Source organism: Aromatoleum sp., from assembly GCF_035254505.1.
GTDB lineage: Bacteria > Pseudomonadota > Gammaproteobacteria > Burkholderiales > Rhodocyclaceae > Aromatoleum.
In genome coordinates, this window is sequence record NZ_DATFAO010000007.1 from 1 (window position 1) to 57,328 (window position 57,328).

Annotated in this window: 52 protein-coding genes (1 of these 52 cut by a window edge); 30 read left to right on the top strand and 22 right to left on the bottom strand. The window is 65.8% G+C overall.

The features are described 5' to 3' along the window. From VJ673_RS00625 to VJ673_RS00640, 4 genes are all read right to left on the bottom strand, one after another. Nucleotides 1-1,097 (bottom strand): AMP-binding protein (locus VJ673_RS00625; protein WP_324124066.1); only part of this gene is annotated, 1,097 nt, incomplete at its 3' end. 275 nt (nt 1,098-1,372) lie between these two features. Beyond that, nucleotides 1,373-3,379, bottom strand: coding sequence for an acetyl/propionyl/methylcrotonyl-CoA carboxylase subunit alpha (locus VJ673_RS00630; protein ID WP_324124067.1), 2,007 nt, complete (start codon nt 3,377-3,379; stop codon nt 1,373-1,375). 15 nt (nt 3,380-3,394) lie between these two features. After that, entirely contained in the window at nt 3,395-5,002 is a 1,608-nt protein-coding gene (locus VJ673_RS00635) for a carboxyl transferase domain-containing protein (protein WP_324124068.1), read from the bottom strand. After that, a complete protein-coding gene (locus tag VJ673_RS00640; protein ID WP_324124069.1) occupies nt 5,002-6,174 on the bottom strand; it encodes an isovaleryl-CoA dehydrogenase in 1,173 nt (390 codons plus the stop codon). Before VJ673_RS00640 ends, VJ673_RS00635 begins: the two co-directional genes overlap by 1 nt. Before the next feature lie 128 nt (nt 6,175-6,302). Here VJ673_RS00640 and VJ673_RS00645 point away from each other — a divergent pair, with 128 nt between their 5' ends. Then, nucleotides 6,303-7,367, top strand: a complete 1,065-nt coding sequence (locus VJ673_RS00645) for an AraC family transcriptional regulator (RefSeq protein ID WP_324124071.1) — start codon at nt 6,303-6,305, stop codon at nt 7,365-7,367. A gap of 262 nt (nt 7,368-7,629) precedes the next feature. After that, complete coding sequence (locus tag VJ673_RS00650; RefSeq protein WP_324124072.1) at nt 7,630-8,103, top strand: DUF4124 domain-containing protein; 474 nt, start codon at nt 7,630-7,632, stop codon at nt 8,101-8,103. A 62-nt stretch (nt 8,104-8,165) separates the two neighbouring features. Here VJ673_RS00650 and VJ673_RS00655 read toward each other — a convergent pair whose 3' ends face one another. Both VJ673_RS00655 and VJ673_RS00660 read right to left on the bottom strand, forming a co-directional pair. After that, nucleotides 8,166-9,458, bottom strand: coding sequence for a DUF3422 family protein (locus tag VJ673_RS00655; protein WP_324124073.1), 1,293 nt, complete (start codon nt 9,456-9,458; stop codon nt 8,166-8,168). 70 nt (nt 9,459-9,528) lie between these two features. Next, nucleotides 9,529-9,723 carry a hypothetical protein gene (locus VJ673_RS00660; protein ID WP_324124074.1) on the bottom strand — a complete coding sequence of 65 codons (195 nt, stop codon included), beginning with the start codon at nt 9,721-9,723 and terminating at the stop codon, nt 9,529-9,531. A 198-nt stretch (nt 9,724-9,921) separates the two neighbouring features. On the opposite strand from VJ673_RS00660, the gene gcvA reads away from it, so the two are divergent. Beyond that, nucleotides 9,922-10,851 carry a transcriptional regulator GcvA gene (gene gcvA, locus VJ673_RS00665; protein WP_324124075.1) on the top strand — a complete coding sequence of 310 codons (930 nt, stop codon included), beginning with the start codon at nt 9,922-9,924 and terminating at the stop codon, nt 10,849-10,851. Nucleotides 10,852-10,877: 26 nt separating this feature from the next. On the opposite strand, the gene ocd is transcribed toward gcvA, so the two are convergent. Beyond that, the gene (ocd, locus tag VJ673_RS00670) at nt 10,878-11,954 is read right to left on the bottom strand and encodes an ornithine cyclodeaminase (RefSeq protein ID WP_324124076.1); all 1,077 of its coding nucleotides are present in this window, start codon (nt 11,952-11,954) and stop codon (nt 10,878-10,880) included. Between the two features lie 137 nt (nt 11,955-12,091). Between ocd and VJ673_RS00675 the strand changes: the two genes are divergently transcribed. The 14 genes from VJ673_RS00675 (at nt 12,092) to VJ673_RS00740 (ending at nt 28,314) form a co-directional block, all read left to right on the top strand. Next, on the top strand, nt 12,092-12,523 hold the full coding sequence (locus VJ673_RS00675) for an Lrp/AsnC family transcriptional regulator (protein WP_324124077.1): 432 nt from the start codon (nt 12,092-12,094) through the stop codon (nt 12,521-12,523). A 280-nt stretch (nt 12,524-12,803) separates the two neighbouring features. Further along, nucleotides 12,804-14,033, top strand: coding sequence for an imidazolonepropionase (hutI, locus tag VJ673_RS00680; protein WP_324124078.1), 1,230 nt, complete (start codon nt 12,804-12,806; stop codon nt 14,031-14,033). Further along, the gene (gene hutG / locus VJ673_RS00685; protein ID WP_324124079.1) at nt 14,023-14,970 is read left to right on the top strand and encodes a formimidoylglutamase; all 948 of its coding nucleotides are present in this window, start codon (nt 14,023-14,025) and stop codon (nt 14,968-14,970) included. The genes hutI and hutG overlap by 11 nt, the downstream gene beginning before the upstream one ends. Before the next feature lie 45 nt (nt 14,971-15,015). Then, nucleotides 15,016-16,707, top strand: coding sequence for a urocanate hydratase (gene hutU, locus VJ673_RS00690; RefSeq protein ID WP_324124080.1), 1,692 nt, complete (start codon nt 15,016-15,018; stop codon nt 16,705-16,707). Nucleotide 16,708: 1 nt separating this feature from the next. Continuing rightward, nucleotides 16,709-18,268: a histidine ammonia-lyase gene (gene hutH, locus VJ673_RS00695; protein WP_324124081.1), complete on the top strand. Its 1,560-nt coding sequence runs from the start codon at nt 16,709-16,711 to the stop codon at nt 18,266-18,268. 88 nt (nt 18,269-18,356) lie between these two features. After that, complete coding sequence (locus tag VJ673_RS00700; protein ID WP_324124082.1) at nt 18,357-20,354, top strand: ATP-binding protein; 1,998 nt, start codon at nt 18,357-18,359, stop codon at nt 20,352-20,354. 124 nt (nt 20,355-20,478) lie between these two features. Continuing rightward, complete coding sequence (locus VJ673_RS00705; RefSeq protein ID WP_324124083.1) at nt 20,479-21,633, top strand: amino acid ABC transporter substrate-binding protein; 1,155 nt, start codon at nt 20,479-20,481, stop codon at nt 21,631-21,633. A 10-nt stretch (nt 21,634-21,643) separates the two neighbouring features. Then, nucleotides 21,644-23,281 carry an ATP-binding protein gene (locus VJ673_RS00710; RefSeq protein WP_324124084.1) on the top strand — a complete coding sequence of 546 codons (1,638 nt, stop codon included), beginning with the start codon at nt 21,644-21,646 and terminating at the stop codon, nt 23,279-23,281. 66 nt (nt 23,282-23,347) lie between these two features. Continuing rightward, nucleotides 23,348-24,061 (top strand): histidine utilization transcriptional repressor HutC, encoded by a 714-nt coding sequence (gene hutC / locus VJ673_RS00715; RefSeq protein ID WP_324124085.1) that lies wholly within the window; start codon nt 23,348-23,350, stop codon nt 24,059-24,061. Between the two features lie 142 nt (nt 24,062-24,203). Beyond that, the gene (gene pdhA / locus VJ673_RS00720) at nt 24,204-25,289 is read left to right on the top strand and encodes a pyruvate dehydrogenase (acetyl-transferring) E1 component subunit alpha (RefSeq protein ID WP_324124086.1); all 1,086 of its coding nucleotides are present in this window, start codon (nt 24,204-24,206) and stop codon (nt 25,287-25,289) included. Continuing rightward, entirely contained in the window at nt 25,282-26,262 is a 981-nt protein-coding gene (locus VJ673_RS00725) for an alpha-ketoacid dehydrogenase subunit beta (protein WP_324124087.1), read from the top strand. The genes pdhA and VJ673_RS00725 overlap by 8 nt, the downstream gene beginning before the upstream one ends. Beyond that, nucleotides 26,259-27,359 (top strand): dihydrolipoamide acetyltransferase family protein, encoded by a 1,101-nt coding sequence (locus VJ673_RS00730; protein WP_324124088.1) that lies wholly within the window; start codon nt 26,259-26,261, stop codon nt 27,357-27,359. Before VJ673_RS00725 ends, VJ673_RS00730 begins: the two co-directional genes overlap by 4 nt. Nucleotides 27,360-27,547: 188 nt before the next feature. Further along, nucleotides 27,548-27,838 carry an SPFH domain-containing protein gene (locus tag VJ673_RS00735; protein WP_324124089.1) on the top strand — a complete coding sequence of 97 codons (291 nt, stop codon included), beginning with the start codon at nt 27,548-27,550 and terminating at the stop codon, nt 27,836-27,838. Between the two features lie 17 nt (nt 27,839-27,855). Further along, nucleotides 27,856-28,314: a C-GCAxxG-C-C family protein gene (locus tag VJ673_RS00740; RefSeq protein ID WP_324124090.1), complete on the top strand. Its 459-nt coding sequence runs from the start codon at nt 27,856-27,858 to the stop codon at nt 28,312-28,314. A gap of 109 nt (nt 28,315-28,423) precedes the next feature. Here VJ673_RS00740 and VJ673_RS00745 read toward each other — a convergent pair whose 3' ends face one another. Further along, complete coding sequence (locus tag VJ673_RS00745; RefSeq protein ID WP_324124091.1) at nt 28,424-28,837, bottom strand: VOC family protein; 414 nt, start codon at nt 28,835-28,837, stop codon at nt 28,424-28,426. Between the two features lie 196 nt (nt 28,838-29,033). On the opposite strand from VJ673_RS00745, the gene VJ673_RS00750 reads away from it, so the two are divergent. From VJ673_RS00750 to VJ673_RS00780, 7 genes are all read left to right on the top strand, one after another. Then, nucleotides 29,034-29,843 carry a DUF1223 domain-containing protein gene (locus VJ673_RS00750; RefSeq protein WP_324124092.1) on the top strand — a complete coding sequence of 270 codons (810 nt, stop codon included), beginning with the start codon at nt 29,034-29,036 and terminating at the stop codon, nt 29,841-29,843. 26 nt (nt 29,844-29,869) lie between these two features. After that, nucleotides 29,870-30,496 carry a cytochrome b/b6 domain-containing protein gene (locus tag VJ673_RS00755; protein WP_324124093.1) on the top strand — a complete coding sequence of 209 codons (627 nt, stop codon included), beginning with the start codon at nt 29,870-29,872 and terminating at the stop codon, nt 30,494-30,496. Continuing rightward, the gene (locus VJ673_RS00760) at nt 30,493-31,254 is read left to right on the top strand and encodes a molybdopterin-dependent oxidoreductase (RefSeq protein WP_324124094.1); all 762 of its coding nucleotides are present in this window, start codon (nt 30,493-30,495) and stop codon (nt 31,252-31,254) included. Before VJ673_RS00755 ends, VJ673_RS00760 begins: the two co-directional genes overlap by 4 nt. Before the next feature lie 36 nt (nt 31,255-31,290). After that, on the top strand, nt 31,291-31,569 hold the full coding sequence (locus tag VJ673_RS00765) for a pentapeptide MXKDX repeat protein (RefSeq protein ID WP_324124096.1): 279 nt from the start codon (nt 31,291-31,293) through the stop codon (nt 31,567-31,569). Nucleotides 31,570-31,668: 99 nt separating this feature from the next. Then, the gene (locus VJ673_RS00770; RefSeq protein ID WP_324124097.1) at nt 31,669-31,908 is read left to right on the top strand and encodes a hypothetical protein; all 240 of its coding nucleotides are present in this window, start codon (nt 31,669-31,671) and stop codon (nt 31,906-31,908) included. 38 nt (nt 31,909-31,946) lie between these two features. Beyond that, nucleotides 31,947-32,804, top strand: a complete 858-nt coding sequence (locus VJ673_RS00775) for a patatin-like phospholipase family protein (RefSeq protein ID WP_324124098.1) — start codon at nt 31,947-31,949, stop codon at nt 32,802-32,804. A 78-nt stretch (nt 32,805-32,882) separates the two neighbouring features. Then, nucleotides 32,883-33,659, top strand: a complete 777-nt coding sequence (locus VJ673_RS00780; RefSeq protein ID WP_324124099.1) for a hypothetical protein — start codon at nt 32,883-32,885, stop codon at nt 33,657-33,659. Between the two features lie 22 nt (nt 33,660-33,681). Here VJ673_RS00780 and VJ673_RS00785 read toward each other — a convergent pair whose 3' ends face one another. The 8 genes from VJ673_RS00785 to VJ673_RS00820 all read right to left on the bottom strand — a co-directional run bounded on the left by VJ673_RS00785 (nt 33,682) and on the right by VJ673_RS00820 (nt 45,200). Further along, nucleotides 33,682-35,787, bottom strand: coding sequence for a D-(-)-3-hydroxybutyrate oligomer hydrolase (locus VJ673_RS00785; protein ID WP_324124101.1), 2,106 nt, complete (start codon nt 35,785-35,787; stop codon nt 33,682-33,684). 167 nt (nt 35,788-35,954) lie between these two features. Further along, nucleotides 35,955-36,968, bottom strand: a complete 1,014-nt coding sequence (locus VJ673_RS00790) for a response regulator (protein WP_324124102.1) — start codon at nt 36,966-36,968, stop codon at nt 35,955-35,957. Nucleotides 36,969-36,971: 3 nt separating this feature from the next. After that, complete coding sequence (locus VJ673_RS00795) at nt 36,972-40,427, bottom strand: sensor histidine kinase, YfiR-like protein-associated (protein WP_324124103.1); 3,456 nt, start codon at nt 40,425-40,427, stop codon at nt 36,972-36,974. Next, nucleotides 40,424-41,014, bottom strand: a complete 591-nt coding sequence (locus tag VJ673_RS00800; RefSeq protein WP_324124104.1) for a TOL_0243 family YfiR-like periplasmic protein — start codon at nt 41,012-41,014, stop codon at nt 40,424-40,426. Before VJ673_RS00800 ends, VJ673_RS00795 begins: the two co-directional genes overlap by 4 nt. Then, nucleotides 41,014-42,894 (bottom strand): TOL_0244 family TonB-dependent receptor, encoded by a 1,881-nt coding sequence (locus VJ673_RS00805; protein ID WP_324124105.1) that lies wholly within the window; start codon nt 42,892-42,894, stop codon nt 41,014-41,016. The genes VJ673_RS00800 and VJ673_RS00805 overlap by 1 nt, the downstream gene beginning before the upstream one ends. Nucleotides 42,895-42,911: 17 nt before the next feature. Beyond that, nucleotides 42,912-43,298 (bottom strand): ANTAR domain-containing protein, encoded by a 387-nt coding sequence (locus tag VJ673_RS00810; protein ID WP_324124106.1) that lies wholly within the window; start codon nt 43,296-43,298, stop codon nt 42,912-42,914. A gap of 101 nt (nt 43,299-43,399) precedes the next feature. Further along, nucleotides 43,400-44,038 (bottom strand): response regulator transcription factor, encoded by a 639-nt coding sequence (locus tag VJ673_RS00815; RefSeq protein WP_324124107.1) that lies wholly within the window; start codon nt 44,036-44,038, stop codon nt 43,400-43,402. A gap of 1 nt (nt 44,039) precedes the next feature. Next, entirely contained in the window at nt 44,040-45,200 is a 1,161-nt protein-coding gene (locus tag VJ673_RS00820; protein ID WP_324124108.1) for a PAS domain-containing sensor histidine kinase, read from the bottom strand. Between the two features lie 258 nt (nt 45,201-45,458). On the opposite strand from VJ673_RS00820, the gene VJ673_RS00825 reads away from it, so the two are divergent. After that, the gene (locus VJ673_RS00825; protein WP_324124129.1) at nt 45,459-47,108 is read left to right on the top strand and encodes a glycosyltransferase family 39 protein; all 1,650 of its coding nucleotides are present in this window, start codon (nt 45,459-45,461) and stop codon (nt 47,106-47,108) included. A 22-nt stretch (nt 47,109-47,130) separates the two neighbouring features. Here the strand turns inward: VJ673_RS00825 and VJ673_RS00830 are convergent, their stop codons facing one another. Then, nucleotides 47,131-47,403 carry a hypothetical protein gene (locus tag VJ673_RS00830; protein ID WP_324124109.1) on the bottom strand — a complete coding sequence of 91 codons (273 nt, stop codon included), beginning with the start codon at nt 47,401-47,403 and terminating at the stop codon, nt 47,131-47,133. A gap of 152 nt (nt 47,404-47,555) precedes the next feature. Between VJ673_RS00830 and VJ673_RS00835 the strand changes: the two genes are divergently transcribed. From VJ673_RS00835 to VJ673_RS00845, 3 genes are read left to right on the top strand one after another with little or no spacing between them, the layout of a single operon-like run. Continuing rightward, nucleotides 47,556-48,389, top strand: coding sequence for a phosphate/phosphite/phosphonate ABC transporter substrate-binding protein (locus VJ673_RS00835; protein ID WP_324124110.1), 834 nt, complete (start codon nt 47,556-47,558; stop codon nt 48,387-48,389). 39 nt (nt 48,390-48,428) lie between these two features. Further along, the gene (locus tag VJ673_RS00840) at nt 48,429-51,659 is read left to right on the top strand and encodes a hybrid sensor histidine kinase/response regulator (protein ID WP_324124111.1); all 3,231 of its coding nucleotides are present in this window, start codon (nt 48,429-48,431) and stop codon (nt 51,657-51,659) included. A gap of 15 nt (nt 51,660-51,674) precedes the next feature. Beyond that, nucleotides 51,675-52,769, top strand: a complete 1,095-nt coding sequence (locus tag VJ673_RS00845; protein ID WP_324124112.1) for an HD domain-containing phosphohydrolase — start codon at nt 51,675-51,677, stop codon at nt 52,767-52,769. Here VJ673_RS00845 and VJ673_RS00850 read toward each other — a convergent pair. Genes VJ673_RS00850 through VJ673_RS00865 form a run of 4 tightly spaced genes read right to left on the bottom strand, consistent with a single transcriptional unit; the run spans nt 52,717 to nt 54,889 of the window. Then, nucleotides 52,717-53,253, bottom strand: a complete 537-nt coding sequence (locus VJ673_RS00850) for a hypothetical protein (protein WP_324124113.1) — start codon at nt 53,251-53,253, stop codon at nt 52,717-52,719. The two genes, VJ673_RS00845 and VJ673_RS00850, sit on opposite strands and share 53 nt — an antisense overlap. A 23-nt stretch (nt 53,254-53,276) precedes the next feature. After that, nucleotides 53,277-53,771, bottom strand: a complete 495-nt coding sequence (locus VJ673_RS00855; protein WP_324124114.1) for an SRPBCC family protein — start codon at nt 53,769-53,771, stop codon at nt 53,277-53,279. Nucleotides 53,772-53,785: 14 nt separating this feature from the next. Continuing rightward, nucleotides 53,786-54,415 carry a hypothetical protein gene (locus VJ673_RS00860; protein ID WP_324124115.1) on the bottom strand — a complete coding sequence of 210 codons (630 nt, stop codon included), beginning with the start codon at nt 54,413-54,415 and terminating at the stop codon, nt 53,786-53,788. Nucleotides 54,416-54,418: 3 nt separating this feature from the next. After that, nucleotides 54,419-54,889 (bottom strand): cupredoxin domain-containing protein, encoded by a 471-nt coding sequence (locus VJ673_RS00865; RefSeq protein ID WP_324124116.1) that lies wholly within the window; start codon nt 54,887-54,889, stop codon nt 54,419-54,421. Nucleotides 54,890-55,223: 334 nt separating this feature from the next. On the opposite strand from VJ673_RS00865, the gene VJ673_RS00870 reads away from it, so the two are divergent. Continuing rightward, nucleotides 55,224-55,814 carry a chromate transporter gene (locus VJ673_RS00870; protein ID WP_324124117.1) on the top strand — a complete coding sequence of 197 codons (591 nt, stop codon included), beginning with the start codon at nt 55,224-55,226 and terminating at the stop codon, nt 55,812-55,814. Then, entirely contained in the window at nt 55,811-56,359 is a 549-nt protein-coding gene (locus tag VJ673_RS00875; RefSeq protein ID WP_324124118.1) for a chromate transporter, read from the top strand. Before VJ673_RS00870 ends, VJ673_RS00875 begins: the two co-directional genes overlap by 4 nt. Before the next feature lie 18 nt (nt 56,360-56,377). Here VJ673_RS00875 and VJ673_RS00880 read toward each other — a convergent pair whose 3' ends face one another. Then, nucleotides 56,378-57,328: the 3' portion of an aldehyde dehydrogenase family protein gene (locus VJ673_RS00880; RefSeq protein ID WP_324124119.1), read on the bottom strand. 480 nt of this gene lie beyond the right edge of the window; only the last 951 of its 1,431 coding nucleotides appear in the window; its start codon lies beyond the right edge, outside the window; its stop codon occupies nt 56,378-56,380.

Here is a 57,328-nt window from a genome sequence, read left to right on the forward strand (position 1 = left end):
TCGTCGGTGCCGCTCTGGAAGCTCACCGGCGAGGTCTCGGTCATGCCGTAGGCGATGGTGACTTCGCGCATGTGCATCTTGTCGATGACGCGCTTCATGACTTCGATCGGGCACGGGCTGCCGGCCATGATGCCGGTGCGCAGTGCCGACAGGTCGAATTCATTGAACTTCGGGTGGTCGAGCATCGCGATGAACATCGTCGGCACGCCGTAGCTTGCCGTGCAACGTTCCTCGGCGAGGGTTTCGAGCGTCGCGAGCGGCTCGAAGGATTCGGCCGGGTAGATCATCGTCGCGCCGTGCGTCAGGCAGCCGAGGTTGCCCATCACCATGCCGAAGCAGTGGTAGAGCGGCACGGGGATGCACAGCCGGTCGCCTTCGACGAGACGGATCGCTTCGCCGACGAAGAAGCCGTTGTTGAGGATGTTGTGGTGCGACAGGGTCGCGCCTTTCGGCTGGCCGGTCGTGCCCGAGGTGAACTGGATGTTGATCGGGTCGTCGAATTGCAGCTCGTCGCCGAGGGCTTCGAGGGCGTCGAGTTCGTCGCGCGACGGTGGGGTCAGCAGATCGTCGAAGTTCAGCATCCCGTGGGTCTTGTCCGCGCCCATGCGGACGACGATTTCGAGCGTCGGCAGCTTCGCGGCCTTCAGCTTGCCGGCTTCGGCCTGCGCGAGCTCCGGCGCGAGGTCGCCGATCATTTCGAGGTAGTCGCTGGACTTGAAGGCGGGCGACAGGACCAGCGCGCGGCAGCCGACCTTGTTCAGCGCGTATTCGAGCTCGGCGCGGCGATAGGCGGGGTTGATGTTGACGAGCACGAGGCCGGCCTTCGCGGTCGCGAACTGGGTCAGCGTCCATTCGCTGTTGTTCTGCGACCAGATGCCGATGCGCTCTCCGCGCTTGAGGCCGAGGCGCATGAGGCTGCATGCGAGCGCGTCCACGCGCTGTTTCAGCGCGGCATAGGTCAGCCGGACGTCTTGGTGGCGCACGACCAGCGCCTCGCGGGCGGCGTGACGGGTGCAAGCCTCGTCAAAAAAGCGGCCAATCGTCTGGCCGATCAGGCGCTTTTCGGAAGCGCCGTGGACGTAGCTCAACTGGGTCATGGTGTCTCTCTCCACTTTGTTCGATTCGGTGTGTTCTTTTACGTTTCTCTGCGGATGGCACAAGGGTTGGGCGGAAGGCCGAGGGCTCTGCCAGTCGATCGATGCGGTGCATTACTCGACCGCTACGTGGCGGATACGCTTCAGTTTTCCGCCCGACGGCCACCACACCGATCTCGTACAACAGTCCTTGCAGCGGGACTTCATCCCACCTAACCTCGCTAGCCCTCGCGGTGGCGGAATGAATTCTCGCCACCGCGATTTCGGCTCGCTGTACGTCAGCCTTTCTCTGGCTCGAACTCGACGAGTTCCGCGCCGTCGCCGACCTGATCGCCGACCACGAAGCGGAAGGCCTTCAATGTGCCGGACGCCGGCGCGGTGATGGTGTGCTCCATCTTCATCGCTTCGAGGATCAAGAGCGGCGCGCCCTTTTCGACCTTCGTGCCGGCTTCGACGAGCAGTGCGATGACCTTGCCCGGCATCGGCGCGAGCAGGCCGCCTTCGGCGCCGCCGCCCTCGCCCGCGTGGTGCAGCGGATCGACGTTGGAAAGCTGCCAAGTGCGGCCATGCAGGAAGATGTGACGCTTCTCGCCGGCGACGATCACGGTGGCGTCCATGCGCATGCCGTCGAACTCGACGCGCATGTGACCACGCTCGTCCAGGCGGCCGCGCGCTTCGGCACTCCGGCCATCCACAGAAAGCGTGTAACGGTTACGTCCGCGGTAGGCGACCGTAACCGCCTTCTGCGTCTCGCCGAAGCGGAAGAGCAGCTCGCGGCTTGCGGTGGCGTTAAGCCGCCAACCGTCGCGAGCATGCCAGGGCGATCCGGGATCGTTCCCACGTTCGGCTTCCTCCTCGGCCCAGGCCGTTTCGCGCCGCAGTTCGCCGAGCGCTGCGACGAAATACACGTCTGCGGGCGGCTGCTCGCCTTCCGGGAAGAGATAGGCCTTCTCGCGCTCGATGAGGCCGGTATCCAGATCCGCATTCGCGAAGGCCGGGCAGTTCGTCAGGCGGGACAGGAACTCGATGTTGTTCGCGACGCCGACGACGCGGTAGTCGGCCAGCGCCTGCAGCATGCGCGCAAGCGCCTGGTCGCGGTTCTCGTCCCACACGATCAGCTTCGCGATCATCGGATCGTAGAAGGGGCTGATCTCGTCGCCCTCCTCCACGCCGGTGTCCACGCGCACGTGCATGTTCTCGGCCGGAGGCGCCAGGTGCAGGAGCTTGCCGGTCGACGGCAAGAAGCCCTTCGCGGGGTCCTCGGCGTAGATGCGCGCCTCGAGCGCGTGGCCGCGGATCTGGAGTTGTTCCTGCGCGAGCGGCAGCGGTTCGCCCGAGGCGACGCGGAGCTGCCATTCGACGAGGTCCAGCCCGGTGATCATCTCGGTGACCGGGTGCTCGACCTGCAGCCGAGTGTTCATCTCCATGAAATAGAAGGAGCCGTCCTGGTTCGCGATGAACTCGACGGTGCCGGCGCCGACGTAGCCGACGGCCTTCGCGGCTTCGACCGCGGCCTTGCCCATCGCCGCGCGGCGCTCGAGCGTCATGCCGGGCGCGGGCGCCTCTTCCAGCACCTTCTGGTGGCGGCGCTGCACCGAGCAGTCGCGCTCGAAGAGGTACACGCAGTTGCCGTGCGTGTCGCCGAAGACCTGGATCTCGATGTGGCGCGGACGGATGATGTACTTCTCGACCAGCACATGCTCGTCGCCGAAGGAGGATGCGGCTTCGCGCTTGCACGAGGCGAGCGAGGCGATGAAGTCCTCGGACTTCTCGACCAGACGCATGCCCTTGCCGCCACCACCGGCCGCGGCCTTGATCAGCACCGGGTAGCCGATCTTGTCGGCCTGCTCGTGCAGATAATTCGGCTCCTGGTTGTCACCGTGGTAGCCGGGCGTGAGTGGCACGCGGGCCGCTTCCATCAGCTTCTTCGCTTCGGACTTCGAGCCCATCGCGCGGATCGCCGACACCGGCGGTCCGATGAAGACGATGCCTTCGCGCTCGCAGGCGTCGCAGAAGTCCTCGTTCTCGGACAGGAAGCCGTAGCCGGGATGGATCGCCTGCGCGCCGGTCTGCTTCGCGGCGGCGATGATGCGCTCGATGACGAGGTAGCTTTCCTTGACGGCCGCCGGGCCGATCAGCACGGCTTCGTCGGCGAGGCGCACGTGGCGGGCGTTGGCGTCGGCTTCGGAGTAGACAGCGACGGTCTTGATGCCCATGCGGCGCGCGGTCTTGATGACGCGGCAGGCAATCTCGCCTCTGTTGGCGATCAGGATCTTTTCGAACATTGTTGTCTCCTCCCCTTACATCCGGAACACGCCGAACTTCGTCTGCGGGATCGGTGCGTTGAGCGTCGCGGACAGCGACAGACCCAGCACGCGGCGGCTCTGCGCCGGGTCAATCACGCCGTCGTCCCACAAGCGCGCGGTCGCGTAGTAGGGGTGGCCCTGCACTTCGTATTGTTCGCGGATCGGCGCCTTGAAGACTTCCTCGTCTTCCTTGCTCCAGCTGCCGCCCTTGGCTTCAATGCCGTCGCGGCGCACGGTCGAGAGCACGCTCGCAGCCTGCTCGCCGCCCATCACGGAGATGCGCGAGTTGGGCCACATCCAGAGGAAGCGGGGCGAGTAGGCGCGGCCGCACATGCCGTAGTTGCCGGCGCCGAAGCTGCCGCCGATGATCATCGTGAGCTTGGGCACCTGGGCGGTCGCGACCGCGGTGACCATCTTCGCGCCGTCCTTGGCGATGCCGCCGTTCTCGTACTTGCGGCCCACCATGAAGCCGGTGATGTTCTGCAGGAAGACGAGCGGAATGCCGCGCTGCGCGCACAGTTCAACGAAGTGCGCGCCCTTCTGGGCGGATTCGCCGAACAGGATGCCGTTGTTCGCGACGATGCCGACCGGGTAGCCATAGAGCTGCGCGAAGCCGGTGACCAGCGTCGTGCCGTAGCGCGACTTGAATTCGTCGAAGCGCGAGCCGTCGACGACGCGGGCGATGACTTCGCGCACGTCGTAGGGTTTCCTCGGATCGGCGGGGATGATGCCGTAGAGCTCTTCGGGGTCGTACAGCGGCTCATCGCCGGCGCCGACCTTGAGCGAGACGGGTTTCTGGCGGTTCAGGTTCGACATGATGCGACGCGCGATGTAGAGCGCGTGGGCGTCGTTCTCGGCGAGATGGTCGGCCACACCCGAGATGCGGGTATGCACGTCGCCGCCGCCGAGGTCTTCGGCGCTGACGACTTCACCGGTCGCGGCCTTCACCAGCGGGGGCCCGCCGAGGAAGATCGTGCCCTGGTTCTTGACGATTACCGCCTCGTCACTCATCGCCGGCACGTAGGCGCCGCCTGCGGTGCAGGAGCCCATCACCACCGCGATCTGCGGGATGCCCGCCGCGCTCATGTTGGCCTGGTTGAAGAAGATGCGGCCGAAGTGCTCGCGGTCGGGGAAGACTTCGTCCTGCGTCGGCAGGTTGGCGCCGCCCGAGTCGACGAGATAGACGCAGGGCAGATTGTTCATCTGCGCGATTTCCTGCGCGCGCAGGTGCTTCTTCACCGTCATCGGGAAGTAGCTGCCGCCCTTCACCGTCGCGTCGTTGGCGACGATCATGCATTCGATGCCCTTCACGCGGCCGATGCCGGTGATCACGCCCGCGGAGGGCGCATCGCCGTCGTACATGCCGTAAGCGGCCATCTGGCCCACTTCGAGGAAGGGCGTGCCGGGATCGAGCAGGTGGTTGACGCGGTCACGCGGCAGGAGTTTTCCACGTGCCGTGTGCTTCTGGCGCGCCGACTCGCCGCCCCCGAGCGAGACCTCCGCGGCCTTGTCGCGCAGGTCGCCGACGAGCTTGCGCATCGCCTCGGCGTTGCCCGCGAAATCCGGGCTGCGCGTGTTGATGGAAGACTTGATGACACTCATCACATCGTCTCCGCAAACAGCTCACGGCCGATCAGCATGCGACGGATCTCGCTCGTGCCGGCGCCGATCTCATAGAGCTTCGCGTCGCGCCACAGGCGGCCGGTCGCGTATTCGTTGGTGTAACCGACGCCGCCGAGGGTCTGGATCGACTCGCCCGCCATCCAGGTCGCCTTCTCTGCCGAGTACAGGATCGCGCCGGCCGCGTCCTTGCGCAGCGTGCGCGCGTGATCGGCACGGTCGCAGGCCTGGCCGACGGCATAAACATAGGCGCGGGTCGCGCTCCACACCGAGTACATGTCGGCGACCTTGCCCTGCATCAGCTGAAATTCGCCGATGGACTGGCCGAACTGCTTGCGCTCGTGCATATAGGGCACGACGACGTCCATGCACGCCGCCATGATGCCGAGCGGGCCGCCGCACAGCACGGTGCGCTCGTAGTCGAGACCGCTCATCAGCACCTTGACACCGTTGCCGACGCCGCCCAGCACGTTCTCTTCCGGCACTTCGACGTCGTCAAAGAACAGCGGGAAGGTGTTCGAGCCGCGCATGCCGAGCTTGTCGAGATGGGTGCCGTGGCTGAAGCCCTTCATGCCCTTCTCGACGATGAAGGCGGTGATGCCCTTCGGACCGGCGTTGATGTCGGTCTTGGCGTAGACAACCAGCGTGTCGGCGTCGCCGCCGTTGGTGATCCACATTTTCGAGCCGTTGAGCACGTAGCGGTCGCCCTTCTTGTCGGCGCGCAGCTTCATCGAGACGACGTCCGAACCGGCGTTCGGCTCGCTCATCGCCAGCGCGCCGACGTGGTCGCCCGAGATCAGCTTCGGCAGGTACTTGTCCTTCTGCGCGGCGTTGCCGTTGCGACGGATTTGGTTCACGCACAGGTTCGAGTGCGCGCCGTAGGAGAGGCCCACCGACGCCGACGCACGCGAGATCTCTTCCATCGCGATGATGTGCGCGAGGTAGCCCATGCCGGTGCCGCCGTATTCCTCCTCGACGGTCATCCCCAGTAGGCCCATGTCGCCGAACTTCTTCCACAGGTCGGCAGGGAATTCGTTGTCGCGGTCGACCGCCGCGGCGCGGGGTGCGATCTCTGCCTCGGCGAACTGGCGCACCGCGTCGCGCAGCGCGTCAATGGTTTCGCCGTGATTGAAGTTCAGGCTGGGAATATTCATGGTCGGTCTCCTCGTCCCTGGAAGTCTGATTGAATGTTTTCGTGACCCCCGAAGATTAGGCGCGGGATCGGTGCAGCGGGCGCCAAGGTGGTTGCAAATCCTGCCAAGCAATTTATGCTTTATAGACCATGCCCGCCTTCCTCACGCCTCCCCTCGATCCCATGCGCGGCCCGGCGGCAACGCCGATGGCCTTCATCCGCGCGATCGTCGTGGCCTACCGTCATTACGGGATCAATCCTGCCAACGCGTTGCGCGAGGCGCAGATTTCGGCCGAGGCCCTGCAGACGCCCGACGCACGCGTGACGGCAACGCAGATGGAGATCATGTCGGGCGTCGCGATGCAGGAACTCGACGACGAAGCGCTCGGGTGGTTTTCGCGGCGACTGCCCTGGGGCAGCTACGGCATGCTGTGCCGGGCATCGATCACTGCGCCCGATCTGGGCGTTGCGCTGAAGCGCTGGTGCCGCCACCATCGATTACTGACCGACGACATCGTGCTGCACCTCGACGTCGATGCGAAGCTCGCGAAAGTCCGCATCGAAGTGCGTCGCTACCTCGGGGAGATGCACGAGTTCTGCTTGGTGACGCTATTGCGCTACCTGCTCGGCTACGCGTGCTGGGCGATCGATTCCCGGATCTCGCTACTGTCGGCGCGCTTCCCGTTTCCCCCGCCACCGCATCGCAGCGTCTATCCCCTGCTCTTTCAGGGGCCAATCGCCTTCGATGCGCGGCAGGCGGAAATCAGCTTCGACGCGCAATATCTCCGCCTGCCGCTGCGGCGCGACGAGGCCGCGCTTCAGCAGATGCTGCGCCGCGCGCTGCCGCTGACCGTGCTGCAATACCGCCGCGACCGCCTGCTCGTACAGCGTGTGCGTCACCTCTTGCGCGAACGGCTCGACGAAGCGACGACGGCAGAAACGCTGGCCGAGCGCCTGCACCTGTCGCCGCGCACGCTGCACCGTCAGCTCGATGAGGAAGGGGCGTCCTTGCAGGAGTTGAAGGACGAAGCACGGCGCGAACGGGCGATCGAGTTGCTCAACCGCACGAACCGGCCGATCAAGCAGATCGCGCACGCGGTGGGATTCACCAACGAGAAGAGTTTTTCGCGGGCGTTCCGGCAATGGACGGGGGAGTCGCCGAGCGCATTCCGCGACAAGCTGGCTTCGGTCGGCGCCCCATCGACCGAAAATTGAAGCTGGGGCGGCGCGACGATGTCGTTCGCTTCGACCCGCTAACGTCACTGCCGACAACGGCGGACTCGCGTAATCGTGTTCGAACGATGTGAGTCTGCTCCAATCGATACCAGATACCCGCAAACCCCTTTTACATATTCATCTAAGCTATTCAAAATATATAATGATAGGCTTCCGAATGGTTACCGCCTAGCACACTGGCAGACACAGGAGCACGCGGTTTTTCGTCGAATCCTTGCGCCCTGTGTGAGGGAACGATCGGATGACAATACGGAAGCTTATCGTCGCAGCACCGCTGGTGATCGCAGCGACAATGGGAGCCACCGTTTACAAGTGGGTGGACGAGCGCGGCATTACCCATTACTCGGAAACCCCACACCCGCAAGGCAAGTCACAGGAAATCCAAACTCCGGCCACTCCCAGCCAGGATGCCGACCGCAACACGCCGACAGCAAAGAGCTGGCAGGAACAGGAACTCGATTTTCGAAAGCGCCATCTGGAACGCCAGGAAGCAGCGCGGAAAGCCGAAGAGACCGAAGCAGCCGCCAAGCGCGACGCGTTGGCACGGAAGCAGCGATGCATTGCCGCGAGACAGAATATCTACATACTGGAAAACGAGAGGAAGGTCTTCTCGATAAACGAAAAGGGCGAACGCGTATTCTTGCCGGATGATGCACGCGCCGGCGAGATAGCCCGGATGCGGAAGGAGATCGAGGTTTTTTGCGACGCCACGTGATCGATCACCGCGGGCGGGACGATCCACCCGCGGCATTTCACACGAAACAGACTCTTATCGATTTAGCTGCGCTGCTCGCTGAACCTGTGCAGCTTCCCGTGCAGACGCCGCGTGCCGTACCAAGTTGCTGCGCAGACCAAGGGCAGCGCGACCCCGATGACCTGGTCGACCGGCACATCGACGCCCCACCCCTTCAGCGCCTTCAGCCCATACGCGGCAAGTCCGATCCCGTAGTAAGAGATCGCCACCACTGACAAGCCCTCGACCGCCTGCTGCAACTTGAGCTGCAGCTTCGCGCTGCGACTCAGGCTTTCGAGAACGCTCTGGTTCTGCCGCTCCTGGGCGAGATTGACGCGCGTGCGCAGCATGTCGTTCGAGCGGCTGACCTTGTTCGCGAGCGCTTCCTGGCGGGCCGCGACGGAGACGCAAGTATCCATCGCCGGGGCGAGCCGGCGTTCCATGAACTCGCCGATCGTCGGTACACCTTCGATGCGTTGCTCGCGCAGTTCGCCGATCCGGGCCCGCACGATGTGGTAATAGGCCTGCGCCGCGCTGAAGCGGTAGCCGGTGTTGAGCGACATCGCGCGCATCTGCCCGTCGAGGCGGGAGATTTCGCGCAGGAGCTGTTCCGCGTCGCCGTCGATTTCGAGCGCGCTCATCTGCGCACCGAGGCCGCTCAAGTCCTCTTCGATGCGATCGAGGCGTGCCGTGCTCTGGCGGGCGAGCGGCAGCGCGAGGAGCGCCATCATCAGGTAGGTCTCGATCTCGCTGATCCGCTGCACGAGACGGCCCATCTGAGCTTCGCGCAAGCCCGTGTCGCGGACCAGGAAGCGCGAAAAGCCGTCCGGGCCGACCTGGAAATCGGTCCAGATTTCGCCGCCGGAAAGAACGCGGCTACCGACCAGCGGCGGCTTGGGGAATAGCGCCTGCAGTCGCGCGTCGGCGATGTCGAGGGGCTCACCGTGCTCGGCGTGGATGTGCGAGGCGACGATCACGGAGGAACCGAGCGATTCGAGCCAGTCCACCGGAACGTGGCGGATTGCCGGCTCGGTGAAGCTTTCGGCGCGGCCCGGTTCGACGAAGGTGAAGGTCGAGAACTCGCTGTGGCGCTCCCATTTGATGCGGAAGTGCCCGAAGTCGTGGACGAAATGCTGCGCGCCTGCCTTGGGGCCGGCGACGCCGAAGCGCGCGCACAGCGACCCGAGAAGATGCTCGTGGCGCTCGCAGCCCTCGTCGTCATGGACCGCGAGGTGAGAGATGCGAGCGGGCGCCCCGATCGCCATGAAGGGGCGCGAATGGATTTCGGCTGCGAGCGTAAGCCGCAGCGGATGGTTCAAGCTGCTGGGGAGGTTCATCGTCGCGGGAGCATGGCAGGGCGTCGTGCCTTGCAACGCTCGGCGCGACGGGCCGACGTGCTGCTTTTTCTCAGTTGTATCCGAGGACGACGACGGTCGTGACGTCGCGGCGTTCGACTTCGAGTTCCGAGGCGAGGTCCTCGTTTCGGAAATCGACACGGCGCTTGAGGATGCTCAGCACCTCACCCGATGCGGCACGCTCGTTCTGCGCGCTTGCGAATTGGCCACCGATGAATTGCTTGCTCGTCTGCTGCTGGTTAATCATTTGCTGTCTCCGAATGGATGAACTGAAAAGAAGAGAAACAAAATCGGCCGTTTCGGCTAAGAGATTTCGTCTCCCTGCGCGCCAATTCGCGTCCTTTATTGTTTTTTGATGCCGATTTGATAGGACGGATTTTCCGCAGGATGCCAATCATGCTCAAACGAAATAAACTACGAAGATCATGAGTCGGAGGAAGTATCCATGCGCAGGCGCATCCCGAGCATCGAAGCCCTCGTTGCCTTCGAGGCTGCGGCCCGCCACCTGAACTTCACGCGCGCCGCCGATGCCTTGTCGCTCACGCAAAGCGCCGTATGCAAGCAGATCGCGGCGCTCGAGGACTACCTGGGCGTCCCCCTCTTCAATCGGGTCAAGAAACGCATCTCGCTGACCGAAGCCGGAGCGGTCTACGCAAAGCGCGTCTCCGAAGATTTGGACCGCCTCGAACGCAGCACGATTTCGTTGATGTCTCATCGTGGGGAACGGAACGTACTGGAACTCGCGGTGATTCCGACTTTCGGCTCGCGTTGGTTGATTCCGCGCCTTGCGCATTTCCATGCCGCCAATCCGGGAATTACCGTCAACCTGACGACCCGCTCGGATCCATTTGTGTTTACCGAAACGTCTTTCGACGCGGCAATTCACTTCGGGTCGTCGGTATGGCCCGGTGCGATTTCGCATCCGCTGTTCGGCGAGGAACTTGTGCCGGTGGGCAGCCCGGAACTGCTCGCGACGCATCCATGCAAGGAACCGCGCGACCTGATCGGGCTCCCGCTGCTACATCAATCGAACCGGCATGCCGCATGGCAGCGCTGGTTCGAGGCGGTCGGCGTGAAAGACGTGGACGTGATGGGGGGGCCGCGCTTCGACCTGTTCTCGATGCTCGTCGAAGCGGCCTCCGCGGGGCTCGGCGTAGCGCTGGTACCGCGCTTCCTGGCGCTGAGCGAGCTCGAATCGGGCCAGCTGATCATTCCCTTCGACCGATCGTTGCGTTCGGAGATGGGCTATCACCTCGTCTATCCCGATTCGCCGAGCACGAACCCGGCGCTGGCGCACTTCACGGCCTGGCTGCTCGCCGAGGCGGCGGCGTATCGCGAAACCATGAATCCCGCCGACGCCGCGCGGGCGGCCTGAGGCGGGACCGCTCGATCAGCGACTGATTACGCGGCCTGCAGAACCGGCGCGGCACACTGCACAGGCGCGCTCAGCGGAAGGCAGCCGAAGAGGTTCTTCGGGTTCGCGAGCTCCGGGATCAGCGAGATCTCGTCCTCGACGCCCTCTTCGATCGCGAGATCACGCATGTAGCGCAGCGCAGAGAAATCCTCCAGCGCGAAGCCGACGGAATCGAAGATCGTCACTTCGCTCGCCGACTCCCGCCCGCCAACCTCGCCCGCGAGCACATTCCACAGCTCGACGACCGGGAAGTCCGCAGGCATCTGCTGCATGTCGCCCTCGATGCGCGACTGCGGCTCGAATTCGCAGAACACGCGGCCCTTGGTCAGCACTTCGGGATGCAGCTCGGTCTTGCCCGGGCAGTCGCCCCCGACACCGTTGATATGCATGCCGGGCTCGATCATGTCGGGTGTGAGGATCGTCGCGTTGGTCTTGTCGGCGGTCACGGTCGTGACGATGTCGCAGCCTTTCACCGCTTCACGGGTGCTCGCGAAACGATTGGCACTGAGTCCCATACGCTCGAGGTTGGCGATCAGCTTGTCGGTCGCGGCCGGATCGACGTCGAAGAGGTGGAATTCGGTGATGCCCAACAGGTGATGGAAGGCAAGCGCCTGGAATTCGCTTTGCGCGCCGTTGCCGATCAGCGCCATGCGCTTGCTGTCCGGACGGGCGAGCGCGCGAGCGGCGACGGCGGACATCGCGGCCGTGCGCAGCGCGGTGGTCAGGGTCAGCTCGCTCACAAGGGTCGGCACGCCGGTATCGACGTCGGCGAGCACTCCGAAAGCCATCACCGTGCTCAGGCCGAAGCGATGGTTCTTGGGGTGCCCGTTGACGTACTTGAAGGAATACAGCGAATGATCCGAGATCGGCATCAGTTCGATGACGCCGTCGTGGGAATGGTTGGCGACACGCGCCGTCTTCTCGAATTCGTTCCAGCGCAGGAAGTCCTGCGTGATGTACTCCGCCATGCCTTTCAGGCAGCCGGCGAGGCCCTTTTCGGCGACGATGGCGGCGGCACGTTCGGCGCTCAGGAATCGGGTCGCAACGCGGTTCGTGGCATTCATGATCTGGCTCCTCTCATTTGTTATGCAAATCTGTGAGGACATGATCGACGAATTGCGTGGCAGGCAAAATACCAAGTTGTGTGCTAATTTGATAGAAATCTGAACACATTGACAGCATAAATTAGCGATTTGTAAAAATGGACTCCCTGGACCAGCAACTGATCGGCCTGCTGCGCAGCGACGCACGGATGAGCGTCGCGGATCTCGCGCACAAATTGAAGGTGTCGCGCGGCACGGTGACGAACCGGATGAAGAAGCTCGAAGACGACGGGGTCGTCGTCGGCTACACGGTGCAGTTGCGCCCGGACTCGCAGCCGAACGAAATCCGGGCGTGGATGAGCATTGTCGTCGCCGGCAACGAGACACGCTCGGTGATCGCGAGCCTGCTCGGAGAGCCGGGCGTTGCGTCCCTGCATGACACGAACGGGCGTTGGGACCTGCTTGCGGAACTGCGCGCGGAGAACCTCACCGAGCTGTCGAACGTGCTCGAACGCATCCGCCTGATCCGCAGCATCCAGCAGACCGAGACGAGCATCCATCTGGCGAGCTACCGCGTCGATACCCACTGACGGCGGCCGGCCGAACGAGGGTTATTGTATATACATTTAAGCGCGCGCGGCAACCATCGGGGATCGCACGCGCGGAGGACCGGTCGAACTCAGGCGTAGTCTCCGCGTGGCTGTGCAGATCCTGTCGGGCAGACCTACACTTTCTCCATATTCCACTCGCCTCGGCAGGTCAGAATGTCCTTCGCCGACCCTTCCACGTCACGACCGAAAGAAGTCGCGCCTCGTTGACGCCTCTTGGGCGCGCGCTTTATTGTATATACAACTTGATCAGGAGCCCTCCATGGCCGACCCCCACCGATCTCGCCTCCTGTGGCGCGACATCACTGTCTTCGACGGGCAGCAGGAGCTGTCCGACCCGATGGCGGTGCTCGTCGCCGACGGCCGTATCGCGAAGCTTTGCCGCGATGCCGAACTCGATCTCACGGACCTTTCCGACGTCACCGACATGGGGCGTGGCGGCGTGATGACGCCCGGCTTGGTCGATTGCCACACGCATCTCGTCTTTGCGGGTTCGCGCGCCGGCGAATTCGCGCTGCGTCTAGAAGGGGCGAGCTACGCGGAAGTCGCGCAGGCGGGCGGCGGCATTCTTTCCACCGTTCGCGCGACACGTGAGGCCAGCGAGGACGAGCTCGTGGCGGCCACGCTGCCCCGCCTCGAAGCGCTCGTCGCCGAGGGTGTGACGACGGTCGAGATCAAGTCCGGCTACGGGCTGACGGTCGCGGACGAGCTGAAGATGCTGCGCGCCGCACGCCGGCTCGCCGAGATCCAGCCGGTCCGCGTCGTGACGACGCTCCTCGGCGCCCACGCCCTGCCGCCCGAATTCCAGGACGACAGCGACGGCTACATCCGCCTCGTCTGCAACGAGATGATCCCGTCGGCCGCGGCGGAAGGTCTCGCCGATGCAGTCGACGTCTTCTGCGAGGGCATCGCATTCAGCCCGACCCAGTGTGAGCGCGTCTTCGCCGCGGCGGCGCGCCACGGGCTACGCGTCAAGGCCCACGCTGAGCAGCTTTCCAACCTCGGCGGAGCGGCGCTCGCGGCTCGTCACGGCGCGCTGTCGGCCGACCACATCGAATATCTCGACGACGCCGGGGTCGAATCGATGGCGGAGGCCGGCACCGTCGCGACCTTGCTGCCCGGCGCTTTCCTCACGCTACGCGAGTCGCAGCAGCCGCCGGTCGATGCACTGCGCCGTTACGGCGTGCCGATCGCGGTGGCGACCGACGCGAATCCCGGCAGTTCGCCGATGTTCATGCCGACGCTGATGCTGAACCTCGCGTGCACGCTGTTCCGCCTGACGCCGCGCGAAGCGCTCGCGGGCATGACGGCGAACGGCGCACGGGCGCTGAACCTCGCGGACGCCGGTCGCATCGCGGAAGGCCTGCGCGCCGACCTGTGCGTGTGGGACGTCGAGCGCTCGAACGAACTCGCGTACGCGGTACAGGCGGGCCGGCTGCGGCAGCGGATTTTCGACGGAAAGCTCACACAGGACCGCAGCCATGAACGCTGACCGTCCCACCCTCACCTCCTGGACCGGCCGCGTCGACCCGGAACCCGACACCCTGCGCTGGCATCAGGTCATCCGCTCGATCGAGGACGCGGACCGCCCCGGCATCGCGTTGGTCGGCTTCGCCTGCGACGAAGGCGTGCGGCGCAACCAGGGACGTCCGGGCGCCGCTCACGCACCCGATGCGATCCGCAAGGCGCTCGCCAACGTCGCGTGGCATCGCGAAGGCCCGGCCTTCGACGCAGGAGACGTCGTCTGCGACGACGGCGGCCTCGAAGCCGCCCAGTCGCGTCTCGCCGAGAACGTCACCGCGCTGCTCGCCGCCGGACATTTCCCGATCGTGATGGGCGGCGGCCACGAAGTCGCCTACGGCAGCTGGGAAGGACTCGCCGCCCACCTCGCACGAACGACAAGCCACGCCCCGCGCATCGGCATCGTCAATTTCGACGCGCACTTCGACCTGCGCGACCCGGCGCCGGTGCATTCGTCCGGCACACCTTTCACACAGATCGCCGAAGCCTGCGCAATTCGCGGCTGGCCCTTCCGTTACGCCTGCATCGGCGTGAGTCGCGCCTCGAACACGCCAGCGCTCTTCCGACGCGCCGCCGACCTCGACGTGCTGGTCCGCGAAGATCGCGAGATCACGCCCACAGGTCTCCCGGACATCGCCAAGGCACTGGATGCCTTCGTCACCGACTGCGACCACGTCCACCTGACGATAGACCTCGACGTACTGCCCGCGTGGGAAGCGCCCGGCGTCAGCGCACCGGCCGCGCACGGCGTACCGATCGCGCTGCTCGAACCGCTCGTCGAGCGCGTGCGCGACAGCGGCAAAGTCCGTCTCGCCGAGCTCGCCGAGCTCAACCCCGAATTCGATCTCGACCACCGCACGGCCCGCGTCGCCGCGCGGCTGATCCACACCCTGACGCTGAACGGCTGAAGCCAAGGCCGTCACCCAACGACGAATACACCAGAGGAGAACACGATGAGCCATCCCGATCCCCGCCACGACCCGAGTCGCAGGATCGCTGCGCCGACCGGCACCGAGCGCAGCGCGAAGAGCTGGCTCACCGAAGCGCCGCTGCGCATGCTGATGAACAACCTCGACCCGGCGGTCGCCGAGAATCCCGCGGACCTCGTCGTCTATGGCGGCATCGGGCGTGCGGCACGCGACTGGCAATGCTTCGACAAGATTGTCGAAGTGCTGCGCCGCTTGGAGGACAACCAGACGCTGCTGATCCAGTCCGGCAAGCCGGTCGGTGTGTTCGAAACCCACCGTGATGCCCCGCGCGTGCTGCTCGCGAACTCGAACCTCGTCCCCGCGTGGGCGAACTGGGAGCACTTCAACGAGCTCGATCGCAAGGGCCTGATGATGTACGGCCAGATGACCGCGGGCTCGTGGATCTACATCGGCTCCCAGGGCATCGTGCAGGGCACCTACGAGACCTTCGTCGAAGCCGGCCGCCAGCACTACGGCGGCGACCTGAAGGGACGCTGGGTGCTGACCGCGGGCCTCGGCGGCATGGGCGGCGCGCAGCCGCTCGCCGCGACGCTCGCAGGCGCCTGCGCGCTGGTCGTCGAATGTCAACAGTCGCGCATCGACTTCCGGCTCCGCACCCGCTACCTCGACGAACAGGCGACCGACCTCGACGACGCGCTGGTCCGCATCGAACGCTACACCCGGCAAGGCGCGGCCAAGTCGATCGGCCTGTGCGCGAACGCCGCCGACGTCCTGCCCGAACTCGTGCGCCGCGGCGTGCGCCCGGACATGGTCACCGACCAGACGAGCGCCCACGACCCGCTGCATGGCTACCTGCCTCTCGGCTGGACCTGGGACGAGTATGTCGCACGCGGCAAGAGCGAGCCCGAAGCCGTCGTCACCGCCGCGAAGCGCTCGATGGCGCAGCACGTGCGCGCAATGCTTCAGTACCACGCGATGGGCGTGCCGACCTTCGACTACGGCAACAACATCCGCCAGATGGCACTCGAGGAAGGCGTCGCCAATGCCTTCGACTTCCCCGGCTTCGTCCCCGCCTACATCCGGCCGCTCTTCTGCCAGGGCATCGGCCCCTTCCGCTGGGTGGCCCTGTCCGGCGACCCCGAGGACATCTACAAGACCGACGCGAAGGTGAAGGAGCTGATCCCCGACAACCCGCACCTGCACCGCTGGCTCGACATGGCGCGCGAGCGCATCGCCTTCCAGGGCCTGCCGGCACGCATCTGCTGGGTCGGCCTGAAGGACCGCGCGCGCCTCGGCCAGGCTTTCAACGAGATGGTCGCAACGGGCGAGTTGAAAGCCCCGATCGTCATCGGCCGCGACCACCTCGACTCCGGCTCGGTCGCGAGCCCCAACCGCGAGACCGAAAGTATGCTCGACGGCTCGGACGCGGTCTCCGACTGGCCGCTGCTCAACGCGCTCCTCAACACCGCGGGCGGAGCGACCTGGGTGTCGTTGCACCACGGCGGCGGCGTCGGCATGGGTTACTCCCAGCACGCAGGCGTCGTCATCGTCGCAGACGGCACACCCGAAGCGCACGTTCGCCTCGGCCGCGTGCTGCGCAACGACCCGGGCACCGGGGTCATGCGCCACGCGGATGCTGGTTACGAATCCGCCCGCGACTGCGCGCGCGACAACGGCCTCGACCTGCCGATGCTCGATGCGGCGAAAGGAGCCTGACGTGGCCGAATCGAACCTCAACGCCCGCATTGACCTCACACTCGTCCCGGGCGAGCTCACGCTCGCGCAACTGCGCTTCGCCTACCTGCATCCCCTGCGCGTGACACTGCCGGAAACCGCATCCCCCGCGATCGAGCGCAGCGTCGCCTGCGTACGCCGCGTCATCGACGAGGATCGGGTCGCTTACGGCATCAACACCGGCTTCGGCCTCCTCGCGCAGACGCATATCGCGCACAAAGACCTCGAAACCCTGCAGCGCTCGCTCGTGCTGTCGCACGCCTGCGGGGTCGGCGAAGCGCTCGACGACGCGACCGTGCGCCTAATCCTGCTGATGAAGGTGAACAGCCTCGCGCGCGGCTTCTCCGGCATCCGCCGTGAAGTCATCGACGCGCTGATCGCGCTGATCAATGCCGACGTCTATCCCGAGATCCCCGCGAAGGGCTCGGTCGGCGCGTCGGGCGACCTGGCGCCGCTCGCCCACATGTCGCTGACGCTGCTCGGTGAAGGCCGCGCGCGCCATCGCGGCAAGTGGCTGTCCGCGCGCGAAGCGCTTGCGGTGGCCGGCCTCCAGCCGCTGACGCTCGCCGCCAAGGAAGGCCTCGCGCTGCTCAACGGCACGCAGGTCTCGACCGCCTACGCGCTGCGCGGTCTCTTCGACGCCGAAGACCTCTATGCCGCCGCGACCGTCTGCGGCAGCCTCACGATCGAAGCGGCCCTGGGCTCGCGCGTACCGTTCGACGCCCGTATTCACGCCGCGCGCGGCCAGCGCGGCCAGATCGACGCGGCCGCGGCCTACCGATTCCTCCTCGAAGACAGCAGCGAGATCGCGCAGTCCCACGTTGCCTGCGGCAAGGTGCAGGACCCCTACTCGCTGCGCTGCCAGCCGCAAGTGATGGGCGCCTGCCTGACGCAGATCCGCCAGGCCGCCGAAGTGCTCGAGGTCGAGGCCAACGCCGTCTCGGACAATCCGCTGGTGTTTGCCGACGAGGACGACATCCTCTCCGGCGGCAACTTCCATGCCGAACCGGTCGCGATGGCCGCGGACAACCTCGCGTTGGCAATCGCCGAGATCGGCGCGCTCGCCGAGCGGCGCATCTCGCTGCTGATGGACAAGAACATGTCCCAGCTGCCCGCCTTCCTCGTCGCCAATGGCGGCGTCAATTCCGGCTTCATGATCGCGCAGGTGACGGCCGCCGCGCTCGCGAGCGACAACAAGGCGCTGGCCCACCCCGCGAGCGTCGACAGCCTGCCGACCTCCGCGAACCAGGAAGACCACGTCTCGATGGCTCCCAACGCCGGCCGCCGTCTGTGGGCGATGGCCGACAACGTGCGCGGCATCCTCGCGGTCGAATGGCTTGCCGCCTGCCAGGGCCTCGACTTCCGCAATGGCCGCAAAAGCTCGCCCAAGCTCGAGGAAGCCCGCGCCGCACTGCGGGCGAAAGTGCCCTTCTACGACGTCGATCGCTACTTCGCGCCGGACATCGCCGCGGCCACTTCACTACTGGCCGAGCGCACCCTGTCCGCGCTCATGCCAAAGGGATTACTGCCATCGCTAGATTAAGGACAAATGCATTGCCCGAAAGACCTCGCTGGTAACATGGTTTACGCTTATAATTCAAGCTTATGTGACCTCGCTGCCTGACACCTCGATGACGATCGCCGCAAAAATCCGGTTCAGCTACCTTCTTCTAGGTATGCTCGCGCTCATCATCGGGGTACTGGGCCACCGCGAAATCACGCGCGTCGGGGAAGAGTTCGACTACGCGGTCAATCGCACCCAACCTATCGTGTCGGCGCTTCAGGAAATTCGATACCAGGCCATGCGCGTCGAAGCGGTAGCGCATGGCCATCATTGGGACGCCGTGACCAGCGATGACGGGCCGCCCACAAAGGTGGCGCTCTCTCCGCTCGACGCCTTGATCAAGGCCGATGAAGGCTACCGCGAACTGATGGATCGTTATTTCGCGAACGAGCTGGATATGGCCGCGCCGGTCCATGCCGGCGTCGCGAATCTGCACGCGCTCGCGCGCAAGCATGAGCGAGCCGCTGCAACGAGCACGCGGCAGGCGGACATGGAACGGGATAAGGCGCTGAACGCCCTCCTCGCTGCCGTTGACGCCGCCCTGCAGTGCGAGTCCGCTGAATTCCAGGAGTATCAGGAGACCGTCACAACGACGGTCGCCGAACACGCGCGGACCGTCGTCATCGGCACCGTTCTCGCACTGCTCGCCACCTTGCTCGGCGGGATCTACTTCAGCCGGCGCCTGACCCGCCCGATCGTGGCGCTGCGCGACGTCGCAACCGGGCTGGGAGGCGGCAACCTCCAACTGCGCGCACAGATCACGGCCAAGGACGAAATCGGCGACCTCGCGGGCGCCTTCAACGACATGGCGCAAGCGCTGGACAACACCATGGTGTCCCGCCAGCACCTCGAAGCGATCATCAACTCGATGAGCGAAGGCGTACTCGTGGTTGACCAGAGTGGCCGGGTACAGCGCATGAACCGCACGGCCCGTGAACTGCTCTCCGTTCCCCCGAGCTCCGTTGGCGATTCGCCCGCCACCGACCTGCTGTCGACCGCCGGAGACTGGTTGGCATGTGCGGACGAACCGTCGGAACTCGCCGCGCGCGAAATCGAGCTTCCGCGGCCCAGCGGTGTGCCGCTGTCGCTTCTGCTCGCGGTGTCGCCGATTCTCGATGGCAATACGACGGGCGGCAAGGTCGTAACCCTGGTCGACATCAGCGAGCGCAAGCGCGCCGAAGCCGAGATCCGTAATCGCGCTGAAGAACTGCATCGGCTGAACCGACGCCTCGAACAGACCACCGCCCAATTGCTGCAGTCGGAGAAGCTTGCGGCCGTCGGCCAGCTTGCAGCGGGCATCGCCGAAGAAATCGATAGCCCCATCGGTTTCGTCACCGGGAATCTCGGCGTACTGCACAATCAGCTGCGCAAGCTGCTGCAAGTATTGGCGGTGTACGAGCGGCATGAAGCCGTGATGCGGACCGACGCGAGCGCGGCGCGGGAAATCGACGATGTGCGGCAGCAGCTCGATCTCGACCAACTGAAGGAGAACTCGGTGGCCCTGCTCCGCGAATCCCGCGATGGGCTCACGCATGTGCGCCGGATCGTGCAGGACATCGAGGAATTCTCCCACGCCGGCAACGGCGACTGGCAAATGGTGGATCTGCACAAGACCATCGACTCCACGCTCAACGTCGTGTGGAACGAGATCAAGTACAAGGCCAACGTAGTCAAGAACTTCGGCCTGCTGCCCAAGATCGAGTGCCTGCCGTCCGAACTCAAGCAGGTGTTCATGCACCTGCTGGTCAATGCGGCCCACGCCATCTGCGACAAGGGCACGATCACCATCCGTACCGCCGCGGCGGGCCCCGAGCAGGTGGAGATCGAGATCGCCGACGACGGCAAGGGGATCGCACCCGGACATCTCTCGCGGATTTTCGAGCCCTTCTTTACGACCAAGCCGACCGGCCAGGGCGCGGGGCTCGGGCTTTCGCTCAGCTACGGCATCGTCCGCAAGCATCACGGCACGATCGAGGTCGACAGCACGCCGGGCAAAGGCACGCGCTTTCGCATCTGCCTGCCGATCCGCCAGGCGTGCGAGGCCGCCTTGAAAGAGAGCGCCTGAGGCGGCATCCTCAACCACGTCGCATACCCCTTGCGGCAAATCGGCCCACAATGTCATATTGTGGTGCACAGCCGCATAGGGAGCAGGGAAGATGTCATGCGATGCGAACGGCAGGAGACGGGCCTTGCACCTCCTGGCCGGCGCGCTGCTCGCCCCGACCGCCGTCGTTCGGGGGACGGACTCCGCCCATCCACCGTTGCGGATCGGCCTCTCGCTGAGTCTCAGTGGCGCCTACGCCAACAACGGCGACATGCAGCAGAAGGCGTATCAGCTATGGGCGGCCCAAGTCAACCAGCGCGGTGGTCTGCTCGGCCGCCCCGTCGAACTGCTTGTCCGGGACGACCGCAGCACTCCGGACTTCGCCCGCGCGATCTACGAGGGGCTGATCGAACGCGACCGGGTCGACCTTGTATTCTCGCCCTTCTCCAGCGGCATCACGTACGCAGTCGCCTCGGTCGCCGACCGCTACGGCTATCCGCTGCTTGCGGCCGGCGCCGCCTCCGACGAGATATGGAAACAGGGTTACCGCTACGTCTTCGCGACGATCCCCCCCGCCAGCCGACAAACGGTGGGTTTCCTGGCGCTGCTGGCCGACAGCGCGATCCGCACCTTGGCCGTCGTCAATACGCCCGACGTGTACGCGACGGCCCTCGTCGAAGGCACCCGTAAATGGGCCACCGAATACGGCATCCGTATTGTCTCGACCCAGCAACTCGCCCCGGGAACGACCGACCTGGAGCCCGCAGCCCGCATCGCGCGCGAATCGGGCGCATCGGCCCTGCTGATGGCCGGGCAGTTCGAAGAATCCATCCGGATGACCCGGGCGTTGAAGCGCATCGGCTGGCGCCCGTCCGCGTTCTACGCTTCAGTCGGACCGACGCTCGACAAGTTTGGCGACGAACTGGCCGGGGACGCAGACCGGGTACTGGCGACGTCAACCTGGGAACCTCGCAGCGAACTGCCCTTCGCCGGCTCGGCCGACTTCATCCGCCAGTTCACCGCTCGCTTCAAGCAGCAGCCCTCCTTCCTCGCGGCCCAGGCCTATGCCGCGGGCCAGCTCCTGGAGGAGGCCTTGAAACGCGTCGGCCGCCTCGACCGCCACCTGCTGCGCGACACCTTGGCAGGCCTTGATTGCAATGTCATCATTGGCCGTTATACGGTCGATCAGGCGGGCATGCTGACGCGGCGCCCGCCGCTGATCATCCAGTGGCAAGGCGGCCGCCGTGAGATCGTCTGGCCGCCCGAAGTCCGGACGTCCGTCGCCCGGCTCGGTCGCTAGGGGACATCGTTTGTTCTTCCACCGCTACCTGACCTTCCGCATCCTCGCACCGATCATCGGCATCACGCTCCTGGTCGGCGCGGCGACCATCGGGTTCGCCCTCTACGTGACCCAGCGCTTCGCCGACAAGGAGGCCGACACCAACCTGCGCTGGCGGGCCTTCATGGTGCGTCAGATCGCAGAAGACAACCTGCGGAACATGCTGCCGCCAGGACCGGACGGCGGCGACAAGGAAATCCGGGAAAGCCGCGTCAACACGATGCTCAGCATCGAGGACTTCGCCCGCAGCCAGGGCATGCAGGTGGCGATCTACGACGAGGCACGCGAAGTTCAGATCAATCTCGGCGACCTGAACATTGCCCCGCCAAACACGCCGGCCATCGATGAAGTACAGCATCTGGAGATGGGCGGCACGCGCTTTCACACCTATACGGTCGAGTTCTCGCCATGGCGGTGGCGCCTCACCGTGATGCAGGACAACAGCGCCTACGAACACTTGCGCAGCGAACTGACGCAGGGCGCCTGGGTGGCCGGGACTTTCCTCGGCGGTATGGCCTTTGTCTTCATGATCTACCTCGCTGCGCTGATGCGGCACCCGATCCAGTCGATGATCGGTGATCTCAAGGCCGGCCGACCGCCCCGCTATACCGGCGTCGCCGAACTGGAGTATCTGAGCACGTCGATCAGCAAGATGATGGCGGACCTCGGGGAGAAGTCCGCGGCGCTCGAACGCTATCGCGACGAACTCGAGGAACGCGTGGAGGAGCGCACGCGCGAACTGACCGAAGCCAACGCTCGCTTGCAGCAGAGCAACGAGGAACTCGTCCGGACGCACCAACAGCTGCTGCAGTCGGAGAAGATGGCTTCGATCGGCCAGTTGGCGGCAGGTGTCGCGCACGAGATCAACAATCCGATCGGCTTTGTGACATCCAATCTCGGCACGCTCGACGAATACCTGCGTGATCTGTTGCGCGTGCTCGACACCTACGAGCGTCATGAACCCCTTGTGCGGGGCGATCACCGCGCGGCGCAGGAGATCGACAAGGTCCGCCGCGAGATCGACATCGACTACGTGCGGCAGGACGTGGTGCCGCTATTGGATGAATCCAAGGAAGGGCTCGCGCGCGTGCGCAAGATCGTCCAGGACCTGAAGGAGTTCTCCCATGTCGGCAGCGGCAACTGGCAACTCGCCGACCTGCACAAGGGCATCGAGACCACGCTGAACATCGTCTGGAACGAAATCAAGTACAAGGCCACGGTCATCAAGGAATTCGGGGATCTGCCGGAAGTGCAGTGCCTGCCCTCCGAAATGAATCAGGTCTTCATGAACATGCTCGTCAACGCCGCGCAGGCCATCCCTGAAAAAGGCACGATCACGATCCGGACCGAGGCGATGGACGGGACTGTCATGATCGAATTCGCCGATACCGGAAAGGGCATCACGCCCGAACATCTGCCGCGGCTCTTCGAACCCTTCTTCACGACGAAGCCCGTGGGCCAGGGCACCGGCCTTGGCCTGTCGCTTAGCTACGGCATCGTCCGTAAGCACCGCGGCATCATCGAAGTCGAAAGCGTGCCGGGACAAGGGGCGCTCTTCCGCATCCGCCTGCCGATCCGCCAGCCCGCGAAGGCGGAGGCGCCTGTCTGATTCGCCCGACCGGCGGCGAGCGCCGGTCTGTATCATGGAGCCATCGCAGCCCGACGAAGGACTTCCGTGGACAGCCCCGCCCCCCGCTATCAGCAGATCAAGGATTACCTGCTCGAACGGATACGCGGCGGTACCTGGCCGGCCCACCACCAGATTCCCCCGGAGGAGCAGCTCGCGCGCGACTTCGGCGTGAGCCGCATGACGGCCAACAAGGCGATCCGCGACCTCGTCCATATCGGCTACCTCGTCCGCCAGCCTGGCCTCGGAACCTTCGTCACCGACCGCAAGGCCGAATCCCCGCTGCACGAAGTGCTCAACATCGCCGCCGAAGTACGCGGCCGCGGCAACACCTACGGCAATGATGTGCTCCGCCGCGAAGCGGTCGACGCCGACGACGAGGTCGCACTGCACCTGGGCGTGCGGGTGGGTTCACGCGTCTTCCACACGCTGATCGTGCATCGCGAGAACGGCCGCCCGATCCAGCTCGAAGAGCGCTTCGTCAATCCCAAGTGGGTGCCGCACTACCTCGACACCGATTTCTCGCAGCGCACGCCGAACGAAGTCCTCGTCGCCGCCAGCCCGATCTCGGACGTCGAGCACGTCGTCGAAGCGGTCCTCGTCGACGCGCAGACCGCGGCCTGGCTCGACACCACGACGGCGACGCCCTGCCTGCTGATGGTCCGCCGCACTTGGTCGGACGAACATCTCGTCAGCTACGCACGCCTGACGCATCCCGGGGACCGCTACAAGCTGCGCTCGACGATGCGCAGCCGGCCCTGATCTGCACGAGTCCATCGCGATACAGTCGAGCATGAAAATTCGCACGCCGGAGTAACAATTTTCCCTGCCTACGGTCGTCCGGCGAACCGATACCGGGTAGCGGTGGTCTAGACTGCAGCAAACCGGGAGCAAGGAGCTAGCCATGACTACCGTCGGTCAGTTCCAGGTCGAGTACACCCGATTTCTCGACCCTCAAGGCGAGGCGACGCAAGCCCTACCGGACTTCGCGCTGGACCCTGAAAACCTGATCCCGCTCTACCGGGCGATGCAGCTCACGCGCGTCTTCGACACGAAGGCGATCGCGATGCAGCGCACCGGCAAGATCGGAACCTTCGCATCCGCCCTCGGGCAGGAGGCGATCGGCGTCGGCACCGCGAGCGCGATGCGCCCCGAAGACGTCCTCGTCCCCTCCTACCGCGATCACGCAGCGCAGTTCGTCCGCGGCGTGACGATGACGGAAAGCCTGCTCTATTGGGGCGGCGACGAGGAAGGCAGCAACTTTGCCGTGCCGCGCCTGGACTTCCCGATCTGCGTGCCGATCGCGACCCAGGTGTGTCACGCAGCGGGCATCGCCTACGCCTTCAAGCTGCGCAAGGAGCCCCGTGTCGCGGCCTGCTTCCTCGGCGACGGCGCGACCTCGAAGGGCGACTTCTACGAGGGGCTCAACATTGCCGCCGTCTGGAAGGCGCCGCTGGTCGTCGTCGTGAACAACAACCAGTGGGCGATCTCGGTGCCGCGCTCCTTGCAGACCGTCACGCCGACGCTCGCGCAGAAAGCGATCGCGGCCGGCGTCGAAGGCTGGCAGGTCGACGGCAACGACATCGTCGCGATGTACGACGCGGCGCACCGCGCGATGGAAAAGGCGCGCAAGGGCGGCGGCCCGACGCTGATCGAGGCGCTCAGCTACCGCCTCGGCGACCACACGACCGCGGACGACGCGAGCCGCTACCGCGACGCGGCGACCGTCGAGACGCAGTGGGCCAACGAACCGATCCGCCGGCTGCGGAACTATCTCGTTCGAATCAAGGCCTGGGGTCCGCAGCAGGAAGAGCAGATGCTGAAGGAATGCGGCGAGGCGGTCGCAAAAGCCGTCGACGACTATCTCGCGACGCCGCCGCCGACCACGAGTGCGATGTTCGACAACCTGTTCGCGACCCTGCCCGCGGCGATGCAGTCGCAACTCGACGAGGCGCTCCACGCGGCCGCCGAAGGAGGCGATCATGGCTGAGCTCAATCTCGTCGAAGCGCTCAATCACGCGATGGCTTACGAGCTGGAGCACGATCCCGCTGTCGTCCTGCTGGGCGAAGACATCGGCGTCAATGGCGGCGTGTTCCGTGCGACCGTCGGCCTGCAGCAACGCTTCGGCACCGAGCGCGTGATCGACACTTCGCTCGCCGAAACGGCGATCGCCGGCACTGCGATCGGCATGGCGGCGATGGGACTGAAGCCGGTCGCAGAGATCCAGTTCTCGGGCTTCATCTACCCGACCGTCGACCACATCATCAACCACGCCGGAAGGCTGCGTAACCGCACGCGCGGACGGTTGACCTGCCCGATGGTGCTGCGCTCGCCCAGCGGCGCCGGCATCCACGCGCCAGAGCACCACTCGGAAAGCCCCGAGGCGATGTTCGCGCACATGCCCGGACTGCGCGTCGTGATGCCTTCGTCGCCCTTGCGCGCCTATGGCCTGCTGCTCGCGTCGATCCGCGATCCCGACCCGGTGATCTTCCTCGAACCCACGCGGCTGTACCGACTCTTCAAGCAGGAAGTCGCCGATGACGGCGAAGCGCTGCCGCTCGACGTGTGCTTCACGCTGCGGGCGGGCACCGACGTCACGCTCGTGAGCTGGGGCGCGATGGTGCATGAAACGCTCCTGGCCGCAGACGCGCTCGAGCAGGAAGGCATCTCGGCCGAAGTGATCGACATCGCGACGCTGAAGCCGCTCGACATGACGACGATCCTCGAATCGGTGAGCCGCACCGGGCGCTGCGTGATCGTGCAGGAGGCGCCGCGCACTGCCGGCTTCGGCGCCGAAGTGGCTGCGAACCTCGCCGAACATGGGCTTTACTCGCTGCTCGCCCCGGTGCAGCGCGTCACCGGCTACGACGTGGTGGTGCCGCTGTCGCGCCTGGAGCAACAGTACATGCCGAGCGTCGCGCGCATCGTCGCCGGCGTCAGGAAAACGATGGAGGCCGCATGAAAATCTTCAAGCTGCCCGATCTGGGCGAAGGTCTGCAGGAAGCGGAGGTCGTCGAGTGGCACGTGAAGGTCGGCGACGAGATCAAGGCTGATCAGCCGCTGATCTCCGTCGAAACGGCCAAGGCGATCGTCGAGATCCCATCACCGCAGGCGGGACGCATCGAGAAGCTTTTTGCCGATGTCGGCCAGCTGGTGCATGTCGGCGCGCCGCTCGTCGGCTTCGAGGGTGCCGAGGATGCCGATGCCGGCACCGTCGTCGGCGCGATGCAGGTCGGGCATCAGGTGAAGCAGGAAGCGCCCGCTGCCGTCGGCGCGCGGGGCGCCACGATCAAGGCGACGCCCGCGGTGCGCGCGATGGCCCGCCAGCTCAATGTCGAACTCGCAATGGTCACCCCGTCGGGCCCCGAGGGCGTCATCACCGCGGCAGATGTGCAGCGCGTCGCGAAGATCCTTTCCGAACTCGGCCCGCCCGAGATCCTGCGCGGCGTGCGGCGCGCGATGGCGCAGAACATGGCGCTCGCCCAGGACGAAGTCGCCGCGGCGACCGTCATCGACGATGCGGACATCGACGCGTGGAAATCGGGCCAGGACATCACGATCCGCCTCGTACGTGCGCTCGTCGCCGGCTGCCGCGTCGAACCCGGCCTCAATGCTTGGTATGAGGGCCACACGATGGCTCGCCGCGTGCTGACGAAGATCGACGTCGGCATCGCCGTCGACCTCCCCGACGGGCTCTTCGTGCCGGTGCTGCGCGACGTCGCCAACCGCGATGCAGCGGACCTGCGCCGCGGCCTCGACAACATGCGCGCCGCGATCGCCTCCCGCAAGATGCCGCCCGAAGAACTGCGCGGCAACACGATCACGCTGTCGAACTTCGGCATGCTCGGCGCGAAGTACGCCGCACCGATCGTCGTGCCGCCGACCGTCGCGATCCTCGGCGCGGGGCGCGTGCACGACCAGGTGATGGCCGTCGACCGCAAACCCGTCGTCCATCGCGTGCTGCCGCTCAGCCTCACCTTCGACCACCGCGTCGTCACCGGAGGCGAAGCGGCGCGCTTCCTGGCGGCGGTGATCGGGGATCTCGCCCGGTCCGACTAGCCTACGTCGTCCCTCACGGCCGTCCCGATCTACGGACGGCCGTTTGCTTTTGTGTCCTCGCATTGATGAGCTTCCCGCGACTCGACTTCTCACAATGAATCTTCACAACTATGCAATTAGGCTAGAATGTCGGTCTGTTTCGCCAGCGTCGCAACATCCAAACGTACCCCACGACAGGGCTCCAGCCGATGCCACTGAACCAACTTCCCGCTCGCAAAGACGAAACGGTCGCCATCGCCGAAGCGGAGGCCAGCGCACGCAAGACCGCCGCCGACGGCGAAGCCCACGCCAACCTCGCCGTCGCCAAGGCCCAGGCCGAGGCGCCGCGCATCCAGAGCGCGTCGCTTGCACAGAGCAAGGACGTCCCCGAACTGCGCCGCATCGAAGTCGAGAAGACGAAGGCCGAGAAGTGGAACGGCACGCTGCCGAGCGCCATCTACTCCGGTGCGCCGATTCCGTTTCTCGATATGACGAAATGAGCGTCCCGCAACTTGCCATGAGCATCGACGCCCCCTCCTCTGCCCGCCAGCTCGCTGACGATGCCTTCTCTTCGGGCTTGTACTGCGCAGAAAGCGTCGTGGTCGCGATCGCCAGGAGCCAAGGCATCGAAAGCGAGCTGCTGCCGAAAATAGCCACCGCATTCTGCAGCGGCATGGCACGCACCTGCGGTACCTGCGGCGCGCTTACGGGGGCGATGATGGGAATCAGTCTGGCATTGGGCCGCTCGAGGGCGCTGGAACCGGTGCAGTCGTGTTACGAGGCGACCCAGCGCCTCGTCGCCGACTTTGAAAGCTGCTTCGGAGCCCGCGACTGTCACATGCTGCTTGGCTGCGATCTCGGCACACCCGAAGGCCAGGCAATTTTCCGCGAACAGAAGCTCGGCACGCGCTGCAGGACCTACACCGCCAAGGCCGCGGGAATTGCCGCGCGCATCCTGGCCCACACAAAGCCCTGATACCGGCGGGGGCTATACGGATGTTCGTGGCCAAGCCATAAAGCTCTGCCACTGACGAGAAGCCGTCGGCAGCGCGCAGGGGCGAGGCCTGCCGGCGGCCCTGCGCCCCTCAGGCGACCGCCATCACCATCCACGACACCCCGAACTTGTCGGCGACCATGCCGAAGCTCGGAGACCAGAAGGTCTTTGTGAGCGGCATCTGGACCTGACCGCCCTCGCCCAGTGCAGCGAAGACGCGTTCGGCCTCGGCGGCGTTCGGGACCGCTGCGGCGAGCGAAAAGCCCTGGAAGTTAGTCTGGCCGGTGCACCGGCCGTCCGAGGCCATCACTTCGGTGTCGCCGATGCGCAGGTTGGCGTGCATGATCTTGTCCTCGGCACCGGGCGGCACCATGCCGGGCTGGTGCGGTTCGGGGCTGTCGCTGAAGCGCATCATCATCGTGACCTCGGCCCCGAGCACCTTGCCGTAGAACTCGAGCGCCTCTTCGCAACGTCCGTCGAAGAACAGATAGGGCTGGACTTTCATGGTTCGACTCCTCTCTCTGTGGGTGAGCGACCGGAAGCCGGTTCGCCGGCTGAGCTATCGTTATAGCAGCAGCGGCGATGGCATAAGCAGCGTATCCGCACACCCAAAAAATTCTTACGACCTCGTGTAAGAAATCGCGCCCCTCCTCCGACCAAATCTTCACGAAGCCCCTCCGCGGGCTTGTCGGGAAGGACGGATGGACATGAAGAACGCGCTGTCGACGATGCTGGGAAAGGGCTTATTGGGCCTGCTGGGCCCGCTGAGCATGGTGCCGATCTCTGCGCCTGCAGCCGGTCCCATCATGTGCGAGGCACGCAGCCCTGAACACACGGTCGCGCTGCTGGAGCTTTTCACGTCCGAAGGCTGCAGCAGCTGCCCGCCCGCCGACCGCTGGCTGAGCGGCCTGAAGGGCACCGGCGCGACGCTCGTGCCGCTCGCCCTGCACGTCGACTACTGGGACTACATCGGCTGGAAAGACGTCTTCGCGCAGCCGGGCTTCGCCGCGCGGCAGGAGCAGCAGGCGCATGCCGGCAACACGCCGGTCTATACGCCGCAATTCTTCGTCCAGGGCCGGCCCTACCGGCTTCCGTCATCGGCCGACGGCTTCGGTCGCGACATTGCCGCCATCGCCCAAAAGCCCGCGGGCGCAGACATCTCCTTGTTTCTCGGGCAGGTCGCGGACGGGAAACTATCCTTCAAGTTCACCGCCCGCCTGCGCCAGACGCAAGCCGATGCCCCCGCTGGAGTCTTCGTTGCGCTGTATGAGAACGGGCTGACGACTTCGGTCAAAGCCGGCGAAAACCGAGGCGCGACGCTGCATCATGATTTCGTCGTCCGCGAATGGATCGGCCCGATCGCGATACCGGCGGGCGGCAGCACCGAAAGAGCAATGAGCTTTTCGTTGCCCCTGGATCGTCCGTCCGCCAACTTCGGCGTCGCCGCATTCGTCCAGAACGCGCGCACCTTCGACGTCATGCAGGCCTTGTCCCGTCAGGTTTGCGCCTGATCGGGACTTCCGCCAAGGAGCCAACCGTGAATCCTGAACAGCAATCGAAATGGGTGCGGATTCATCCGCTCGTCGTGCGCATCACGCACTGGGTCAACGCCGTCGCGATACTGGTGATGGTGACGAGCGGATGGCGCATCTACGACGCCTCGCCGATCTTCCCCTTCCGCATTCCGGGAGACATCACGCTCGGCGGCTGGCTGGGCGGAGCGCTGCAGTGGCACTTCGCAGGGATGTGGCTGCTGGCGGTCAACGGGCTGGTGTATCTCGCCTACGGCATCTTCTCCGGCCATTTCCGCCGCAAGTTCTGGCCGATCTCGCCTGCCGCGGTGATCGCCGACGTGCTGGCGGCGCTGCGGGGCAAGCTCTCGCACGAGGACCTGTCGATCTACAACGCGGCCCAGCGGGCGGCCTATGCGACGCTGATCATCGCGGTTGTCGTGCTCGTGCTGTCGGGCCTTGCGATCTGGAAGCCGGTGCAGCTGCAAAGTCTCGCCGCACTGATGGGCGGCTACGAGGGCGCGCGCATCGTGCATTTCGCGGCGATGACGCTCACCGTGCTCGTCGTCATCGTGCATGTCGTGATGGTCGCGCTGGTTCCCCGCACCTTGCACGCCATGATCACCGGAAATGTTCGGAGGGTTCGCACATGAAACCGCGCAATGCCCTGGGGCGGGCACTCGCCGCCATTCCGAAGCGCGAGATCGAGAGCATCGAACGCCGCCTCTTCCTGCGTCGCGGGTTGTCGCTCGGCGCGCTGGCGATGCTCACCGGCTGCAACATCACCGATCAGGAAAGCGTCGAGCAGGCGCTGATGACAATGTCGCGCTGGAACGACCGCGTGCAGGGCTGGCTCTTCGACCCGACGCGGCTCGCACCGGAATATCCGGAATCGGCGATCACCGTGCCCTTCCCCTTCAACGCTTATTACGGCGAGGACGAGGCGCCCGAGGTCGACGCCGAGGACTATCGGCTCGAACTTGGCGGCCTGATCCGCGAGCGCAAGCCGTGGAGCCTGCCCGAGCTGTATGCGCTGCCGCAGGTGTCGCAGGTCACGCGCCATATCTGCGTCGAAGGCTGGAGCGCGATCGGCAAGTGGAGCGGCACGCCCTTCCGCAGCTTCCTCGAACGGGTCGGCGCCGACACCACGGCGAAGTTCGTCGGCTTCAAGTGCGACGACGATTACTACTCCAGCATCGACATGGCGACTGCGCTGCATCCGCAGACGATCCTCGCCTTCCGCTATGCCGACCAGATTCTGCCGAGGAAGTACGGTTTCCCGATGAAGCTGCGGGTACCGACCAAGCTCGGCTTCAAGAACCCGAAACACATCCGGGCCATCTTCGTTACCAACGAATACCCGGGTGGCTATTGGGAGGACCAGGGCTATAACTGGTTCAGTGGGTCCTGAGGACTTTGCAATCCGACCGCCAATTTGGAGAAGACCATGAAGAAGATGATCCCCACCGCCATCGCCGCGCTCATGTGCCTGGGACTTTCCAGCGCCTACGCCGCCGACGAAATGATGAAGAAAGACGACATGTCCAAGGACGGCGCGATGATGAAGCACGACGACATGTCGAAAGATGCGATGAAGAAGCCGGCGAAGAAGACCATGGCGAAGAAGGACGAAATGAAGAAGGACGCCATGGGCAAGGGTGAAATGATGAAGGACGAGATGAAGAAGGACGGCATGGGGATGGGCAAGGACCCGATGGCGAAGTAAGCGGGCGGCCGGCGCGTCTGCCTCGCGCCGGCCGAGCATCGTGGGGGATCGGAAATGCGCCGCGCTCGAACACCCGTCCTGATCGCCGCCCAGATCGGCGTGCTGCTCGTCGTCACTCAGCCGAGTGTCGTCGATGCCGGCGATATGTCCCCTGCCGAGAAGGTCCATGAGCTCAGGAAGAAGAAGATGAAGACGGATGAGCCGATGGAAACCGGCATGATGAAAAAGGGAATGACCAAGGGCGACGTCGGGAAGGCCGCGAAAGAGAAGGAACACGAACTGCAGCCGATGATGGAGCAGGAAGAAAGGGCAATGCCGCCCGGCCCCGAAAAACCGTAAGCGCTTGCCCGCACATCTGCGCGCGGGAGGAAGGGATGATGACGGCCACCACGGAACGGACCGCCTTCGTGCTCGCGGGCGGCGGCAGTTTCGGCTCCATCCAGGTCGGCATGCTGCGCGCCCTCGTCGCCCACGGCGTGAAGGCGGATCTGGTCGTCGGTACCTCGGTCGGCGCAATCAACGGCGCCTACTTTGCGGGCGACCCAACGGCAACGGGTGTTGCGCGGCTCGAAGCGCTATGGCGCAAGCTCAGGCGCCGCGATGTGTTCCCGCTGTCGCTGCCGCGCATCGGCGCCTTTTTCTCGCGCTCTCCGGCGCTCGGTGACGCGAGCGGTCTGCGGCATATCATCGAAAGCGAACTGCCGTACCGCCAGCTCGAATCCGCCGCGATCCCGATCCACATCTGCGCGACCGAACTGCTGAGCGGCGGCTCGGTATGTCTCTCGAGCGGACCTGCCGCGGACGCGATCCTCGCGAGTTCCGCCGTGCCGGCGGTGTTCCCACCGGTGAGCATCAACGGCATCACGCTCATCGACGGCGCGATCGCCAGCAACACGCCGATCACGATGGCGATCGAGTTGGGCGCGACGCGCCTCATCGTGCTGCCGACAGGATTCGCGTGTGCGCTGCAAAGCCCGCCGACGAGCACCATCGCCAGCGCCTTGCACGCCCTCAACCTGCTGATCGCCCACCAGATGGTGCGCGACCTCGCCCACATCGCCGGCCGAGTGAACGTCGTCACCGTGCCGCCGCTCTGCCCGCTGGCCGTCTCCCCCTATGATTTCTCGCGCGCAAACGAGCTTATCGAGCGCGCAGCGAAGACCACGACAGTCTGGCTCGAAAGCGGCGGGCTCGACGAGCACGGGATTCCGCACGCGTTGCTGCCGCACGATTGATCCGGCCGGACCGTGAGGTCATCGTCATTTGTCATTAAACTGGAGGTTCTCGACCCGCCGGCAGACGCCCCTTTTCCGATGTTCCGCAAGCTCCGCATCGCCATCCTGCTCATGATCCTCGCCACCGTGGGCCTCGAAGCCTGGCGATCGACGTCGCGGCTCACCTCGTGGGAGCAGACGGTCCATGTCGCGATCTACCCGATCGCGGCGGACGATTCTCCGAATACCGCGCGTTTCATCGCCGATCTCGACCGCGAGCAGTTTGCGGACGTCGGCGACTGGCTGCAGGAGCAGAGCCGCGAATACGGGCGGACGGTGCTGCGGCCGGTGTCGCTGCAGGTCGCGCCGGCGGTGAGTGAGCGGCCGCCGATGGCGCCGATGAGGGCCGGGATGCTGGATGCGGTCCTGTGGAGCCTGAAGCTGCGCTGGTGGGCGTCGCGGCACGATGGGATCGGGGGACCGAAGCCGGATGTACGGCTCTTCGTGCTGTTCCACGACGCCGGGCTCAATGCAGCGCTGCCGCACTCGACCGGGCTCGAGAAGGGGCGGATCGGCGTGATCCACGCCTTCGCCAACCGCTTGCAACGCCGGCAGAACGCCGTCGTGATCGCGCACGAGCTGCTGCACACCTTCGGCGCCACGGACAAGTACGACCTCGCGACGCTGCAGCCGATTTTTCCGGAAGGTTACGCGGAGCCGAATCGCAGGCCGCGGCTGCCGCAACGTCTCGCCGAGATCATGGGAGGACGTACGCCGATCGACGCGGCGCACGCCGAAATGCCCGACGGGTTGGCCGACACGGTGATCGGACAGGAGACGGCGCGGGAAATCGGCCTGTTGCGGCCGGCACACTAAAGCCGACCGCAACATCTGCCGCTCAGTCAGGCACCAAGACCTCGTTGCCGGTGACCGTGATGCGGTCGGAGGCCGCGGGCGTGGCGCTGATCGCAGGCACGTTTGCGGCGGTCAGCGGCGCGGCAGCGCCCGGGGTGCCCGTGCGCGGCGTCGTACGCACGACTTGCGACGGCGGCAGCGGCGTGTGGGCGGTCAGGTGGCTGTACATCAGGTCGAGCGCGCGGCGGAAGTATACGTGCAGCGGGATGAAGCGCGTGTCGTAGCCGGCGAGCAGCGCATTGCCGATGAAGGCGTCGAAGTGCTGCGCATTCGTGACCTCGATGTAGCGCAGGCGGCTGCGCGCACCCTCCTCGGCGCGGTTCATCCCGAGGTAAGGCCGTGACGTGAAGCCGACGGGCACGAGCGCATCGGAGCGGCCATGCACGATGATCGCGGGCTTGCCGTTGAGATCGGCCCGCACGCGTACCGCTTCGACGTTTTCGTGGACCCGTTGCGCCTCGATGCTGTTGTCCGTCCACAAGGAACGCAGGCACAGCGCGCCATCGACGTTGAAGTCGAGCTTGCCGGTGGAGGGCGAGATCGACGCTCCGTCGCGGCGCGGTCCGCCGACCGACGCATCGTTGATGATCTGCAGGCCGGATGCGGGCGGAATGCCGTTGCCGGTGCCGAAGCTCGTCGCTGCCAACGCGGGCAGCCACGGCGCGGGAACGCCCGTGCTATCGACCGCGGCGAAGCTGAAGTTGCACGCCCGATCCTCGACGCCGAACCGGCCGTAGGTATTGGCGTAGGTCACGGCGATCGGCGGGATGGCGAACGCGTAGTGCGAGGCCACGAGCGGAGTCGACTCGGGCTCCCATCCATAGGCGACCAAGGCATCGAGCGCACTGTCGCCCTGTTCGGCCGGCGTCGCGCCGCTGATCAGACCATGGGCCACCAGCGCTTCGCAGCGGTTCGTCGCCAGGGCCGCGGGGACGAAGGCCGCGCCGGGGGAACCTGCGGCGCGCGGCGACAAGGTCGCGCAGGGTTGCAGGAGATTGGCGTAGGTCGTGTAGTCGTACAGCGTGCGGCCGCTGCCGGTGCGGACTTGGCTGCCGCGACGGACCACGAGCTGGCTGTTCTCGCGCAGCTGGATCTGCGGCTCGCCGACGGCGACGCCGTCGATCAGGCCTTCGTCGTCCTGCTCGGCCGCGGCCAACGCGGCGCCAGCGCCATTCGACACACTGGCCGCGATGACGACGGTCTTCTGCTTGACGATCGTGCGCACCACGCCCTGCGGCGTATGAACGCCGTACTTTTCGTTGAGCACGTAGAAAGCGAAGCGCACCGCATCGAGCGTATCGCGCCCCCAGTCGGCCTCCGGATTCAGCTTGGAATGCGCGTGCTTGACCGCAACGCGGTTCGGCCACGCGGCGAGGAAGGCGGCGCGCTCGGATTCCGAGAGATCGGCTGTGAAATGCGAGGCCTCGCCCGCAACCGCCGCGTCGGCGCGCGTCCCGTCGATCAGGCCGACGGTGTTCGTCGCGAGATCGTGCATGCCATTGCCCGTGCCCTTGTCGGCGTACGCGACGGCGCAGCCTTTCTGCAGGCCCCACTCGCCCGAGGTGCCGATCGCACCGTAGATGCCGCGCGAGCCGCTGGAGGTCGCAGTCACGATGCAGGGCTTCTTCGGGTTGAAATGGGCCGGCACCTGCACCATCAGCGTGACGTTGCCACGCTCCCCGTCATGGTTCGCATACGCAAGATATTCGCTGCCGGCGATCTTGCCATCGCCCGTGCTGCTGACGACCCCGGTCGCGCTGACGCTCAGGAGCGGGCCGAACAGCGTCCCGTAGCCGCCGTTGGGCGAAGTGTCGATCAATGCGCGGTAATTGTTGTAGATCGCGAGGCGACGCAGTTCGTCGGCCGTCGGTACTGCGGACACGAGCGGCGCGCTCACCGACTGGATGCCGCCGCGGCCGAGACCCGCCGTGAGGAGATCGTCGGAGATGCCGTCGGTGTCGCGTGAAACGATGTCGCCCAGGAACGCAGGCTTCGGGTTGAAGCCGAATCCGCTTCCGGGAAGGGCAAGGGCCGGCATCGCTGCCAGAACCAGTACGATCGGGGTGACGCTGCGCATGCTGGGGTACATGGGGCTTCTCCATTATTGGTTTTGCTTGCACCCGTCAGCATGGAGAAAGCACACCGTCCTATGCCATCCGCGCGCAAGTCTACGTTATTGGCAGCGGATGGGCCGGCCGAAATGAGGGTTTACCCTCAGCTCCGTCAAATCGGTCACACCGGGAGTGACATGCGCACTCAAGCCCTGAGGCCGACCTCCCTCCCGCGTCCTTCCTGTTGGTCCCAGTGGGCCTTGATCTCGAGAATATCGGGCATCGCGCCCTTGAACGCCATCACCAGGCGCGCTTCGAGGTGGCTGCCGGCCGACTCGTCGAGCTGGTCGATCACGCGCTCCAGCGGCCACGCCTCCTTGTACGGGCGCCGCGTGGTCAGCGCGTCGAAGACATCGGCGATGGCGACGATGCGGGCCGATTCGGGAATGCCTTCCCCGGTGAGTTGGTCCGGATAGCCGGTGCCGTCCCATCGTTCGTGGTGGTGCAGGGCGACCTCGGCCGCGAGCTGGAACAAGGGTGCGTCTCCGCGGCGCAGGATGTCGTAGCCGATGCGCGAGTGCGTCTTCATGACCAGCCATTCGTCCGCATCGAGCTTGGCCGGCTTCTTCAGGATCGAGTCGGGAATGCCGATCTTGCCCGTGTCGTGCATCGGCGCCGCGAGTTCGAGCAGACTGGCGTCTTCTTCCTCCCAGCCGACAATTTCGGCCAGTCGGCGACAATACGCGGCCATGCGCCAGACGTGCATCCCGGTATCGGTGTCGTTGTAGTGGCCGGCTTCGCCCAGCATGTGGATAGCGGCACGGTGGCTCGCCGCAAGCTCGGCGGCATTCACCAGCGAGAGATGCGTGCGCACGCGAGCGCGGACGACGGGAGGCGAAATCGGCTTGGTGATGTAATCGACGCCACCGACGTCGAATCCGGTCTGTTCGTCGACCGCGTCGGCAAGGCTCGTGATGAAGATGATCGGGATGCGGCTGGTCGCAGGATCGGCCTTGAGGTGCCGGGCGACGTCGAAACCGTTCATGTCCGGCATGACCACGTCCAGCAGGATCAGGGACGGCTGGTGCTTGGCCGCCGCGCGGATGGCCTCGGCACCGCTGCGTGCGTAGACCAGCCGGTAATCCTCCTCCAGGACCGCGCGCAACAAGCCGAGGTTGAGGGGATCGTCATCGACGCAAAGAATCGGATGGTGGTCCATGGCTCACTCCTTTTCGGTCATTCCGTGCGACTCGGGAAGGGCCTGGATGAGGGCCTGGACGAGCGCTTCGGCGCCGCGGAAGTCGAAGTCGTCGATGCATTTCTGCAACTTTTGCATCAGGTCGACGGGAACGAATGGCGACAAGACGGGCAGCAGGGGTTCGATGCACGCCGGATCGTCGCTATCCAGCGCTGCACGGACGCGCTCGAGCGTCGCGCGCGCCTCGGCGGGGTCCGCGCCGTTGGCAGGCGCGTCGGCACTGGGCGCTGCGGCTTCGATCGCATCGCCGAGATAGTCCTCGATCGCCGCGGCCGTCTGCTTCAGCGCGGACATCAGTTCGGCGACCGGCCCGGTTGCGTCGCGGCCCTCACGCAATTGCTCTTCGACAGCGCCGGCGAGCTCCGCCGCCTGCGACAGCGCGAGGGCACCGGCGCTGCCGCGCAGCCGGTGCGCGAGGAAGGCCGCCTGCGATCTGTCGTGGGCCTGCATGGCCTCGACGATGCGCTGCCCCTCTTCGGCGATGTCGATCGACCGGAGCCGATCGCGATAGACGGCCTCGTCGCGCCAGTTGCGCAACCCCGCCTGCACATCGAGCAGGGGCTGCGATGCGGTGTCAGCAGGGGTCTCCGCCGGAGGTCGCTTGCCAACGGGCCCCGTCGATTCGCCGCCTTCGGTATAGCGCTGAACGGTCGCGATGAGTTCGTCGACGTCGAAAGGCTTGGCCACGAAATCGTTCATCCCCGACTCGATGGCCGCCAGCTGCTGCCTCTTGAAGGCGCCCGCAGTCAGCGCGATCACCGGCAGATGGGCGAGGCTGGGCGTCGCGCGGATCTGACGGGTGGTCTCGTAGCCGTCCATGACCGGCATCTGCACGTCCATCAACACGAGATCGAATCCTTCGGGATGACTCCGCAGCATCGTCAGGGCCGAGCTCCCTTCGGGCGCGAGTTCCACCTCGGCCCCCGCGCCGACCAGGATCTGCTGCGCGACGTCGCGGTTCATCTCGTTGTCATCGACGACGAGGATGCGCCGTCCGGCGAGGGTCAGCTCACCCGTGCGCGGCAGCTCCCGCGTCGGCAATTCCCCGCGGCGGCTCTTGGCATCGAGCAAGGCGTTGTAAAGGCCGGAGCACGTGACCGGCTTCGTGAGCACCGCGTCCACCTGCTCGCTGCCCGGCTGCTCTCGCAGCAGTTCGCGATCCATCGCCGTGACCATGATGATGATCGGTGCCTTTCCCTGCTTCTCCATGTTCCTCCGGATCGCTGCAGCAGCGGCCAGGCCGTCGACCTCGGGCATGCGCCAGTCGAGCAACAGCACGTCGTAGGGCTGGCGATCCGCCTTTGCGGCCGCCGCGATCGCCTTCTTGCCGGAGTCGACGACATCGACCGTCCAGCCGAGGCTCGCGGCCGTCGCACTCAGCACAACTCGTGCGGTGGCGTTGTCATCGGCGACGAGCACGCGCTGGAACATCATCGCCGGCGTCGCATTGCCGACCGGGTCGCTGAGCTCGAGCTGGATCTCGAAGGCGAACTCGCTGCCCTTCCCCGGCTCGCTCGTGACGCTCAGTTCGCCCCCCATCAGTTCGACGAGGCGCCGGCTGATCGCGAGGCCGAGACCCGTGCCGCCGAAGCTGCGCGACGTCGAGCTGTCGCCCTGCGTGAAAGCATTGAAGATCGCCTGTTGCTTGTCCTTCGGGATGCCGATGCCGGTGTCGCGCACGGCGAAGCGCAGCCGCACCGTGCCGGCCGAACGGTCTTCTGCAATCGTGTCGGCGCTGACGACGACCTCGCCCTCGGCGGTGAACTTGATGGCATTGCCAGCGAGATTGATCAGGACTTGCCCCAGGCGCAGCGCATCGCCCTTCAAGAAGTTGGCCCCTTCGGGCGGCGGCCCGACGATGACTTCGACCGGCTTTTCACCGACCGCCGACGACATGATGCTCGCGATGTTGTCGAGCACGTCCGCGAGGCGGAAGGGCACGTGCTCGATCTCCAGGCGCTGGGCATCGATCTTCGAGAAATCGAGGATGTCGTTGATGATGCCGAGCAGCGAGCGGCCCGCGATGTGGATCTTCTGCACCATGCCGCGCGCGACCGGCGTCAGTTCGTGCTTCTCGAGCAGGTAGGCGAGGCTGAGGATCGCGTTCATCGGTGTGCGGATCTCGTGACTCATGTTGGCGACGAAGTCCGCCTTCGCGCGGTTCGCGGCCTCCGCCTCCTCGGTCCGGCTCACCAGCGCGCGGTTGGCAATCTCGACCTGCGCGGTGCGCTCGGCCACGCGCCGCTCGAGCTGCGCATTCAGTTCGAGCACCTCCCGCTCGGCAGTGCGGCGGTCATCGACGTCGTCCAGCGCGCCGATCCACTCCACGACGCGATCCTGATCGTCCAGAACCGGCGCATTGCGCATCATGACGATGCGGTATCGCTCGCTGGCCGGATGCCACAGCCTGGCTTCCAGCTCGAAGGAGGTGCGGTCGTGCAGCGCGAGCGCCCAGGCGCGGTCGATCGCGGCCTGGTCATCCGGATGGAAAGCGCGACGCCAGCCCAGGCCGCGGTATTCGTCGCGCGACTGGCCAGTGTAGGCCGCCCACGCCGGTTGCTCGTCGACGAAGCCGCCGTATGGACCACAGGTCCAGATCACCGAGGACATCGCCGAGATCAACGTGCGGTTGCGCCGCTCGCTTGCGAGCAGCGACCTCTGAATATCGGCGCGCTCGGCAACCTCACGTTCAAGTTCGCGCTTGGATGATTCGATGGCGTCGGTACGGCGGCCGATCTCGGCCAGCATGTCGTTGAAGACGTCCACGAGATAACCGATCTCGTCGTCGCTGGTCTTCGCCGCCCGCAGCGCGAAGTTGCGCTCTTCCATGACCTGGCGGGCGACGTCACTCACCGACTGGATCGGCCCCGTGATCCATCGCTGCGCGCGTGTCGAGATGGCGAGCCCCACGCCCATGCTGGCGACGATCGCGGCCGCGAGGACGGCGACGAAGTTCCACAGGCGCTCCATCAGGTCGTATTCGGCAACGAGGTAGACTGTGCCGAGCACCTCCTGCCGGCTCGCGACCCGGCGGGCGAGTGACAACGTCCCGTCTGCTGTCTGGACGTCGTGGAGGTCGAGCAGGGGCGGAAAAGGCTTCGACTCCGCACCCCCACGGCGATAGGTGGCAAACACCGTCCCGCGCGACGTATAGAGTGCGGCGGCGAGCACCTTCGGCTGAGCCGTGAGTTGGGCGAGGCTCTCCTGCGCGGCTGCGGGATCGTTGAATTGCAGCGCGGCGGTACTCGCATACGCGAGGATGTCGGCCTGCGTGTTCAACTCGTCGAGCAGGGTCTGGCGGAAGACGAGCGACTCGTAATAGACAAGCGCGCCGCCGGCGACGAGCAGCGCACTCAGGTTGCCGATCAGCACCGTCAGCAGCAGCTTGCTGCGGATCGAGCGGAGAAAGCCGGAGATCATGGCGCCCCCTTTTCGACCCGGCGGGCAACGGCGAGCAGACGCGAACTGAGCCTCAGGCCGTTGCGTTCCGCAGTGCCGAGCGAAATTTCGAAGCCGATGCGGTTATCGACGGGCACGAAGTTCACGACGCTGCCGCTGTCGAGTCCCCCCGGCATCTCGGTGATGGTCAGGACGGGCCGCGACTTGAGCGCACCGATCAGTTTTTTTGCCGCTCCCGCTTCCCGCCGCGCGACAAAGAGGATGTGAGCGTGCTCCACTTCGTCACCGCCGTTGGAGGGCTCGACGACGAAGCTCCGCTCATTGGCCTTTCGCCCTGCCAGCGTTGCGACAAGGATGTCGACCAACGGGTCCGCGCCCACGACTACGATACGGATCGGCTCGCCCGGCCCGGCGAACGCCGAGCTCGGCCACTCGATATATTCCGCCATGCGGAAGAGGTAGGCGGCCTTGACCTGGTACTCGACGGAGACCGGGTCGTTGGCCGCAAATGCATGCGCGGCGCCGGCAAGCACGAGGCACACGAGGATGCGCCGTCGCACCGCGGACGGTGAGGCAGCGCAGCGAAGGAGCACCGCGGGCGCGAACATCAGAAGCCCATCCTGATGGACAGGAAGGCCGCCCGCCTCACCTGAGCCGCGCCGCCCGCGGACACGACGAACTCTTCGTGCCGGCGGTCGAGCAGGTTCGCGACCGTCAGCGTCAGCGCCAGCGAAGGAGACAGCTGCCAGCCGTAGCGCACATCCACTGCCGTGTAGGCCGGCACCGGCGGCGTCGGCAGCGCGCCAACCCGGCGCACCGCAAGGTCCAGGCTCTGGTTTTCTCCCAATTGCCAACCCGAACTCAGGGACCACTGGACGGGCGGATCATCTCCCGGCGGCGTGCGGGCCACCGCATCACCCTCGAACCGGTCGTGCTGCGCGAGCACGCCCGCCGACAAGCGCCACGAGGAATTGATCCGATAGCTGCCCCAGGCTTCGACCCCGTACACGCGCCCGTCGATGTGGTTGCCGAGCACGAAGCTGCCGTTCGGCTGGCTGTCGAGGCTGCGCAGACGGTCGTAAGTACTGTGGAAGAGCGTGACCGACAGCGACGCCGCCTCGCCGAACTGGCCGCGGTAGCCCACTTCGGTCGTCCGCGCGATTTCGGACTCGAAGTCGCGCCCGCCGGCAAGCAGGAAGGGCGCATTGGCCGGAACGAAGAAATCGCGGTCGATCCGCGACGGCGCGCGAACCGAACGCGACCAGGCGGACCATAGCAGATGGTCGGGAGCCATCTTCCACGCCAGCCGCACATTCGGCATGAATTCGAGGCCGCTGAAGTTGTTGTTCCCCGCCCGCGCGCCCAGCGTCAGCCGCAATTGCGGCGTCAACACCCGCTCATGCTGCACGAAGAGATTCGCCCAGTGCATGCGGCGCTCCGCCGGCAGGAAGGCCAACAGCGCGCTGCGGTTGTCGACGCGGTCGTCCGCCCAGCGGTACCCGCCGCCCCAGATCGTCTTGTGCCCGCCGTCGTGGGGCTGCGTGTGCTGGAGGCTCAACTGGCCGACGTCGAGTCGTTCACCAAACAAGCCGGGCACGCTGCGCGAGCTGTGATCCCAGTAGGCCTGGACCTGCAGTTCCCCGCCGTCCGCCAGTGCCCGATTCCAGCGCGCCAAGAGGTTTCCCCCGTCCGCGCGCTGGCGTCCCGGGGCGTCGTACTCGATCGAATCGGCGTAGGCGTCGCCCTGCACCGTCACGCTGTTGGCGCCCTCGGCCCGGTCCGCGCGGAAACCCGCCTGATGGCGCCACCAGCCGTCGGATACGGACGACCCGTCGCGGCGCTCCGAATGATCGAAGTACTGGGCCTTCGCATACACCCGATAATTCCCTGTCTCCCCCAGCGTTCCGCCGTGACGGGCCGCAAAGCCGCGTTCGAGGTTGCCAACGCCCGCGGAGACGAGGTTCCCGGTCGTCTCCGCGCTGGACCGCGTGATCACATTGATCACGCCGTTCACGGCGTTGGTCCCCCACAGTGTGCTGGCCGGCCCGCTGATGACCTCTATGCGGTCCACCTCCTCCAGCATCACGTCCTGCACATCCCAGAACACACCCGAATAGAGCGGTGTATAGACGATGCGCCCGTCGATCAGCACTTGCAGCTTGTTGGCCGTGTTCGAATTGAAGCCTCGCGCGGAGATCGCGTACTGGTTCGCGTCGATCCGCGCCACCTGCAGGTTGGGCGCCAGCCGCAAGGCCTCGGGCAGCGTCGTCGCACCCGAGCGCCGGATGGCATCGGCGGTAATGACATAGACCGAGGCCGGCGCATCCACCAGGCGTTCCGGTGCCCGCGACACAGTGGTGACTTGGATGTCACCAAGCTGCTCCAGCGAGAGGTTGACCAGATTTCCGGCGACGACCTCAGCCTCCGTGGCCGCCACGGCACAAGCCGAGACCCAGGCCAGGAGTGGCGCGGCGATGGTTTGTCGCATGCGCTTGCGTGTCGTCGTCAACGGCATAGAACAGTCCGCACCTGTCGTACCAGTCGTCGCAGCCGTTCAGGCTGCATCGGCTCGGGAAGATGCCCGAGATAACGGAGCCCGAGGCGCCGGCATACGTTCTCCGCATGAGCCGGATCTTCGAGCGGACCATAGATCACCACGGCGGCCGGCTGTGCCTGGTCGGCGATGCGATGCAGGATGTGCGCCGTCCGGCTGCCGCCTCCGTCGAGACCGCAGAACACGACGTCCGCCCGCTCCGGCAAGCGCTCCATCATCGGCGCTTCCCGTCCCTCGACCACTTGGACGTGCTCGACGCCAAGTTCGCGCAGGTGCCCGGTCAATCCGGTCACCTCATACCCGTCGCATTCCAACACCAGCACTCGGAGCTCATGCACGGCGCGACTCCCCTGCTCTAGGAGCAGCTGACAGGGTAGGCCGGCGACGCGACTCCCCAAATCAGGGAATCGGTAATTCCGACTCAGGAAATCCCTTACAACTAAAGCGATATGAGTCCGGTACGAATGGCATACCGGACGAGGGAGGGAAGGTCATGGAGCTTGAGGCGTTCCATGATCTGGGCACGGTAGGTCTCTACCGTCTTCGCGCTGAGATCGAGCTCGAACGCGATCTCCTTGACGCTGGCCCCTTCGGCGAGACGCTTGAGCACCTCCTGCTGACGAGGGGTCAACAGGGTTTCCACCCCTTCGGCCGGCGGTTGGCCCGCACGGCCCTGGGTCGCCGACGAAACGGCGGCGGACAGCCAGACGTTCCCGTTGGCCACTGTCCTGACCGCGAGTTCGAGTTCGGCCGGAGCGGCATCCTTCAACAGGTAGCCGTGCGCCCCCAGGCTCAGCGCGCGCGCGACGTGCTCGCTATTGGCATGCATCGACAGCATCAGCACGCGCGTATCGGGCAACTCCTCCCTGATCCGGGCCAGGCAGTCGAGCCCCGAGAGGCCCGGCATCTGGATGTCCATGATGACGAGGTCCGGCTTCAGCCTGCCAGCTTGCTCCAGCGCCTCGATACCGTTGCGTGCCGAGGCGACGACCTCGTAGCCCTCGATCTCGCCGATCAGCATCGCGAGACCCGCTGCCAGCAGCTGATGATCGTCTGCGATTTGCACGCGCACCGTCATGTCAGGGCTCCTGCGCATGGGAAGCGATCGGGATGCGGGCGGAAACTCGGCATCCCTTGCCTGGCGTCGATACGACTTCGAAGCTCCCGCCCAAGCCGCACACCCGTTCCTGCATGCCCAGCAGGCCGAGGCGGTCGCTGCGGGCCGGCGGGCGCAGGCTGGCGACCGTGTCGAAGCCGATCCCGTCGTCGGCGATGCTGAGCTCGATCAGTTCCGGCCCGAGCCTCACCTCGACATCCACGCGCGTCGCGCTCGCGTGCCGAAGCACATTGGTGACCGACTCCTGCACGATGCGGAAACAGGCGAGCTCGATTTCCGGCGGCAAACGAATGGCTCCGAGATCCTCGGACAAGGTTGGCGCGAGGAAGGAGGTCTGGCGGACGCGCTCCAGGTGCCAGCGCAGCGCCGCCGCGAGGCCCAGGTCGTCCAGCTGCGGCGGCCGTAGCTGATGCACGATGTCGCGCACCCCCTGCATGATGCTGTCGGCGATCTGCAGCGCATTGTTGAGAGGAATGCGGGCCTCGGGAGCCGTGCACTTGCGCCGCACCATTTCGAGGTTGAGGCACAGCGCCGCAAGCATCTGGCCGATATCGTCGTGCAGTTCCTGGCTCAGGCGCCGGCGCTCCTGCTCCACCTTGCGGCGCTCGGCTTCGGACAAGCGGCGCAACGCCGCCGCCAGCTCCTCGGTGCGTGCCTGCAGCGCGCGGTTCTTGTCCTGCAGCTCCGTCGTCCTGACCGCCAGCAGTTCCGAGAGCTGTTCGTTGCGATGGAGCATCGCCTGCTGCAATCGCCTGCGTTCGCTCGCGTCGGCGATCGAGACGACGACGCATTGCCCCTCCCCGACGGGCATCGTTCCGAGTCCTACCTCGACTGGAAACTCGCTGCCGTTCTTGCGCAGGCCACGAAGCTCGCGATTGTTCCCCATCATGCGCGGCGCGGGTTGGTCCGTGAATCCGGTCCGCAGCGCGACATGTCCGTAGCGGTAGCGCTCGGGCATCAGGTTCTCGATGGACATCCCCGCGAATTCGTCCGCGGAATATCCGAAGATCTCCGAGGCATGCGCATTCGCGCTCAAGATCCCCCCATCGGGACCGACCACGAGGATCGCTTCCGGCGCGGTCTCGATGATTCTGGCGGCAAGCGTGGAGAACTGGTTTGTCATCAATGATCCGGCATTGCTGGGGCAGAACTGCGTGATCTTTGTAGCATAGTACAAGGATGCAAGTAGCAATCCTCCCCGTCGGGCGGACTCCGACAACGAAATCTTTAGTGGGCCCTCGTCAACGACGATGTGGCCCGATACGTTTACTTGCGTATTCGTGATCCGCCCGAGCCTTCCCATGAGGAATCCCTGCCAGAACCGTCATCGCAGCAATGCTCAGGATGAGCCGCCACGCCGGGAAGCCCGCCCGTGAATCGCATGCTCGACGTCGCCACCCAACCCGCTGCGGCGCAAGCCCTGCCGGCAGTCGCTCCGGCGCGCATCAGGCGCCTTGCCTTTGCGCTGCTGATCGCACTCGGCTTCTTTGCGCTCCTCGCATTCCGTCAATACGGCATCAGCAACGACGAAGAGGTGCAACACACGTACGGGCGGATGCTGCTCGATTTCTACCTGTCGGGCTTCGCGGACCGCAGCGCGTTCGCCTACAAGAATCTGTACCTTTACGGGGGTCTCTTCGACCTGATCGCGGCGACGCTCGAACGCGTCGTTCCCATGAACGTCTGGGACCTTCGCCACCTGCTGTCCGCCGCCTTCGGACTGCTCGGCCTCGCCGGCACCTGGATGCTCGCGCGCCGGCTGATGGGCGAGACGGCCGGCCTGATCGCCCTCGCGCTACTGGCCCTGACCGGTGCCTGGACGGGCGCGATGTTCACCCACACCAAGGACGTGCCGTTCGCGGCCACGATGATTTGGGCCGTATATTTCACGACCCGCTTCGCGGCGCGGCTGCCGGAAGTGCGGGCGCGGGACGTCGCTGGACTCGGCCTCGCGATCGGCTGCGCCTTCGGCCTGCGGGTCGGCGCGGTGTTCGCCCTCCTCTACCTGGGCGTCGCCGTGGCGGCCGCGACCTGGATGGGCGGCCACGATCTCGCGTCGCGTGCCGCAGTGTTGCGCCGCGCGGTGCTCGGACTCGTTCCGGCGGGCCTGCTCGCCGCGGCCCTGGCGATCCTCTTCTGGCCTTGGGTCGTGATGGCGCCGGACAACCTCATTGTCGCGATGCGCACCTTTTCGCACTTCGCCTTCAACCTCGACACGATCCTCGACGGCGTCGTGATGAAGATCGGTGCGGTGCCCGGCACCTATCTGTTCGACTATCTCCTCGTACGCTTGCCCGAGCTTTTCCTGCTCGGCATCGTGCTGGCGCTCGTCGTCGGTGTCCGTGCGCTGCCCTCGCTATTCGTCGTGCAGCGGGAACGTGTCGAGGCGCTGCCGTGGCTGCCGGTCCTGCTCGCGACGGCGGTCCCGCTCGGTTACGCGCTGATCGCAGCGCCGCCGCTCTACAACGGCATCCGCCACTTCACCTTCCTCTTGCCGCCGCTCGCGGTCGTTGCGGCAGCCGGGCTGCAGGCGGCGTGGCGACTGAGCCAGCGCTGGCCGGGCGTGAATGCGGTCGCGCTCGGTGCCTGTCTGCTGCTGGCCTTCGTTCATCTGGCCACGCTCATCGACCTGCACCCCTACGAATACCTCGAGTACAACGATCTGATCGGCGGCCTGCGCGGCGCCGAAGGGCGCTGGGAAGAGGACTATTGGGCAAGCAGCCTGCGGGAAGCGACGGGGCTGCTGAACGCCTACGTCCTGGGCTCCGGCCCCCTGGCGCACCCCTACACCGTCGCAGCCTGTGCCGAGCCGGTGCAAGCCGCGGCGTGGCTGGCGCCCGGCCTGACGATGACGACCGACTGGCTCGCAGCAGACTTCTTCGTTTCGCCGACGCAGATGAACTGCCACCTCGCCGTCACCGGCCGCGTCGTCGCGGAAGTGGTGCGAGACGGGGTGACGATCGCGGTGGTGCGCGACCGGCGCGGGATCAACAGCGCACAGCCCAACCTGAAGTCGCCGGGTCCAGGCTAGAGAGACGGCGCCGGGCCGGCCGTCAGAAGGTCGTGCAGTTGAAGAAGCCGCGATGGCCGATGCAGCTCGTCGTGGTCGGCATGCGGCTGTAGCGGTCGAAGTGATCGCGCGCGTTGAGCCGCATCACGCAATCTCGCCACGGGTCCGAGTCGGCCGCGTAGCCCAGCTTTTCGCACGCCGGGCCATAGACCGTAATCATTTCATCGACTTCGCGCTCGACCTGCGCTGCACGCTGGGCGGGAGTGGTGCAGCCGACGAGAACGGCGACGCACGCCAGGGTAAGAGCTTTACGCATCACGGGCTCCGTATCGAGAGAATTCTTTTCCCCTCTGTTCCGTACTGTTAGAGATGCGCAGCCTCCGGTGGTTTCCACCGCCGGTCGCGGCCGGGCAAATGCCGGAACGCTACCTATAATTGCGGATAGAAATCATTACCGGGGAGCATTGCATGATCCACCGCGTGATGTTTGGCCTGGCCGTCCTGTGCTCGGTATTCGCGGCCCATGCGCAGCCCGTCTATCGCTTTTCGCCGGTCAACCAATGGGACATCAACAAGACGGTCGCGTACTGGAACCCGATCATCAACTATGTCTCGGAAAAGAGCGGCCTGCAGCTCGAACTGAAGATCGGCCGCACCTCGGCGGACACGACGGCCTACGTGCTCGCGCAGGAAGTGGAGTTTGTCTTCAGCAACCACCTTTTCAGCCCGGAACGCCGCCGCCTCGGCTGGAAAGTATTCGGCCGACGCCAACCCTCTGAGATCCGCGGCGCGATCGCGGTGCCGGTCGACTCACCGATCACCACACTCGAAGAACTGCGGGACCAGGAAGTCGCATTCGCCGGGCCGGAAGCCTTTATCGGCTACAAGGTGCCCTACGCCCACCTGTTGTCGAAGGGCATCGACGTCAAAGTCGTCTTCGGCGGCAACCAGAACGCGGCCTTCGCGCAGATGTTCGCCGGCAGGGCCAAGGCGGTCGGCAGCAACTCTTTCCTGATCGACGCCTACACCGTGAAGGAGCACAAGAACTTTCGCGTGCTGTGGACCTCCGAGCCGTATCACGACCTTGCGTTGATGGCGTCGTCCAAGGTCCCGGACAAGGACCTGAAGGCCATCGCGGACGCGTTCACGTCGATGCATCAGGATCCGCGCGGCCGCGAGATCTTGCACCGAGCGTCGATGGAGGTGGGGATTGCGGCCGATTCGTACTTCATTCCGGCCACCGAGGCCGATTTCGCGAACTATCGCCGCTTCTACGATTCCGCGCCGGCCTTGCTGCGCTGAGCGCCGTTCGGCGCTTGGCGAAGGATTGCGATGTCGCTGATGAACCGCTTGCTCCCGAAGTCGCTCGTCGCTCGCGTCTATGCGCTGACCTTGCTGACGCTGTTGCTGTTCGTGAGCCTGGGCCTCGGTGTCTTCTACCGCTACCAGTTCCGCGGCAACATCCAGGATGCGCAGGACTCGGCCACCATGATGGTCGAGGTCGTCGCGCAGGTCATTGGCGAAAGTGCCGCCATCGGTGACTACGACACGATCAAACGCACGCTGGACAACGCAGTCCTGCGCTCGCCCTTCGAATCCGGCGCCTTCATCGATCTGCAGGGCGGAACGATCCGCACCCTTAAGTCGCAGCCGCCCGACAGGGTTCCGCCACAATGGCTGCGGCAGGAAGTGGCCGAGCAGTTGTACGACGTGAATCGGAACATCGTGGTCGGCGGCGTGGATTTCGGTGTCTTGCGCCTGACTTTCGACGTCGACGAGATCGCGGGAGAGCTATGGGAGCTGTTTCGCGCAGCGCTCGCGCTCGCGGCCGCGAGTGTCGCCGGGGGCCTGTTGCTGATCTGGCTTCCCCTGAAGCGCTGGCTAGGCACGCTCGAACGCGTGCAGAGCTTCGAGCGTGACCAGGCACAGGGGGTGGATTCGAGTGCCGAACTCATCGACGAAGTTCCGGCCGAGTTCCGCCACATGTTCGAAGTCCTGGCAGACACCTCGAACACGCTGCGCAAGGAACTGGCGACGCGCGAAAAGGCAATGACTTCGCTGCGCTCGCTGCTCGAATCGATCCTGCCGGCCAATCCCAGCGCAAACGGCAACGTGCCCGACGACATCGAGGCGGTATCGGTCCTGATCCGGGATCTCGTGACCGAACGGGAGGCCAGCCGCCGGGCGCTCGACAACCAGAAATTCGCGCTCGACCAGCACGCCATCGTCAGCATCACGGATCGCACCGGGCGCATCACCTACGCCAACGATCGCTTCTGCGAGATCTCCGGCTACTCGCGAGAGGAATTGCTGGGGACGAATCACCGCCTCGTCAATTCCGGCTATCACCCTCCGCAGTTTTTCGCCGACCTGTGGCGCACGATTCTGTCGGGGCGAGTGTGGCACGGGGAAATCAAGAATCGGGCGAAGGACGGATCGGCGTTCTGGGTGAACGCGACCATCGTTCCGCTCGCCGGTGCCGACAGCACACTGTCCCAGTTCATCGCAATCCGGACCGACATCACCGAGCGCAAGCGCGTCGAAGAGGAATTGCAGGATGCGAAGCTCGCGGCCGAAGCGGCCAACCGGGCGAAGAGCGACTTCCTCGCCAACATGAGCCACGAGATCCGCACGCCGATGAACGGCATCATCGGCATGACTGAACTGGTGCTCGATACCCCGCTCGAAGCGAACCAGCGCGAGCATCTCGAGATCGTCCGCTCCTCGGCCGAGTCACTGCTCGTGATCCTCAACGACATTCTCGACTTCTCCAAGATCGAGGCCGGGAAACTCGTCGTCGAGCACATTTCCTTCAACCTGCGGCTCGCGATTTCCGAAACGCTTAAATGCCTTGCCATCCGCGCGGGCAAGAAGGGCCTGCAACTCGACTGCGAACTGTCCGACGATCTGCCCGCCTATGTTTCGGGGGACCCCGGCCGACTGCGGCAGATCCTGACCAACCTGTGCGACAACGCGATCAAGTTCACCGACACCGGATCGATCACGGTACGCGCGACGACCGAAGCCAGCGACGAGCGGCATTGCATCATCCACGTCTCGGTGGCGGACACCGGCATCGGTATCGGGCGCACGCAACAGAAGAAGGTATTCGAGGCCTTCGACCAGGCTGACACCTCGACCACGCGCAACTTCGGCGGCACCGGACTGGGCCTGGCGATCTGCTCACGGCTGGTCGGGCTGATGGGCGGGAGAATTTGGCTCGAAAGCGAGATCGGACGCGGCAGTACCTTCCACTTCACCGTTGACATGCAGCGTGTCGCGGGCGAGGACACGGCCGGCGAAGCCTTGCCGCCGCTCTCGACCTGGCCCGACGTGCCCGCGCTGGTCGCGGAGGGCGACCCTGCCCAGCGGCGCAGCCTCGCGCAGTGGCTGCGCGCGTGGAGCTTCACGGTCGACGAAGCGGCCGACGGCAACGAAGCACTGGAGAAATGCCGCGTCGCGCCACCTGGCGAATGTCCCTACCGCGTCATCCTGATCGACTCCGCGCTGCCTGTCCTCGACGGATTCGGTTTCGCCGACGCGGTGCGGCGCGAAGGCCGAAGCGGCGCGGTGCAGATGGTCATGCTGTCGGCCCGGGGAGAAAAGGGAGACGCGCGACGCTGCCGGGAGCTCGGCCTCGCGGCCTACCTGAGCAAGCCGACAACGCCGCTTGAACTCCGCGACACGCTGACGCGCGTGCTCGCGCCGCGGGAACCGGGCGGCGCGGCCGGCACCGAACCGGAACTCGTCACCCGCCACACCCTGAAGGAACATCAACGCCACCTATCGATCCTGCTCGTCGAAGACCATCCGATCAACCAGAAGCTCGCCCGCGAACTGTTCGAGATGTGGGGCCACAGCGTCACGCTGGCCGCAAACGGGCAGGAGGCCGTCGACCTCTTCCCGACGATGCATTGGGACATCGTGTTCATGGACATGCAGATGCCGGTGATGGGCGGCATCGACGCAACACGCCTCATCCGCGCCTCGGAGCCTCCGCAACGGCGAACGCCGATCATCGCGATGACGGCGAGCGCGATGAGCGAAGACCGCAAGCGCTGCCTCGAAGCCGGGATGGACGACCACATCGCCAAGCCGATCGACCGGCACGCGGTGCATCGGCTGCTCGAACACTACGGTGCGCGCGGTGGCGTCGCCCTGCCGGCCGCGTCGGCGTCGCCACCGGCGGTCAGCGTCTCCCCCACTGCAATCGAGGCGGCGCTCGACGGACTGGACCCGGAACTGGTCGGCGTGGTCGGAAAGGTGATCGCGGTGCATCTGCCGATGGACCTCGCGGGTGTGCGCGAGGCATCGCGCCGGCGCAGCTGGCCGGAGCTGCGCCACGCGGCGCACAACATCAAGAGCACCTTCGGGCTGCTGGGCATGAGCGATCTTGCCAACGTTGCGCAGTGGATCGAGTCCAATCCCGAAGGGACGGACAAGAGCACGCTCGATCAACTTCAGGCCGCCGTCGACGTGATCGTGAACGCGCTGTCCAGAAAGCCGAGGCCAGCGGTCGTTCAAGACGGTATCGGAGCACATCGCCCCCTCAATGGATCGACCAGCACCTAAAAGGGCACCCCACACATGACGCGACAAAACGAGGAGCCCGCGCCGCGTGCCAGCGTCGTCATCATCGATGACCATGTTGTCAACCTGACGCTGCTGCGGCACCTGCTGGCGCGAGACGACTTGTGCGACCCGAAAGCGTTTTCGGATCCGGCTGAGGGCCTGGCGTATTGCCTGGGAAATACGCCCGACATGGTGGTCGTCGACTACATGATGCCGAGCATCAGCGGCATCGACATCATCCATCGGCTTCGCGCGCATGAAGCGACGCGCGAGGTGCCTATCCTCATGGTCACTGCGAACCACGAACGCACGGTGCGGCACGCTGCCCTCGAAGCGGGCGCCACCGACTTCCTGATCAAGCCCATCGATGGCAAGGAGCTCGCGGTACGCACGCGCAATATGCTGATGCTGCGCAACGCGACCAAGCGTGAAGCGAACCGCGCGGAGTGGCTGGCCAGCGAGATCCGCAAGGCCACCGCGACCATCCTCGAGCGCGAACAGGAACTCGTTTGCCGAATGTCGCGCGCGGCCGAGTTCCGCGACCCGGAAACCGGCGGCCACATCCAGCGGATGGCGTACTACTCGCGCCTCATCGCGCGCGTGCTCGGACTCCCGGCGACCGACCAGGAAACGCTTTTCATCGCCGCGCCGATGCACGACGTCGGCAAGATCGCGATCCCCGACGCGATCCTGCTCAAGCCCGGCAGACTGACCGAGGCCGAATTCGAAATCATGAAGATGCACGCCCGCCACGGCTACGACCTGTTGTGCGACAGCAATGCCCCGGTCCTGCGCGTCGGCGCCGAAGTCGCGCACACGCATCACGAGAAGTACGACGGCAGCGGCTACCCGCGCAAACTCGCCGGTGAGGACATCCCAATCTTCGGCCGCATCGTCGCCGTCGCGGACGTCTTCGACGCGCTGACCTCGGCCCGCCCCTACAAGCGGCCCTGGACCTTCGCAGCCTCCCGGGAACTACTCGAAAAAGGCCGCGGCTCGCATTTCGATCCGGCCTGCGTCGACGCTTTCCTTTCGGCCTGGGACGAGGTGCAGGCGATCAGCCGGCAATTCCAGGACCCCGACGAGTTCGCGGATCGGATAAGTCCTTGACTGCTTCCCTCGGCGGATCGAACCAGCGGCACGCGACGACCAGCGAGACGCCGAACGCGAGGTGCGCCGCGATCGTGACCCAGCCGCGGGCCACCGTGAACCAGGGAAACACTTCGGTAAAGCCATACAGGTTGACCGCGTAGATCGCGAGCCCGTATCCCGCCCCGGCAAGCAGCGCCGAGCGGCGGCCCAGCTCCCTCGCGATCGGCAGCGCGATTGCGGCGCAGACGAAGCTGACGCCGAAATGGATCAGCGTCGCGATCAGCATCACGTCGCCGCGCCACACCGGATCTCCGGCGAGAACCCGCTGCCCCATGATGATCGCCGCCGTCAGCCGGGCGTCGCGAAGCAGTGTCTCGAACACCGGGGTCGCGCTGAGCAACCACAACAGCACCTGCACGCCGGTCGCCACCGTGCCCGCGAAAATCGCCGCCGCCGCGGCCTGCACCGGCAGGCATTGCACCTGCCTCAGTTTTGCCAGCAATCGCTGTCGCACGGAAGACTCCATCAGGAAGACGCCTGCGATCCCAGGCGGGCATGCACGTAGCGTGCGAGGCCGAGACCGCCTTCGCGCATCAACGCGTCGTGGTTCCAGCGGAAAATCGGTTTGGCCAGCGGTGCGAGAAGATTCATCCAGCGCCGCGTCGTCCGCACCTTCCACTCGTAGCGCACGAGCGTCTGGCCGTTGTCGCGGTCGAACAACCAGCGCCCGATGCCTTCGAGCTCCCCCTCGACGTGGCCTTCCAGCAGCCGCTGATGCTCGACACGCGTCACGCGGCTGACGAAGGTCAGGCGATAGGGCAGCACGCTCTTCCACGTATATCGCTGGCTCGCGCCGACGCCACTCTCGTCGCCCTCCGCCAGGCACACGACACATTCCGCGCCTTCCCACCAGTCCGGCCAGCATTCCGGGTGGGTGATCGCATCCCAGACCGCTTCGAGCGGCGCGTCCACCCGCCATAGCGTGACGAGGTGATAGTGATTGCTGTTGTTCTTGCGCATATCCCCTCTCCGGCTCAGGGCGCGAAGAAGCGCTCGGGAAACGCGACGTCGAGCTCGGCGTCGCTCATGTCGACGGATTCGATCGACGCGCCGTCCGCGTCGAAACTCTGCACCTTCAGCGGGAACAGCGAGTCCCGCGCCAACCACACGCGGTAGCGATGCACGCCCAGCACGCTCACGCCCGGATTACCTTCGATCTCGACCACGCTGACCGTCCGGCCGGCGAGCTCACCGTCGGCGGGCTCCGAGATACGCCCCTTCGCGCGCAGTTCCTCGAGGTTCGCGAGCAGCACGCCGACGTCCGACTGGTCCACGCGATGCCCGCGCGGGCTCAGGATCAACCGGTTGTCCGGAGCGAGGTTGAAGGACGGTCGGCCCACGCCGAAGGGCCACAGATGCACGCGATGGGCGCCGGGATCGAAGATCAGCGCCGCGCCATCGTGGGGCTCGACGAAATCCATGCGAATCCAGCCCGGCCGGCGCCACGCGTAGCGGATGACCTGCGCCTCGCCTTGCGCAGGGTGCGAGCGCAGCGTCACGCGGTAAGTCTGGACAGTCTGGAAGCGTGCTGCAGCCTCGGCGAGCAGGTCGGCCGCCATTGCGTCACCGACAAACAGCGCCAACGCAAGGACGAACCATGGCACGCGTCACTCCCGCACCTGCAGCGTGCCCGTCATCCCGCGTTCGCGGTGGCTCTTGAACATCAGCAGGCGATTCGGGCAGTAGAACTGATACTCGCCCGGCGGCAATTCGACGCGCACCGTCCTCGGTGCCGCACTGAGTTCCACCTCTGCCGCCGGCTTGCCATTCGGCCCGTCCAGCACGAAGCGGTGCGGCACGATCCCCTGCTCCATGCGGACGCTGATTTCCAGCGGCTGCCCGGCTTTCGCGACGACCTTGTCGGGTTTGAAAAAGTAGCTGCCGCCGACGATTGCCACGCGCTGCACGCCGTCGGCGTCGGCCGTCGCCTGCTGCGGCGGGGCGTCGTCCGCGGACGCCGCGGAGCCCGACGCAAACAACATCGCGATCAGCGAGCACGACGACAAGGCACCGCGCATCGTGCGAGCGCCACGATGGGCTTTGGAACCGCATTCGGATTCGGAGCTTGCATGAGTCATCGCTAGATTCTTGTCGAAACGATTGTTGCCGCGATGGCGACGCCGGCGTCGTGGGGAGAACGGCTTCGGCAGGCGGACCAAGCCGCCTCTGCGGTTCCCTGCTGCGGCCCGCCGCTGCGGAAATGCGGGCAACAAACCCCGGTCCCACGGCACCGGCTGTAACGTTGACCGTGCGTCCCTGGAAAATATCCCGTCGGCGGCGTTTCAACGTATTCCGCGCGCCGACAACAGCAGCATCGCCGTCGGGCACCCTCTCCCGCGCGTTTCGGATAAGCTTTCTGGCCCACGGCAGCTCGCCGCTGCCGCACAACGAAAACAGACATCCCCGAACATCGTGACAAGTCCGACGTCAGACCGCCCGCACCCCCGCTCCCCGCTCGACCTCTTCATCGCCTTTACCGTGCTCGCGCTGCAGGGCTTCGGCGGCGTGCTCGCCGTCGCCCAGCGCGAACTCGTCGACCGCCGCCAATGGATGAGCCGGGAGGAATTCGTCGACGCCTACTCCGTCGCACAACTGCTGCCCGGCCCGAACGTCGTGAACCTGTCGCTGATGCTCGGCGACCGCTTCTTCGGTTGGCGCGGCGCGCTCGCGGCCATCACCGGCATGCTGCTCGTGCCGATGCTGATCGTCATCGCGCTCGCCGCGAGCTACGAGCAACTGGCGGTCTATCCCGCCATCGCCGGCGCGCTGCGCGGCATGGGCGCGGTCGCCGCGGGCCTGATCCTCGCGATGGCGCTCAAGATGCTCGGCACGCTGCGCAAGAACGTGATGGGACGGGGCTTGTGCGCCGCGCTCGGGCTGACGACGCTGGTCGCCGTCACGGTCTTCCGCGTGCCGCTCGCGTGGGTCGTGATCGGTCTCGGCGCGACCGGTTGGAGCCTTGCACGGGCGTGCATCGCCCGCAAGGAAGGAGCGAAGGCATGACCCAGCTCCCGCTGCACGACTTCGCCGATCTCTTTCTGCACTTCCTGATGCTGTCGCTGCTGTCGATCGGCGGCGCGATGGCGACGGCGCCCGAGATGCACCGCTTCCTCGTCGACGAGCGGGGCTGGATCAGCGACGCCGACTTCACGACCGCCATCGCGCTCGCCCAAGCCGCACCGGGCCCGAACGTGCTCTTCGTGCCGGTGCTGGGCTACCAGGCGGCAGGCGTGCTCGGCGCCGTCGCGGCCCTCGTCGGCATCCTGCTGCCTTCCACCCTGCTGTCGCTCGGCGTCAGCCGCTGGGGCGCGCAACGCCGCGACACGCCGGCGGTACGTGCCTTCACGGCCGGCCTCGCGCCGGTCACCGTCGGCCTCGTGTTCGCGACGGGCTGGCTGCTGTCGCTCCCCTTCATCGGCGAACCCTCGCACCGCGCAGGCGCTCTCGTGCTGATCGTCGCGACGATGGCCGTCACGCTGAAGACGCGCCTCGCGCCGATGTGGATGATCGCCGTCGGTGCGATCGTCGGCGCGCTGGGCCTCGTCTGACGACCCCGCCCGCCGGTCTTACTTCTTCTGCGGCATCTGGATCGACTTGTACTCCAGATACTCTTCCAGTCCATAGACTCCGTTCTCGCGGCCGAGGCCGGACTGACGGAAGCCGCCGAAGGGCGCGCGCGGGTTCCACGGCGCGCCGTTGACGTCGACCTGGCCGGTGCGCAACCGGCGGGCGACCGCGAACGCATGCTCGTCGCTGCCCGCCCACACGCCGCCGGCAAGCCCGTAGATCGTGTCGTTCGCGAGCGCGATCGCATCCTCATCACCGTCGTGCGGCAGGATCACCAGCACCGGCCCGAAGATCTCCTCCTGCGCGACCGTCGCCTTGCGGTCCTCGACCACCAGCACCGTCGGCGCGACGAAGAAGCCCGGGCCCTGCGGCGCGGCATCCGGCCCGCCCGCGACGACTTCTGCCCCTTCCTCGATCGCGCGATGGAGGTAGCCGATCACCCGCGCCCGCTGCACATCCGACACGAGCGGCCCCAGCTTGCTGTCCTCTGCGAAAGCCGGTCCCACCTTGAACGCCGAAGCGGCGTCCGCCGCAAGCTTTGCCGCCTCGCCGAGCTTCGCGCGCGGCACCAGCATGCGCGTGTGCGCCGAGCAGGTCTGGCCGGAATTGAGCAGACAGCTCGACACCGTCCCCTTCACCGCCGTCGCGAGATCCGCATCGTCGAGCACGATCGACGCCGACTTGCCGCCGAGCTCCAGCGCCACCTTCTTGACCGTCGCCGCAGCGAGTTCCGCGACACGCCGTCCGGCCCGCGTCGAACCCGTGAAGGACACCATGTCCACGTGCCGGTCCGATGCCAGCACCTCGCCGACCACCGGCCCGTATCCGCTCACGAGGTTGAATACCCCCGCCGGCAACCCCGCCGCCTCGATGATCTCCGCGAGGATGAAGGCATTGATCGGCGCGACCTCCGACGGCTTCAGCACCACCGTGCAGCCCGCGGCCAGCGC

Bases quoted from the DNA above. Each gene is read 5' to 3' on its own strand.
- VJ673_RS00630 (WP_324124067.1), bottom strand. From the start codon at position 3,379: ATGTTCGAAAAGATCCTGATCGCCAACAGAGGCGAGATTGCCTGCCGC.
- VJ673_RS00635 (WP_324124068.1), bottom strand. From the start codon at position 5,002: ATGAGTGTCATCAAGTCTTCCATCAACACGCGCAGCCCGGATTTCGCG.
- VJ673_RS00640 (WP_324124069.1), bottom strand. From the start codon at position 6,174: ATGAATATTCCCAGCCTGAACTTCAATCACGGCGAAACCATTGACGCG.
- VJ673_RS00645 (WP_324124071.1), top strand. From the start codon at position 6,303: ATGCCCGCCTTCCTCACGCCTCCCCTCGATCCCATGCGCGGCCCGGCG.
- VJ673_RS00650 (WP_324124072.1), top strand. From the start codon at position 7,630: ATGACAATACGGAAGCTTATCGTCGCAGCACCGCTGGTGATCGCAGCG.
- VJ673_RS00655 (WP_324124073.1), bottom strand. From the start codon at position 9,458: ATGAACCTCCCCAGCAGCTTGAACCATCCGCTGCGGCTTACGCTCGCA.
- VJ673_RS00660 (WP_324124074.1), bottom strand. From the start codon at position 9,723: ATGATTAACCAGCAGCAGACGAGCAAGCAATTCATCGGTGGCCAATTC.
- gcvA (WP_324124075.1), top strand. From the start codon at position 9,922: ATGCGCAGGCGCATCCCGAGCATCGAAGCCCTCGTTGCCTTCGAGGCT.
- ocd (WP_324124076.1), bottom strand. From the start codon at position 11,954: ATGAATGCCACGAACCGCGTTGCGACCCGATTCCTGAGCGCCGAACGT.
- VJ673_RS00675 (WP_324124077.1), top strand. From the start codon at position 12,092: ATGGACTCCCTGGACCAGCAACTGATCGGCCTGCTGCGCAGCGACGCA.
- hutI (WP_324124078.1), top strand. From the start codon at position 12,804: ATGGCCGACCCCCACCGATCTCGCCTCCTGTGGCGCGACATCACTGTC.
- hutG (WP_324124079.1), top strand. From the start codon at position 14,023: ATGAACGCTGACCGTCCCACCCTCACCTCCTGGACCGGCCGCGTCGAC.
- hutU (WP_324124080.1), top strand. From the start codon at position 15,016: ATGAGCCATCCCGATCCCCGCCACGACCCGAGTCGCAGGATCGCTGCG.
- VJ673_RS00700 (WP_324124082.1), top strand. From the start codon at position 18,357: ATGACGATCGCCGCAAAAATCCGGTTCAGCTACCTTCTTCTAGGTATG.
- pdhA (WP_324124086.1), top strand. From the start codon at position 24,204: ATGACTACCGTCGGTCAGTTCCAGGTCGAGTACACCCGATTTCTCGAC.
- VJ673_RS00725 (WP_324124087.1), top strand. From the start codon at position 25,282: ATGGCTGAGCTCAATCTCGTCGAAGCGCTCAATCACGCGATGGCTTAC.
- VJ673_RS00730 (WP_324124088.1), top strand. From the start codon at position 26,259: ATGAAAATCTTCAAGCTGCCCGATCTGGGCGAAGGTCTGCAGGAAGCG.
- VJ673_RS00735 (WP_324124089.1), top strand. From the start codon at position 27,548: ATGCCACTGAACCAACTTCCCGCTCGCAAAGACGAAACGGTCGCCATC.
- VJ673_RS00740 (WP_324124090.1), top strand. From the start codon at position 27,856: ATGAGCATCGACGCCCCCTCCTCTGCCCGCCAGCTCGCTGACGATGCC.
- VJ673_RS00745 (WP_324124091.1), bottom strand. From the start codon at position 28,837: ATGAAAGTCCAGCCCTATCTGTTCTTCGACGGACGTTGCGAAGAGGCG.
- VJ673_RS00750 (WP_324124092.1), top strand. From the start codon at position 29,034: ATGGACATGAAGAACGCGCTGTCGACGATGCTGGGAAAGGGCTTATTG.
- VJ673_RS00760 (WP_324124094.1), top strand. From the start codon at position 30,493: ATGAAACCGCGCAATGCCCTGGGGCGGGCACTCGCCGCCATTCCGAAG.
- VJ673_RS00765 (WP_324124096.1), top strand. From the start codon at position 31,291: ATGAAGAAGATGATCCCCACCGCCATCGCCGCGCTCATGTGCCTGGGA.
- VJ673_RS00775 (WP_324124098.1), top strand. From the start codon at position 31,947: ATGACGGCCACCACGGAACGGACCGCCTTCGTGCTCGCGGGCGGCGGC.
- VJ673_RS00780 (WP_324124099.1), top strand. From the start codon at position 32,883: ATGTTCCGCAAGCTCCGCATCGCCATCCTGCTCATGATCCTCGCCACC.
- VJ673_RS00785 (WP_324124101.1), bottom strand. From the start codon at position 35,787: ATGTACCCCAGCATGCGCAGCGTCACCCCGATCGTACTGGTTCTGGCA.
- VJ673_RS00790 (WP_324124102.1), bottom strand. From the start codon at position 36,968: ATGGACCACCATCCGATTCTTTGCGTCGATGACGATCCCCTCAACCTC.
- VJ673_RS00795 (WP_324124103.1), bottom strand. From the start codon at position 40,427: ATGATCTCCGGCTTTCTCCGCTCGATCCGCAGCAAGCTGCTGCTGACG.
- VJ673_RS00800 (WP_324124104.1), bottom strand. From the start codon at position 41,014: ATGTTCGCGCCCGCGGTGCTCCTTCGCTGCGCTGCCTCACCGTCCGCG.
- VJ673_RS00805 (WP_324124105.1), bottom strand. From the start codon at position 42,894: ATGCGACAAACCATCGCCGCGCCACTCCTGGCCTGGGTCTCGGCTTGT.
- VJ673_RS00815 (WP_324124107.1), bottom strand. From the start codon at position 44,038: ATGACGGTGCGCGTGCAAATCGCAGACGATCATCAGCTGCTGGCAGCG.
- VJ673_RS00820 (WP_324124108.1), bottom strand. From the start codon at position 45,200: ATGACAAACCAGTTCTCCACGCTTGCCGCCAGAATCATCGAGACCGCG.
- VJ673_RS00825 (WP_324124129.1), top strand. From the start codon at position 45,459: ATGCTCGACGTCGCCACCCAACCCGCTGCGGCGCAAGCCCTGCCGGCA.
- VJ673_RS00830 (WP_324124109.1), bottom strand. From the start codon at position 47,403: ATGCGTAAAGCTCTTACCCTGGCGTGCGTCGCCGTTCTCGTCGGCTGC.
- VJ673_RS00835 (WP_324124110.1), top strand. From the start codon at position 47,556: ATGATCCACCGCGTGATGTTTGGCCTGGCCGTCCTGTGCTCGGTATTC.
- VJ673_RS00840 (WP_324124111.1), top strand. From the start codon at position 48,429: ATGAACCGCTTGCTCCCGAAGTCGCTCGTCGCTCGCGTCTATGCGCTG.
- VJ673_RS00845 (WP_324124112.1), top strand. From the start codon at position 51,675: ATGACGCGACAAAACGAGGAGCCCGCGCCGCGTGCCAGCGTCGTCATC.
- VJ673_RS00855 (WP_324124114.1), bottom strand. From the start codon at position 53,771: ATGCGCAAGAACAACAGCAATCACTATCACCTCGTCACGCTATGGCGG.
- VJ673_RS00865 (WP_324124116.1), bottom strand. From the start codon at position 54,889: ATGACTCATGCAAGCTCCGAATCCGAATGCGGTTCCAAAGCCCATCGT.
- VJ673_RS00875 (WP_324124118.1), top strand. From the start codon at position 55,811: ATGACCCAGCTCCCGCTGCACGACTTCGCCGATCTCTTTCTGCACTTC.